Below are 57,671 nucleotides of genomic sequence, written 5' to 3' on the forward strand. Positions count from 1 at the left end.
TGTTACTGGACTGATGAAAGAAGTATTAGAAGGTCACTTGAGAGAACATTTAGGTGCCGATGATTTGACTCAAGAAGAAAGAGCAGAAGAAGTTGAGCAAGTTATTACTGTTCTAAAGAGTTATCTAAAATAAAAGGAGCGATGGCGAATTTCATTTTCTCTTCGAGACGGGTTATCAATAAAAAGTGTGGATGTTTACCTTTTATTCAACCTTATGCATTAATGTTAATGTGAAAAGTAGTGCTTAACGTTATTTAGCGTTCACCAAAAGATTCTGCCAATGTTTTACGCAAAGGTTTCAGTAAATAATTCAACACTGTACGGTCACTTGTTTTAATATCAATCTGAGCTGTCATACCCGGTAAAATATCTAAAACCTTACCCGAAGTCGTTGTCACAGGGTTTGTTTTTGTTGAAACGTGTACCCGATAATAAATCTCTTCACCTTGGCCTTTTTCTTCTTTTAAGGTGTCAGCACTAACATAAACGACCTCACCAATAACACCGCCATAAATAGTGTAATCGAACGGGTCAAAACGTATAGTGGCATTAAGTCCTTTACGCACTTGAGCAATATCTGCAGGACTAATTTTCGCTTCAAGAATTAACTCATCACCCACAGGAATTATTTGCATCAACTCTTCCCCTGCGCGCAAGACTCCGCCGATGGTCGTTACGCGCACATTTTTCACTATGCCTGGTAATAATGCCTTAAAAATACTATCTTCTAATTGTTGTTTACGTTGCGTTAAAACTTGTACATTTTGTGCAATTTCATCTTCAGCTTTTGCTAACTCTGCCCCTGCATCTTCAAGGTAAGTATTTTTTCTATTCAATAATTTGGCTTCACTGTCATTCAAGCTTCTAGCGGCTCTAATAACTTCGGTACGATTCACATCACCTGACGCTGATAATTTTTTAATCAATTCAGACTCTTCTCGCGCTAAATCCACCCCCTTTTTTAAAGCCTTTAACTCTTCAGCTAAGGTGGTACTTTTTTGCTCAAATAAAGCACGTTCAACCTTTATCTGCTCAGGAAAGCGCAGTAAATCATCAGCAAAAACTAACGTTTTATTGCCAAGAATTTCTGCACGCAATCGCGTTGCTTTTGCTCTTAATGCAGAAAGGCGAGCATCAACCTCTTTCACTGCAGCGCCAATACGCGTGGTATCTAATGTCGCAATTACCTGCCCTTTAGTAACACTATCCCCTTCTTTTACATATAAATTGGAAATCACTCCCCCATCAACTGATTGAATAATTTGCACACGGCTACTAGCAATCACTTCGCCTGTACCTCGTGCCACTTGGTCAAGTCGAAAGTTTGAAGCCCACAGCACAAAAACAACCAGCCCGATCAATATCCCCCATAACACTAATGAATAGTTACGCAGGTAATAACTCTCTAAACGCGCAGTTGACTCTTGATTATCGTCATCATTGGAAAAAAAACTATCAAATAACATGATTGTCACCTTGATTCACATTAGCCGCGACAAAACCTTTTGGTGTGCGTAATGTTGGAGTATCTCTGCTTGAGACAGTTGCTTTATTTTTCGTAACATTAGACATGATTTTGGACAGAACATCCTCAGGTTTCCCATCATTGATTATCTCACCGTGCTGCATCACAATAACGCGATTCGCCATCTTCGCCGCTAAAGCAGGGCGATGAGTTGAAATAATTAAAATATCATCGGTTTTAACATTGTCTAGCAATGCCTGTAATACTTTTTGTTCCGATTCGTTATCTAAAGTCGCTGTAGGCTCATCCAACAACCATATTTTAGGTTGTGCTAAAAAGGTTCTACCAAGACCAACCAGCTGACGTTGACCACCAGATAATCCTTCTCCACCTTCACTAATGGCTAATTCCATACCTAACGAATCATCCGCAGCAATTTTATCTATACCAAGTTGCTCAGATACCTGTAACAAGTGAGAGTCACTTACCGCGCCAGATAATGCTAAATTGCTACGTAAAGTTCCTTTAAATAAATGCACACTTTGGGGTAAGTAACTGACCTGATCAGCGACAATATTGGGCTCTATTTCCCATAAGTCAGCCTGACCCAATTTAATTCTGCCTTCCGCAGGTTTATATAAACCTGCTAACACTTTAAGTAAGGTCGATTTACCTGATCCTATCGCGCCGAGCAATACAACACGATCACCCGCAGTAAAGGTTAATTTATTAATATTTAATTGCCGTATAGGTGATTCAGGATAGGAAAACATTATCCCGTCTAAACTGATTTTTTTAGGTAACTCATCAGGTAATAATAAATTTTGATCTACGCGGCGCTCCGTGTTCAATAATAATACCTGATTCACCATTTCTAATGCTTGCGCAACATTTTGCCACTGCGAAAAATACTGCACACTTTGTGCAACAGGGGCAATAACACGGCCACCTAAAATACTACAAGCAATCAAGGCCCCCATGGTTAAATTACCTGCTTCAATTTGGCCAACACCAACAACAATAGCACTGATATAAGCAGCAGTAGATAAACTGCCTGTACTAACAGTGGCAAAATTACTGATCGCTTTTTGGCGTATATTATAGCTCGAAATAGTTTGCGTTATCTCTTGCCATTGTGCTGAAAAACGCCATGTTGCATTATTCGCCCGAATAGATTCAGCGCCTTTAATAGCATCAACTAATAACCCTTGACGTTCATTAGAGCGCATCATTTGCTGTTTAAGTAATCGGCGTAATCGTCTTTGTGTCATCCAGCCTAAAGTTAGTGCTATAGGTAATAACATCAGATAAACCCAGCCAATATGGCCGCCAATAAGTGCAATCATACCAATAAAAAATAAGGCGAAAGGTAGGTCTACTAAAGCAAAAACAACCCCTGAACTAAAGAATTGCCTGACCGAATCTAAACCACTCACTTGCGCGGCCAGTGTACCCAAACTACGAGGGCGCTCATCTAACTGCAAATGCATCACATGGTCAAATACTTGTTGTGATACCGCTTTATCTACCGCACAACTCACACTGTCTAAGGTACGTGCACGGATTGTTTTTAAAAACCAATCCAGTACAACGACAATAAACATCCCCATGACTAAGGTAGTTAAAGTGGCATACGCTAAAGTTGGAACCACTCGATCATAAACTTGCATTGCAAAAATAGCCGTTGATACCGCCAAAACATTAATAATAACCGTGGCAACGATAATATCGATTAACCAACGACGATTTTTAAACATTTTACTAAATACAAGTCTAGCGGCAATATTACCCTTTAATGAAAAAATGGAGCTTTGCTCACTTTTTTTTGCGACGCGCAGCCACAAGACAATGCCCGTTTCGAGTTGCTCGTGTGTGCAATGCTCGCTCTCACCTGCCTCATTCGTCACTAATAACTTATTCTCTTTTGCATGTTCAACCAATATCCAGCCCGAGTGCGTAAAAAGCATGGCCGGTAATCGACGTTGATCAAAACGCGTCCACCTGACTTGGGCTGCTTGTATGCCTTTTAATTTTAATGCATTGAAAACAAAGTACAGTCGTTTAATCACCGGCGCTTGTGGCAATTGCGTTTCAGCCTGCTGACAAGCGTTAACTAAAGCACCTGTTTGCACCGAAGTCTCTAACTTATCCAATAAATTTTTTAACACGTTAACAGGCAGCGCTTGTTGTAATAAAGCCTGCTCTAACGTTAATTCATCGACTACATCGGGTGCAGCAGTTTGTGGGGATGCGTTTTCTACAGTTTGCTGTTCTGCGATATGATTACTGTTCATAATGCTTTAATCCTGCGGGATCATCCAAGGTTCCCATTAAGGTCAATAACTGTAACGACAACTGTTGCCAATCACTTGCTATCTGTACGAGTTGTAAACGTAACTCTGTTAGCTCGCGTTGGTTATTAAGTACTTCTACCCATGATTTACGTCCTGAATTATATTGGCGTAAAAACGATGCCATCGTCGCTTCAACTTCATCTACTATATCTTTTTGTGAACGCATTAAGTCTCGCTGCACGCCCCTATTAATCATTAACACATTAACTTGGCGCCTAACATCATTCAAGGCAGATTTCACCTCTTCATCTGCGGCATTTAAACGCGCAGCAGCGGCGTTTACACGCCCTGCACTTACTAAGCCAAGTCCTTCCATATTACTTTCAAATACTAAGCCAGCCCGAGTTTGGTCGACATTTATATCGTTATCTAAAAAATCATACTCAACACGAAAAGAAATGGTCGGCAGTGATGCCACTTTTTCCTGTTTTAAATTTAAACGCACCACCTTAAGTTGCTCACGCTTATAGCGAATATTTGCATCATTTTTCATTACTAATTTATTAACCACCAAACGATCGGGCAAACCTAATAAACTATCATCAATAGCGCCTTCCGTTGAAACCCGTATTTGTGTTAATGCCTGTAACTCAGCTTGAGCCACTAATTCCTCACCCATAATACGTTGTAATCTTGAACGGGCTTGCAGTAAACGCGAGTAAGCTAAGCGGGTATCGGCATTAGAGGCTAACTGACCTTGTTGACGACGAGAAATGCGACCATGTAAGTTTTCATGTTCCTTAATATTCTGTTTTGCCACGGTAATACGTAGTTTAATCCCTTGTATTTTAGCGTAAATTTTTGCGGTATCGCTTATCAACTCACGCTGATTTTGTATTAAGCCCCATTGCTCAGCGGTATAATTGGCGGTCGCTTCATCAATCGCCGTATCTATTTTACCAAAGGCCCACAGTGGTTGATTTAAGCGTAGTGTTCCTTGGTCTGCATCATTATTTAAATTGTTAGCCTGTGCAGACAGCGTGGGGTAGCGTCTCGCTTTTGCACTGTCTATATCCGCCTCATACGAATTAAGAGCCGCTTGTTGGCCCTTTAATGCTGGGTTATGAATGATAACCGCTTGTAACGCGTTTAAAAAATCACGTGGTAAGGTTCGCTTTTTAAGTTGTGTAAAATCCCCCTGTTTAAATAGCGTAACTGATGACATAGTCGAAGTATTATCCTCTATATTAGGAGTATACTGGGCCTGAAACTCTGCTGCCTCTATTGCCATTGATACCAGTACGATTAACGACAACATGAGTAATGACAAGCTAGGCATAGATAAGGAATACCTGCGACTTAACCTGCCATTAGTTGTCCATACTTTTTGCATTTTTTTTTGCATTAAATATTAAGCCTCTGTTCGATTAATAAACACCTCAAGTCTGAATAGTAAGACGTAGTTGTGCTATTTTTTATTGAGAAACTGTCGTTTTCGTCGTAAAAGCATCACTGGTGAAATGTTCATCATAGGTAACGGCATTATTGGCATCACTGGCAGTCGTTCGTTGGTTACCTTTCTTAAACGCCGCTATTTTATTGGTTTCACCTTCTTGCTCGTATGCTTTCAATAAGTTTTGTCGCCATTCTTTTTGCCAAGGACAGCTAGCAACTGCTTTTTCAAAGTGCCTAATACCATCTTGAGCATGGTTTTTAGTCAAATAAACCAGCCCGATCATATAATGACACGCTGCATGACCAGGGTTATGATGTAGCATCTTTTTAAAGCACATTTCAGCATCATCAAGCTTACCCTCTTTGTATAGTGCGACACCGTCAGTTAAAAAACCGGGCTCAGGCAAGGTGAGCAAATCAGTTATAGGGTGTGATACTATTTTTGCATTAGTACCTTTGATTAATGGTGTTAACCGAGTTTGATAACGCAGCCACTTACCTTTTGATGTTTTATAAATAGGTTGTCGTACCTGCCAAACACTGGCTGTTTTCACTGTACGTACTAACTCATTAAATTTAAGTACTTTGGGTTGCCAGTTTACGCCAATATAACTCAACATTTTACGGGCGCAGCCTTCTATGTCGTCAACGACATCTTCATAATTAATTTCTAGAATTTCATCAGGAAAGGTTTGCTGCCAATGATGCATTAACAGATTATGATCGGCTAATTGTTCTCCAATATGCTCTAGATCATAGGCAAAGCCCATACCGCCATGCTTAGCTTGATAATCAGTAAAATAATTCGACATAGCTATGTCGCGTGGGTCGCGACGTACTGAAATGATTTTAGCGTTGGGAAATAAAAATTTAATTAAACCAATATTTTCAAAATTATGCGGCATTTTATCCACCACATATTTTGATTCTGGCTTAGTTTCAGCGGCGAGTTCTTGTAATTCTTTTAACATATTATTGGCAATACCTGCGATGGTATCGGCATTAAAATCGTCAATACAATCGGGGTATTGTCGACCAGAGCCAGTGTGGCGTTCCCAGCGATTTATCCCTTGTATAACTTGCGGAATAACACCTAACTCACCGGCACCAAAAATATCACTGTGCCCGGATAATATTTGTTCAACCAAAGTAGTACCCGAGCGCGGCATGCCTAACACATATACCGGTATTGTTGATTCAATACCGTAGTTAGGACGATGCTGATACAAGGTTTTGTTAAAACAAGCACGTAATCTTGCACAGTCTTCGCGGTGTTTTTGAGCATTGTATGATAAAAACTTTTTACTGGCGTTATTAGCCTGTTCAGCAAATCTAAAGGCTTTATTATAGTCCTTCTTTTTTTCCCACGCGGCTGCTAATTGGAACAAAATACCGGCGCGCAACGAGCCTTCCATGCTAGGTTTATTGGCCGCGATAGCCATTTTATCTAAGGCTTCTACATCATCAGGAAAACGCCGGACATTAATTAGTGCCGAACACCCTTTCAGTGGGTCAATATCTTTAATACGTTCAAACAAGGCTACTGCTTCATCAATATTCCCCTGCTGCATTTGTTGCTGACCTAATCCTTGCAGTGCCGGTAAAAAATGGCTGTGCTCAGCCAAAATATCACGATAGAGCTTCTCTGAAACTTCAAAATTTTGCTCTTGGCATTCCACTTCAGCTAAAGCATTGTTTGCCTGTGCTTGTTTCATTTTAATCAACACTAAGGATTGTTCATCTGTAATCTCTAGCGCTTCTGCCAAACTGACAGCCCGTACTGCCGCTTTGCGTGCCTTTTTATCAAAACGGTGCAAGCAGGCTGTTGATAACTGCACCCAAAGGTCACTATTTCCTTCATCCTTTTTTAACGCTTTTTGCAGTAAACTAATCGCCTGCATAAAGTGCCCTTGTACCTGCGCTAGTTCAGCAAGTGCCATGCATAGCTCTACGTTATTGTTATACTGCTTTAAGTATTCACGTAGAATATTCGTTGCTTGTTGATGAAAATTTTTTTCCGCTAACACTTGGCTATAGCTTCTAACGTATTGTACTAATACGGCTTCATCATAGTCACCCGCTTGTTGTCGCACACTTAACTGAGTAAGCCATTCTTCAGCAGGGCAAAATAAACCTTGTACTACCCATAGTTGTAATTGCGTAGTGTTCAGTTGAAACCAATATTGCTGGTAAAGCGGATCACCGACCTTATGATAATTAACTAACACTTCTGTTGCGCTATCGAGCTGTTTTTGTGCCTGGTTGAGCTCATTTTGTGCAATATATACGGCCACTAAATTGCGGTGTACGATGAAGCGCTCAGGAGTGATTATTAGTGATTTTTCAAAAAAGTGTTGTGCTTCAGCTAAGCGACCAGAAGCTAAATAACAGTATGCTAAGCGTGCCAGAGCTAATGCATGGTTACCTTGTTCCATCAAGATATCACTTAACATTTTAATGGCGTCATCTATACGCTGCATCACAATTAACACCACAGCCAAATCACAGCGGGCATCGACATCAAGCACGTCAAAATGTTTAAGCGATTGTTGGTATAAGGCTTGGGTATTTTCTTTTAATCCCATATGGGCGTTAGCTGTAGCTAACAAGGGCAATACTGCTGGGTTGCCGCTGTCATACCAAAGTGATTGCGCTAATTCGAGCAAACTAGGGTATTGTTGATTTTCGGCAAGTTGTCGCAACAGAATTAATTCGTTCATCACTACTTCTTCATATTGTTATTAGTTAATTTCTAAGTGAATCAAGGTTTATTCACTTTTATTTAAGCACTATCCCAATAAAACCTTAATAGGACGAATGTATAAAGGCTTTGATTAGCTAAGTTATCAAATGAATGAACAAAGGTTTTATGCCGCTGCCCAGAGCCTAAAACATGATATAACAAAAATATGTCAGCATTACGAACACACTAAACAACGCTGTTTATCAAGCCAACGAACAATGTCGTTGGCGACAAATTATGATCAGTGTTGGTAACAATGGTAACTGGCAACCTTTACCGATGAAGCGCTACGCGAGACCTTGGCTGGTCATTATGCCTACTGGCATGGTATTAGTGTATAACTCGCCGCCTGCCCCAGCGTCTAGCTGCATATTAGGTACTATTCCGGTCCAAATATCAAAAGTGTCGCTTCCTCCGTCTACATTACGAAACAACGTCCCCTCCTGATTAATAACCACGACTGTCGTTGGACCAGCAGCCAATAGGTTTAATGCACTATTCGTTTCGGATACGGAAGTCACCGAAACGTTACCCGCTCCACCTTTTAAATCCAAGCCATTCCCGGCGATTATCACTCGGTCATCGCTGCCCAAATTATCCGCCCCCGACCATAAACCCCATGTCCCATTTGCACTGTTTTCATTAGTGAGTAAAGTACTAACACTCGAATCGACCTTAATGTAGATCGTATAAGTTGTATTACTGTCGAATGTTCGGCTTGAATGGTCCGATGAAGTCCCTCCGACTAAATCAAACACCACGACAGTTTCATTGACCACCACTGCAGTATCTATAGCGAAGTTATCTGATGTAACGGGGTCTGTTGGCACATTTCCTGCTAAATCAGCTATCCCCGTATTGACTACGGTTATAGTATTGCTCGTATCTGTGATCCCATCTGTTGGTGTAAATGTACCGGTCCATGTCACGCCGCTATCACTTGTACTAATTGCCGACAGTGTGCCGTTTGCACTCGTTAAATCAATGTCGTCGTTAGTAAAATTGGTTACCGCCTCACTAAAAGTAATTGTTAAAGTCGCCGTTTCACTTTTAGCTAAGTCTGTATCACTTAATACAACACTGTTAATAATCGGTGCGACTTCATCCAGATCATTAATATCAAGCGTGACGACTTGTTCACTACTGTTATTGCCGGTATCGGTCGCCACCACGATAAAGCTGTAATCGGCTTTGGTTTCATCATCCGGATTGGCCGTTAAGGTCACTGCTCCTGTACTGCTGTTGATGGTAAATAATGCGGCATCATCACCGGTTTTCAAGCTGTACACCGTTGCGCCTATAGCAACATCACCGCTATCGGTTGACGTGACCGTGTACACCACTTGACCAGCACCACTGTTTTCATCAATAGCGGTTGCTGTCGCCGCCGAGGTGATCGTCGGCGCGATTTCATCAAGATCGATAATATCGAGCGCTATCGCTTTTTCACTGCCGTTACCGGCATCATCAGTAGCCACCACGGTAAAATTGTAATTCGCTTTGCTTTCATCATTCGGATTGGCGGTTAAGGTCACCGCTCCCGAAGTGCTGTTGATGGTAAATAAGGCTGCGTCGTCAACGGCTTTTAAGCTATAAAGCGTTGCGCCAGTGGCAATATCACCGCTATCGGTTGACGTGACCGTGTATACTACTTGGCCAGCACCACTGTTTTCATCAATAGCTGTCGCGCTTGAAGCTGAAGTGATCGTTGGTGCAACTTCATCAAGATCAGTAATATCGAGCGTGATCGCTTTTTCGCTGCTGTTACCGGCACCATCACTTGCCACTACGGTAAAGTTGTAATCGGCTTTGCCTTCATCATCCGGATCGGCCGTTAAGGTCACCGCCCCGGTACTGCTGTTGATGGTAAATAAGGCCGCATCATCTCCACTTTTTAAGCTGTAGGTCGTTGCGCCGGTAGCAATATCACCATTGTCAGTTGACATGACCGTGTAAACCACTTGCCCAGCACCACTATTTTCATCAATAGCTGCCGCTATCGCCGCCGAGGTTATCGTCGGCGCGACTTCATCAAGATCAATAATATCAAGCGTGATCGCTTTTTCGCTGCTGTTACCGGCACCATCACTCGCCACCACAGTAAAGTTGTAATCAGCTTTGCTTTCATCATCCGGATCGGCCGTTAAGGTCACCGCCCCGGTACTGCTATTGATGGTAAATAAGGCCACATCATCCCCACTTTTTAAGCTGTAGGTCGTTGCGCCGGTAGCAATATCACCATTGTCAGTTGACGTGACCGTGTACACCACTTGGCCGGCGCCACTGTTTTCATCAAGTGCGGTCGCGCTTGAAGCTGAAGTAATAATTGGTCCAACTTCATCAAGATCGGTAATATCTAGCGTGATCGCTTTTTCGCTGCTGTTACCGGCACCATCACTTGCCACCACAGTAAAGTTGTAATCTGCTTTGCTTTCATCATCCGGGTTGGCCGTTAAGGTCACCGCCCCCGTACTGCTGTTGATGGTAAATAAGGCCGCATCATCTCCGGCTTTTAAGCTGTAGGTCGTTGCGCCGGTAGCAATATCACCATTGTCAGTTGACGTGACCGTGTATACCACTTGGCCGGCGCCACTGTTTTCATCAAGGGCTATCGCGCTTGAAGCTGAAGTGATTGTTGGTGCAACATCATCAAGATCAATAATATCAAGCGTGATCGCTTGCTCAGTGCTGTTACCAGCACCATCACTCGCGACCACAGTAAAGTTGTAATCGGCTTTGCTTTCATCATCTGGATTGGCCGTTAAGGTCACCGCCCCGGTACTGCTATTGATGGTAAATAAGGCCGCATCATCACTGGCTTTTAAGCTGTAAGCCGTTGCACCCGTGGCAATATCACCGCTATCGGTTGACGTGACCGTGTATACCACTTGGCCGGCGCCACTGTTTTCATCAAGGGCGGTCGCGCTTGAAGCTGAAGTGATCGTTGGTGCAACTTCATCAAGATCAGTAATATCGAGCGTGATCACTTTTTCGCTGCTGTTACCGGCACCATCACTTGCCACTACGGTAAAGTTGTAATCGGCTTTGCTTTCATCATCCGGATTGGCCGTTAAGGTCACCGCCCCCGAACTGCTGTTAATGGTAAATAAAGCTGCATCATCACCGGCTTTTAAGCTGTAAACCGTTACGCCCGTGGCAATATCACCGCTATCAGTTGACGTGACCGTATATACCACTTGGCCAGCACCACTGTTTTCATCAAGGGCGGTTGCTGTTGTCGCCGAGGTGATTGTTGGCGCGACATCATCAAGATCAGTAATATCAAGTGTGATCGCTTGCTCAGTGCTATTACCAGCGGCATCGCTCGCCACCACGGTAAAGTTGTAATCGGCTTTGCTTTCATCATCCGGATTGGCCGTTAAGGTCACCGCCCCGGTGCTGCTGTTGATGGTAAATAAGGCCGCATCATCTCCCGCTTTTAAGCTGTAAGCCGTTGCACCGGTAGCAATATCTCCGTTATCGGTTGACGTGACCGTATACACCACTTGACTGGCACCACTGTTTTCATCAATAGCTGCCGCTATCGACGCCGAGGTGATCGTCGGCGCGACTTCATCAAGATCGGTAATATCGAGCGTGATCGCTTGCTCACGGCTGTTACCGGCGGTATCAGTCGCCACCACAGTAAAGTTGTAATCGGCTCTGATTTCATCATCCGGATTGGCTGTTAAGGTCACCGCCCCGGTACTGCTATTGATGGTAAATAAGGCCGCATCATCACTGGTTTTTAAGCTGTAAGCCGTTGCGCCCGTGGCAATATCACCGCTATCGGTTGAGGTGACAGTGTAGACCACTTGGCCAGCACCACTGTTTTCATCAAGGGCGGTCGCGCTTGAAGCTGAAGTGATCGTTGGTGCAACTTCATCAAGATCGGTAATATCGAGCGTGATCACTTGCTCGCTGCTGTTACCAGCGGTATCAGTCGCCACCACGGTAAAGCTGTAATCGGCTTTGGTTTCATCATCCGGATTGGCAGTTAACGTCACCGCCCCGGTACTGCTGTTGATAGTAAATAAGGCTGCATCATCTCCCGCCTTTAAGCTGTAAGCCGTTACACCCGTGGCAATATCACCGCTATCGGTTGACGTGACCGTATACACCACTTGACCCACGCCGCTATTTTCATCTATAGCGGTTGCTGTCACCGACGAGGTTATCGTCGGCGCGACATCATCAAGATCGGTAATATCGAGCGTGATCGCTTGTTCAGTGCTGTTACCAGCACTATCACTTGCCACTACGGTAAAGTTGTAATCGGCTTTGGTTTCATCATCCGGATTGGCTATTAACGTCACCTCCCCGGTACCACTATTGATGGTAAATAAGGCTGCATCATCACCGATTTTTAAGCTGTAAGCCGTTGCGCCCGTAGCAATATCACCGCTATCGGTTGACGTGACCGTGTAGACCACTTGTCCGGCGCCACTGTTTTCATCAAGGGCTGCCGCTATCGCCATCGAGGTAATCGTCGGCGCAACTTCATCAAGATCGGTAATATCGAGTGTGATCGCTTGCTCAGTGCTGTTACCAGCACTATCACTTGCCACTACGGTAAAGTTGTAATCAGCTTTGGTTTCATCATCCGGATCGGCAGATAAAGTCACCGCCCCGGTACTGCTGTTGATGGTAAATAAGGCTGCATCATCACCGGTTTTTAAGCTGTAATCCGTGCTGCCCGAAGAAACATCATCGCTATCAGTTGACGTGACAGTGTATACCACTTGACCGGCACCACTGTTTTCATCAAGGGCGGTCGCGCTTGAAGCTGAGGTGATTGTTGGCGCAACATCATCAAGATCGATAATATCAAGCGTGATCGCTTGTTCTCTGCTGTTACCAGCGGCATCGCTCGCCAGCACGGTAAAGTTGTAATCGGCTTTGGTTTCATCATCCGGATCGGCCGTTAACGTCACTGCCCCGGTACTGCTGTTGATGGTAAATAGGGCCGCATCATCACCGGCTTTTAAGCTGTAAGACGTTGCGCCCGTGGTAATATCACTGCTATCAGTTGACGTGACTGTGTACACCACTTGTCCGGAGCCACTGTTTTCATCGATTGTGCTAGCCGTGCTTGCTGACGTAATCGTCGGCGCGACTTCATCAAGATCGGTAATATCGAACGTGACTGCTTGCTCACTAATGTTACCTGCCGGATCGCTCGCCACTAAGGTAAAATTGTAATCGGCTTTGCTTTCATAATCAGGATTTGCCGTTAAGATCACCGTCCCCGTACTACTGTTGATAGCAAATAAAGATGCATCATCACCCGTTAAGCTAAACCTGGCATTCTCATCATTAGTGACTGCTTGATAAACAACCTGGTGAGTACCACTGTTTTCATCTAAATCAGACGCAAGAGAGCTAGAATCAAAAACTGCGCTAGTGGTATCTACATTAATAAAGGCTGCCGGACTTATAACTTGTTCACTTATATGAGAGGTAACTGCAATACGTCCCTCACCGGCAGCATTAATAACTGAGCCAGGGACTAAAATGGTTGCTACGCCATCTATCAGCTCAGCACCACTAATTTCAACAATATGAAATTGGTTACCCCATTGGATAACAACCGAATCACCAATGTTTACATTGTCTACCTGAACAGCGACACCTGCTTCACTTTCGACTTTATTAACACTGCCCCGCTCCGTATCAATGACAGGAGGTTTAATCAATGCGGCGGCTAAGTCAGCCTTTTCAGCATTCACACCTGCTTCAAATGCCTCCAACCCATCCTGCAGTAATTCAAATCCAGACTTTGTAAAGGCCAACTCACCATCAGCCTGCGTTTCTATCTCGATTCTTATTTTATTAATGGTCACATCAATACTCAGCATTGATGTTGAATCACTCCCACCCGAGCTTGCTAATGCATTCTCTGTTCCTGATAACAATGCCAAAATATTACCATATTGCTCGGCGGCATTAAGGCCATCTGAACTGTCATAATCGTCATCTAAAATAGTTGTTACTGGGGCTAATATGTCTTCAACATCAAATAACTTGGAAACCTCAGCGTTTACTGCAACATTTTCTGTTGTTACTTTATTGTCTTCACCAATACCTGCCTGACGCGAAGCAAGCTCAGTTAAAGGAGTAATGCTCATAGTGACATCACCAAAGCCATCAGTGTGTCCCATTGCACGCAGTGACGAATCGCCTAAACTAACAAGTTTCCCAGTAGTTTCATCTATATAATCACCTTCACTACCATTGCTATCGACAACCTTAGCTAATAGTGGTCCTTGATAACCATTATCAATGGTGAAAACAACCGGTCCATCACTAAAATCATGCTCTTTATTTGCCAGTTCATTACCATCTTTATCATACAATGTAATAGTCGCAATTGACTTAAAAGGACCAGCTACTGGATCCAAGGTCACCTGGTAGCTTGGATAATCTTCATCATCACTATCCAACGCTACGGAGCCAAGCACACTAGCACCAAATAAGGCAACACCCCATGTTAAAGGGGACAGTCCTAAAAAATCATTATCCTCTTGTGCTTTTCGAACAATAGGTTCATTGCCCTCAGCGATCACTGGTTTATCCGTACTGCTGATACTCATCCCTTCAGCGGGCGTAAAACTACCATCCGCTGAGAAAGTCGCATTCATCGATTCACTATAAAAACCTTCAACTTGAGCAACAATTACGCCTTCTACCTCTACGGTTAAATCATCATCTTTACGCTTTAACACTAACTCTTGAGGAGCTTGTTGAGTTCCTTCTTTAACTACCGTATAAATTGCACCATTTAATGCGGTCAAAATCTGTAATTCGACCAAAGTAAATGTTTGACGTTCGCCATTTGCTAATTCAACAAGTAAAGTTAACTTTATCATTATATGCCCTTTAAAGCGGCTCTATAGCGTTCAATGTTGTAGGATTGAAATATCTGAATTAATCCATTATTGAATACTATGCTCAACGCATCTGTTTTTATTGTTTTACTGACTCCACTTTCAAGAAATCTACGCCAACCAAAATAACTGCTCACACAATGAAAATCGATCAGCAGATGATGAATGATGTCATGTTTTTTTAATAAATTTTTACAGGCGTGTGCGCCATCTGTGCAGAGAATTAAATATGTATTTACAATCTGTTCGAGTTTTTCAATTAAAGCGTCATTATTGTGTTTACCAAGCAGATAGTTTGCCGTTTTATCGCTTCGTTCTTTAACAGTGCGTGACTTTTTTTTATCTTTATCAGAGTACTTTTCGTCTTGTTTACTTCGTTTTCTGGGTATATATTTGAAGATATTTTGAGCACCTCCAAATGAGATTGAAAAGAACATCTCATCCGCTTCTGTTTTGTCACTGCCCTCATTAGATCTTGCTTCCGTTTGCGCAGTAAAAAGCCAATGTTCCCATCGAAAAATTGCAGTGCTAACGCAATGTGGAAAGCAAATTACTTCACCTTTAATATTTTCAATCATTGATTCAGTTTGAGTACGATTTAATTTAGCTTTAACCGCATCAAGCAACTCACGTTTTTGTGTGTCGGTAAGATTGAAAAGTGAATGAATAATTTGTCTAAATTCGTGGTTGTTCATAAGAAACCATCTCGTCTATATCAACGACATGGTATTAGTTTAGTAGAGACCTACAATTAACGCTAATAGCGTTTTTAAAATTGAAATAGAGGCAGGAGATCATAACTCGAGGTTAAATAACTATAAAAACAACCTAGGGTTAAAGCCAGAATTGAAGTGAAAATAGTAGAAAGTACGAGCCCTATCAAGGATAAAATTAACGAATAAAATTAATTACCTAAGCGGCCTTCAATTCATAAAAAAACCATGTTCTATAAGTACAATTAACAGTTAGAGACGTCGGATTTTTATATGATTATAGTTTTACTAGTGTTGATGGAAAGGTAGATGGTTATTTAATGGCCTAAACAAAGCCTCAAGAGATGGCTCAATATTTTCTAATATGAATAGTATTTGTCAGTTTAATAAAATGAAAGAGATAGATGCTTTATCGTACAAGGGCATTGGCAGTGTTTCACTTAAAAAATTAACACTTCAAAAGTGTGGAAATTAATCAGAACATTGAAAATAAGTGTAAGATATTTTAAGAGACACGTGAGTAATTTTTTAGGTCAGGGATAAATAGCAAAAATAAATTCCTACTAAACTCACAGGCAAACCTTGATTTGATTTTCATTGATTAGATTAATGATTGTTTACTGTGGATGTGCCTAGGAAAATGGTGGGCCTTCGCAGACTTGAACTGCGGACCTGCCGATTATGAGTCGGATGCTCTAACCAACTGAGCTAAAGGCCCATTTTCACATGTTTGGCCTGATATATTCTAATGCGTTTGTTAGTACAATTAAATGAGTGAACTAACAAAGCGGGTGCAGTATAAGCATTTTTTATTTTATTGTCACCTAATGAACTTTAAATAATCGTGTTTTTTTACTGACCGCTCATTTCTTAAACAAACAGAGGTATCTTCGCACTAAAATCGGTAAGTTAACCCTACACTCACCTCAGTTTGAACCCAAATACTACTAGAGATGTATATAGCACAAGCTTCAACATCACAAAATATTGCGCTATCAGAATTAAAGAATGTTCCGTATACACGGCTATCTAGCCTCAGGCTAAATTTTTCACTTAATTCAATTTTACTCGCTAAACCAATATTCACTGAAAAGCGTGTTTCATTACTGAGCTGTTTATCATTAGGAGCAAGGTGAGTTAAACCTAGGCCGCCTGTTAGATAAAAAGGAATCGGTCCTTCAGAGATAGGTACATTGCCGCCTAGGTGAGCATAGGTGATACCAAGCCCCGTATTGCTTGCTGAAAAATCATTCGACTCAGAAAAGTTAGTATTGTAATGGCTTATTAAGAATTCACCTTGTCGTTTTCGATCAAAAGACCAAGCAGTTAATAAGCCGTAGCTAGTATCATCACTTAATTCTATTCTATTGTTAATATTATCTTGAGTAGTATCAAAATCACCACCGAAGCGATAGCCAATCAAAGGAGTAACTTCAAGTTCTAGTGCTTGTTTTGCCATAGAGGGCATAGATATGATGGTAAGAGCACAAAACAGGGCTAAAATAACTCGCATAAAGATTCCTTATCTTAGAAAGTAAAAAAGAGTAAGCTAGGTTACTAACTTACTCTTTTTTATGTCTATTTAAAATAGAATTTAAAGTACTATTTTAAATTTTAACTTTTATTCACCATCTAAGAAGCTTTTAAGCTGCTCTGAACGAGATGGATGACGTAATTTACGTAAAGCTTTCGCTTCAATTTGACGAATACGTTCACGAGTAACATCAAATTGCTTACCAACCTCTTCCAAAGTATGGTCAGTATTCATATCGATGCCAAAGCGCATTCTAAGTACTTTCGCTTCACGAGCAGTTAAACCAGCAAGTACTTCATGAGTTGCACCTTTAAGGTTTTCTGAAGTCGCTGAATCAACAGGAAGCTCACCACTACCATCTTCAATAAAGTCACCAAGATGTGAATCTTCATCATCACCGATTGGCGTTTCCATTGAAATTGGCTCTTTAGCTATTTTCAATACTTTACGAATTTTATCTTCAGGCATTACCATACGTTCAGCTAATTCTTCTGGCGTAGGTTCACGTCCCATTTCTTGTAACATTTGACGAGAAACACGGTTTAGCTTATTAATGGTTTCAATCATGTGCACAGGAATACGAATGGTACGCGCCTGATCAGCAATAGAACGAGTGATTGCTTGACGGATCCACCATGTTGCATAAGTTGAGAATTTGTAACCACGACGGTATTCAAATTTATCAACGGCCTTCATTAAGCCAATGTTACCTTCTTGGATTAAATCAAGGAACTGTAAGCCACGGTTGGTGTACTTCTTCGCAATTGAGATAACTAAACGTAAGTTTGCCTCAACCATTTCCTTCTTTGCACGACGTGCTTTCGCTTCACCAATAGACATACGACGGTTAATATCTTTAATGCCGTGAATATTTAGGTGGGTTTCTTCTTCAATTTGGTTAAGTTTGTAGATACAACGTTCAACATCATGCTCAATATCACCAAGCTTAGTTGAATACGGGTTACCTGCAGCTTTTTCTGCTTCAAACCATTCTTTTGAGGTTTCATTACCCGGGAATATTTTGATAAATGTAGTCTTAGGCATACCAGCACTAACACAGTGCTTCATGATCAAACGTTCTTGAACACGTAGTCTGTCCATCATGCCACGCATGTTTTTAACTAACTTATCAAATAATTTAGGAATTAAACGGAATTCTTTAAAAACTTCGGCAACCGCATCAATAGCTTCTTGAGCGTCTTTATGGCCGCGGCCTTTCTTCTTGACTACTTTGGTAGCATTCTCATGTGCTTCGCGTAGCAAAGTGAATTTTTCACGCGCTAGCTCTGGATCTGGTCCAGTATCTTCTTCTTCTTCATCTTCTTCTTCAGCGTCGCCTTCTTTCTTTTCGCTATCTTCATTGGCGAGATCTTCTTTCGATAATTCACTACCAACATGCGTCGCTGCAGCGGCAACATCGTCATCTTCAGCATCTGGGTCTAAAAAGCCGATTATAATATCAGTTAAGCGAACTTCTTCCGCTTCAAAGTTATCCCACATATCTAATAAATAGTTTATTGCTGGTGGGTATTCAGAAACACTACGCTGAACTTCTTTAATACCTTCTTCTATACGCTTAGCAATGACGATTTCGCCTTTACGCGTTAGAAGTTCAACAGTACCCATTTCACGCATATACATACGTACAGGATCTGTTGTGCGACCAATTTCACTTTCTACAGTCGCAAGTGCTTGTGCTGCTGCTTCGGCTGCATCTTCATCTGTATTTGCTTCAGCCATCATCAAGGTATCTTGATCCGGCGCATTTTCAAATACTTGAATACCCATATCGTTAATCATACTAACGATATCTTCAACTTGATCAGAGTCGATTATGTCTTGTGGAAGATGATCGTTAACCTGCGCAAACGTTAGATAACCTTGTTCTTTACCTTTGGTTATCAGGTCTTTAAGTCTAGATTGAGGGGCTGGTTCCATTGACGAGTGTCCACCTGTATATTATAAATATGGGATGTAAAATATGCGCTTAAAACATTAGTAAAAGCTAATAAATGACGCAATAAATGACGCAATAAAGCCGGAAATTATAGCGAATTTTTAAAGCAGTTACCAGCAAATATCCTGTCTTAATTGCTCGTTAGCATTTAACGCTAATATAATAACGCTAATCTCATTCATGCTTACTAAGTATAGCTAAAACTAACCGTTAAGCATTCAGTAATGCTTGTAACTCTTGCTTTTCTTCAGCTGTCATTTGTCCAGCGCGTGCCTTTTGTAATAATACTTCAGTACGTTGCTCAACAAAGTCATTCAGAAGCTTCTCAATATTATCAAGAAACACATCAGTTGCTGCATCAGCTTCCACATTGTGCTGCCAACACATCAACTTTGCTAATTGTGTGCCTTGCTCAGTTCCGCGAAAACTTTCAAGCAATTGTGGTGATTTAATATCAGGGTTTTGCTGACATATACCTAACACTTGCATTAACAGCGGTATTCCTGGCACAGTTAATGGTTGCAACACATTTATATCACCTAAGCTATTTGCTATATGGGGATGTTCTAACAATAAAGCAAGTGCTGATCTTACTGGGGTGACCTTTGTTCTGGTTTTAACTGCCGTTTTTACTGCCGTACTTTTTATACTCTTAGTAAACTTGGCTAGAAATTGCTCGCTACCAGTACCAAAATTGTTAGCTATTTCATTAAGCATTGCATCTTTTAAAATACTGTCAGGAAGCTTAGATAAATAAGGCTGAAATGACTCAACTAATGCAGCTCTTCCTTCTAGAGAGCTCATATCAACTTTCTGCATGAGTTGCTCAAAGAGGAATTTGGATAACGGCACGGCGTTATCAATAATAGTTTCAAAAGCCTGCTGGCCTTGAGTTCCAATCAAAGAGTCGGGGTCTTCACCATCAGGCAGAAATACAAATTTTAATGAAAAACCGTCACGAATAAGAGGTAAGGCATTTTCCATCGCTCGCCAGGCAGCGTCGCGACCCGCTCTATCACCATCATAACAACAGATAACATCAGGAACAGTGCGAAATAAGGTTTGTAATTGCTCAAAAGTCGTTGCGGTTCCCAGCGAAGCAACAGCATAATCGACACCATGTTGTGCTAACGCGACGACATCCATATAACCTTCAACAACAATCAAGCGCTTAAGTTGTTTATTGGCTTGTTTAGCCTCATGTAACCCGTAAAGTTCTTGGCCTTTATGATAAACACGTGTTTCTGGCGAGTTTAAGTACTTTGGTTTTTCATCGCCTAAAACACGCCCACCAAAGCCAATGACTCGACCACGTTTATCGCTGATGGGAAACATGATACGTCCACGAAAACGATCATAGGGACGTTTTTTATCGCCTGAAATGGCCATACCTAAGTCGATCAGTTGCTGATTGGCTTGACCATTACGTGAAAAACTATTCATCACGCCGTCCCAAGCGTCACTTATGTAGCCAATACCAAAGCGCTTAACAACCTCACCACTGAGCCCTCGAGCTTTTAAATAGTCGATAGCTCTTTCTTTGTCACTAGCCACTTTTAATTGCTGCTGAAAAAAACGACTAATTTGCGACATTAGCTCATAGTCATCTTGTTTTTGTTGGTAAACTTGCTGCTGTCGACGTTGCTCTTCTGGGCTAGCAGTATTTTCTTCTCGGACTACTTCCATTCCGCAATGAGAAGCAAGTTCTTCAACCGCATCAACAAAATCAAGACGATCAAATTCCATCAAAAAAGAAATAGCATTACCGTGTTCACCACAGCCAAAGCAGTGATAAAACTGTTTATCTTGACTCACGGTAAAGGAAGGTGATTTTTCGTTATGAAATGGGCAACAGGCCTGGTAGTTTTTACCCGCCTTTTTTAACGGTACTCGGCTATCAACTAGATCAACAATATCTGCTCTGTTGAGTAAGTCATCAATAAATTGTCGAGAAATGCGTCCAGCCATAATGTTTAAGCGTCACCGTTAAAGGAAATATCACATGCGTATTCTACACAATACGAATAAGAATGTAGTTCGATTTCTTAAGTTTCAGTTAAAGAAATCTTAAAAAAAAGTCATAAAAAAACCGTAATAGCTAAAGCCATTACGGTTTTGTTTAATGCACTAATATAGTATTAGCTATAAAGCCTTAACTATAAACCTTGAAGACCTGCTCTGACTTGACCACTTACTGCGCCCATGTCAGCTTTGCCTTGCATTAAAGGTTTTAACACTGCCATCACTTTGCCCATATCAGCCATAGAGGCTGCTCCAGATTCAATGATTGCCTTGCTTATTAATTCATTAATTTCTTCTGCACTAAACGGTTGCGGCATAAAAAAGTTCAAAGCAACAACTTCCGCTGCTTCTTTTTCAGCCAATTCATCACGACCACCCTCGGTAAACATCTTAATAGACTCTTTACGCTGTTTAACCATTTTGGTTAAAATCACAATGATGTTTTCATCAGTTGCTTCGGTTTTATGATCAATTTCTGCTTGCTTAATTGCAGAAATAGCCATGCGAATTACACCAAGACGTAATTTGTCTTTGGCTCGCATAGCAATCTTCATTTCATCTTTGAGTTGTATTAGAAGTGACATTTCTCTCTCCATAATAGGCAATCTCTTAGAATAGTTATACTAAGATAATTCTTAGTACATGCGAACGCGACGAGCGTTCTCACGAGAAACTTTTTTCGCAGCACGTTTAACAGCAGCGGCTTTCTTACGTTTACGTTCCCAAGTAGGCTTCTCATAAGATTCGCGACGGCGAACTTCTGAAAGGATTCCTGCTTTTTCACATGAACGTTTAAAACGACGTAATGCAACGTCAAATGGTTCGTTTTCTCTTACTTTAATTACTGGCATGTACTTTATTACCTTAGGGTAGCTATATAAATTGGTGACTGATTTCGACTGAACAATGCAAAAAATTGCAATGCTTGCCTCATCCACACCCACTCTATTAAAAATTGGTGCCGTATTCTACTGCTAAGCCACCGCTAATGTAAAGGTTAATTTAAGGGTTATTGTTTGAATACGCTGGTGTCTGTCTTATAAACACAGTAAAATCGCTCATCCAATAGTTACGGGGATTTTGCCAAGTAATTATTGGCTACTATTCCTATTTTTTTAGCCTCCTTTTGAGCTTTTTTTTGAGATTACATATTTATGCGTATTTTGGGTATTGAAACTTCTTGTGATGAAACAGGTATCGCCATTTATGATGACGGTTTAGGTGATAGTCCAGAAGGTATACTCGCCCATCGTTTGTATAGTCAAATAGCCGTTCATGCTGATTACGGTGGCGTAGTACCAGAACTCGCATCAAGAGACCATGTACGTAAGACTATTCCTCTGATTAAGGAAGTATTGGCAGATGCCAACCTTACCCCCAAAGATCTAGACGGTGTTGCGTACACTGCTGGTCCTGGTTTAGTTGGCGCACTCTTGGTTGGTTGTTCCATTGGTCGAAGTTTGGCTTATGGTTGGGAGCTACCCGCAGTTCCTGTACATCATATGGAAGGTCATCTATTAGCGCCTATGCTTGAAGATGATGTACCTGAGTTTCCTTTTGTCGCTTTATTAGTTTCTGGCGGACATACCATGCTGGTACGTGTCGATGCTATTGGTGAATACAAACTACTTGGTGAATCAGTTGATGATGCTGCCGGTGAAGCGTTTGATAAAACAGCTAAATTGCTAGGTTTAGACTACCCTGGTGGACCGGCTTTATCTAAGATGGCTGAAAGCGGTGAAGCAGGACGCTTTAAATTACCCCGCCCTATGACTGATAGACCTGGTTTAGATTTTAGCTTTAGTGGTTTAAAAACAGCGGCAGGAACCTTAGTTCGCAAAGAATGTTTGAATTTGTCAGATAGCGATCTTAAGCAAACCCATGCTGATATTGCCAATGCGTTTCAACAAGCAGTGGTAGACACCTTAGCGATAAAATGTAAACGCGCCTTGCAACAAGAAAAATTAAGCAGATTAGTAATTGCTGGTGGTGTAAGCGCCAATACAGCTTTACGAGAGCAACTGGCGATAACCACAAAGAAACTTGGTGGCAGTGTATTTTATCCACGTCCTGAGTTTTGCACTGATAACGGCGCTATGATTGCTTATGCTGGTTTACAGCGTTTAAAAGCAGGAACAGATGCCGACTTAACTTTTAAAGCTAACCCTCGATGGGCGCTCGATTCGCTACCTCCAGTAAAATAGCCAACAAGTAAAAAGCAGCTAGTGCTGCCCTGAATTTTTCACTACTGATATTCAGGGCGCTATGATTGCTTATGCTGGATGATTACGTAAATTTATAACGTTTAAAAGCAGTAACCAAGCCGACTTAACCTTTTAAGCTAATCCACGATGGGCTTTAAATTCCTTACCTCCAGTTAATTAACAACTGAACATAAAACACGAATCACCTGTACACTATATGTGTTATAGGTGATTACTAAGTTTTATTAGAGGTTTTATTAAATTTTATGAGTGATTTTACTTTCTGTCCCTTTAAGTAAACGCTTAATGTTATCTCGGTGGCGAAAGAGTATCAGAGCGCTAAGCATCAAAGTTGGGTAAACATATAGCGGTTTTAAGAAATAGACATAAAGTGGTGCTATAGAGACAGTGACAATGGCTGCTAGACTAGAATATTTAGTAAGCTTCACCACTAATACCCACGTAAGAATTAACAATCCCCCCAACGTAAAACCAATGGGTAATAAAGTCCCCAGCGCAGTAGCTACTGCTTTTCCGCCTTTAAAATTGAAAAATATTGGATACATGTGCCCTAAGCAAGCGGAAACACCAATAAAACCTAAATAGAGAGAATCTATTTTTAAAAAGTAAGCTCCCCAAACAGGAATAGTCCCTTTAAGAATATCAAGAAATAATACCGTTGCAGCAGTGAACTTATTACTTATACGTAACACATTAGTTGCACCAGGGTTTTTCGATCCTGTTGTTCTAGGATCTGGAAGACCTGAAAATCGGCATACTAAAATAGCACTCGAAATAGAGCCTATTAGGTAAGCCGCAATGATCATAGTGAGCGTAAGTAGCAACATCTAAATGACGAAATCCATTGTTAAGTACTATAAGGTTAATATTCTATCTTCATCTCTGCTAGTTTTTCTACCACTTCGCAGGTAAAATCCTTTCTTATTTTGTAACAATTGCTTAAGTACTGCAATAGTTCTTCTAACAACATAACAGGTAAATCATGGATAAGGTGTTCATTAAGGGTTTAAGTATCCAAACCACCATTGGTTTTTTTCAGTGGGAAAAAGAAATAAAACAAACCTTGGTTATTGATCTGGCCATGGGCTGGAACACGGCCAATGCAGCACTCAATGACGAACTAGCCAAAACATTGGATTATGCCGATATCTCAGTCGCTATAGAGCGCTTTGCCAACGACAATCCCGTTGACTTAATTGAGACGCTTGCTGAGCGCTTAGCCAGTTATTTAATGACACAATACCAAATCCCTTGGTTAAAGCTATTCATTGGCAAACCTGGCGCAGTTCATAATGCCCAAACTGTTGGTGTTGAAATTGAACGTGGCACGCAAGCTGTTGAGATATCCTCTTAATGGCTCAAATCTATATTTCATTAGGCAGCAACATTAACCGTGAGCATTACGTTAAGCAAGGTCTACTCTCATTAGCTAAAGTATTTGAGCTGCCTTTTGAACAGTTAACATTATCTTCCTTATTTGAAAGCAAGGCCGTTGGTTTTGATGGTGCTGCTTTTTATAATATGGTGATAGGCATCAAATGCACACAAAATGTCGAAGAAGTGGCGAGTATGTTACGCGCCATAGAATTTTCTCACGGCCGTGACCATAACGCGAAGAAGTTTAGCCCGCGTAGCTTAGATCTTGATTTGTTATTGTTTGATGATTTAATTATTAACGAACCTGCGCAACTGCCTCGAGATGAAATAATTAAAAACGCCTTTGTTTTATGGCCATTGAGTCAAGTTGCACCTGAGCTTACCCACCCGATTGTAAAACAAACTTATCGAGATTTATGGCAAGGTTATAATAAAACCAGTCAGCAACTTAGCATAGTAGCTAACTGCTGGTAGTGACGATTCTGATTGAATTTCTTTCCCCCCATCCAAAATAGTAAAGGACAACTAACACCCCATGAGCACTTTAGAAATAATTATCCTAGCCTTACTACAAGGCTTAACCGAATTCTTACCTATTTCAAGTTCAGCGCATTTGATATTACCCTCGCAAGTTTTAGGATGGCAAGATCAAGGACTAGCCTTTGATGTTGCCGTTCATGTTGGCACTTTATTAGCCGTTATGATGTATTTTCGTAAAGAACTTGGCGTTATGGCAGTTGCTTGGTTAGGTACTGTTGGAGTCGGTCCAGAGAAAGGTCGTGGGGGTTTTGATGCCAAATTATCATGGTGGATTCTACTCGCTACAATTCCCGCCGGTTTATTTGGTTTATTGGGTAAAGACTTTATCGAAGAACACTTACGTTCTGCGTTAGTGATTGCCATGACTACCCTGTTATTTGGTTTCCTTTTAGGTTTTGCCGATATCAAGGCCGGTAAACGCACTGAACATAAGCCAATGGAGAAACTGGGGCTTAAGGGGGCAATGTTAATTGGTTTAGCACAAGCTGTTGCTTTAATTCCTGGAACCTCACGTTCAGGCATCACCATGACTATCGGTTTAATGTTAGGTTTAAGCCGTGATAATGCCGCTCGTTTTTCATTTTTACTGTCTATTCCTGCGATTGCTATGGCCGGCAGTTATCTAACATTAAAACTCATTTTATCAACTGAGAGTGTCGATTGGTTTGCCATGGGATTAGGTAGTTTGTTAGCATTTGTTAGCGCCTATGCTTGTATTCATTATTTTCTCATTTTATTAGAGAAACTAGGGATGATGCCGTTTGTTATCTATCGATTAATTCTAGGTGTTGGCTTACTTTGGTTTATCTTGTGATAGGCTTTCTTATACATAGGCTCAGTAGAAACAGCGCCCATTACATATTAAAAATATAATTTTCAAGATATTACTAACACATTCGAGAATAAAATATGATTGCCATTACTCTAGATAATTTTCAACAAGTCGTTGTTGAAGAATCAAAAAACAAATTAGTACTCGTTAGCTTTTGGGCTGAACAAGTACCTGAGAGTGTTGAACTAAGAAATAAACTAGCGGCTAAGCTATCAAACCTAAGCGAACATATCACTTTAGCGACTGTTGATTGTCAAAGCCAAGGGCAAATCGCTGAGCAATTTGGTATTAAAGGCTTACCTACGGCTATTTTATTAAAAGATGCCCAGCCTCTAGATGGAATTTCTGGACCACAAGATGATGCAAGCATTGCTACGTTTTTAGATAGTCACTTACCAAAACCTGAAGATATACTGCTTGCACAAGCAAAAGCTGCACTTGGGGATAATCTATTAGTTGAAGCTGAAAATATCATCATGCAGGCCTATCAAATTGATAATAATCGCGCTGATATTAAGGTAATATTAATTGATCTTTACTTACAAACGGGAAAGACCAGTGAAGCAAAGGCATTATTAGACACCATAATGATGGTTGACCAAGATAGTCAATATCACGCTTTAGTAGCCAAGCTAGAATTAGCTGAGCAGGCGGAAAACTCTCCAGAAATAAAAGCATTAGAAGCACAATTAGAAGCAACGCCTGATGATATCAATGTCAGTCAACAACTTGCAGCTCAATACAGCCAAGTTAATCGTCAAGAAGATGCACTCACCATATTATTTCGTTTAGTACAAGCGGGTGATGAAAGTACAAAAGAGAGAAGCAAAGAGCTATTTCTTGATGTATTAAAAGCCTTACCTGATGGCGATCCGCTGGCAGCAAAGTTTCGTAGAAAGCTATACACCTTAATGTATTAATAGCTATCACTAAACGCTTCAAAATTAGCGTTATAACTAATAAAAAGCCCAATTCATTAATGAATCGGGCTTTTTTATTTTGGTCGAGACACTTTCCAGTTAAAAGTAACCGCCTATGGAAGGTGTTCACTGGCAAGGTAGTCATGAGATTGCATCTCTTGTAAACGACTTAGGCAACGCTTAAATTCAAAGGCTAAACGACCACCGCTATACAAATCATCTAAAGGCAGCTCTGCCGACATAATCAACTTCACATTACGTTCATAGAATTCATCAACTAACGCAATAAAGCGGCGAGTTGTGTCATCGCTATCAGGGCCCATTTCTTTAACATTAGCCATTAATACCGTGTGATAAAGTTGACTAATTTCCATATAATCACCTTGGCTACGTGCACTTTCACACAGTACTGAGAAGTCAAAGTACACCACGCCATCACTCACTAAAATAGTTTTTAATGGACGGTTATGAATCTCAATCGATTGTCCTGATTTACCTTCATCTGTAGAGAGTTGCTTAAAGTAGTGCTTTAAGTTTTCATCTGCTTGGGCATCAAGCGGATAATGAAATATTTCCGCTTGCTCCAAGGTTCTTAGACGATAATCAACACCACTATCTACATTAACAATGAGAGTATGCTTATTGATCAGTTTTATAGCCGGTAAAAAGCGCTCACGTTGCAAACCATTACGATACAACTCATCAGGGATAATATTAGATGTCGCTACTAACGTGACATTATGCGCAAATAACTCTTCAAATAATGTGCCTAAAATCATGGCATCGGTAATATCAGAAACAAAGAACTCATCAAAGCAGATAATTTGTGTTTCATCTGCAAATTTCTTAGCAATAATTTTTAGCGGATCGGATTGTCCAGACAGACTTTTGAGTTCTTGATGCACTCTGTGCATAAAACGATGAAAGTGCACACGCATTTTATTATTGAAAGGTAGGCTCTCAAAAAAGGTATCAACTAAATATGTTTTCCCCCGACCTACACCTCCCCAAAAATATAATCCTTTGATAGGCTCCTGCTCTTGTTTTTTATAAACTTTTTTCCAACGGTTAAGTACTTTTTTAAAACCAGAAACAGCTAATGGCTTGCTTTGTAAGTCGTCATATAAACGTTGTAAGTGAATAACCGCATTTTCTTGTGCTGCATCAAAGAGAAAATCATCTCTGGTTAAATCTTGTTTATACTTATCTATAGGAGAGAGCTTTATCATTGAGAGCCTATGTTATTTTGAATCAATTATTAATATGTCGATACCAGTTACCATTCAAAATGCAGAATTTCAGTAGAGATTAAAATCACTTTAAGCAAGAAAAATAATTTAAACATAGTTATTACTATGATTTAATTATTTAGCTCGGTATAAAGTTATTTAAAATCCATCGAAGAAGCACTTGAGCAACATCATTTAATTGTTGCTGTGACTTATAATGGAATAACCATTATTTCATTACAGCGTCTTAAAATGAAATTGTTCAGCACTCTGAAACATGCATCTTGATTGATAACCGGAATATACACTTGAAAAATAAATTTTTACCTAGATATTTTTACTAAGTAAATTGTTTAGATGATAGTATAATCTATCTTGGCACCATATTTAATTTCTATTTACAATGTAAGGTACACCCTATGAATGTAGTAATAGCTCTAGTCATTTTTATCATCGGCGGCATCGGTGGTTTTTTCGCAAATCGTCTTCTTTCTAGTACAAGCCAAGAGCAACGTAAATTAGCGGACCAAGTCAATAAAAGTGAAGCAGCTTTAGATCAATACAAGTTAGATGTTGCCGAGCATTTAGACAGCTCAGCCAAATTACTTGACCAAATGAATAACACTTGTCAAACAGCCATGAAGCAAATGAAAGAAAGTACTCAGTTATTGCAAAAAGCAACTACCGTAGAAGCTGAAGGTATGCCATTTTTCTCTGCTGAAACTCAGCAACAACTAGCACAAACGGCGACTTTACGTCACCAAAAGCGCGCTAGTGAAGCAGTTGAAGCCATGACTGAAGCACCGCTTGATTATTCAGGAAACCCAAGTGGTTTATTTGCCGACCAGAAACAAAAAGTTACAACTACAGTGTAATTTGATACATGATTAACTGAACTAAAGCTTTTTAGTTCAGTCTATTTAGGAGTATTTATTAAAGTTAACTGAACTATAGTTAGCTTTTTTTATTGGGTTAACAATAAACCTCGGAGAACGCTTAAATATGAAAAAATCATTTACATCATCTAAATTATCAATTGTCATCAGTGCCGCATTATTATCATCGACCTTAGCACTTACTAGCGCTCCTGCATTAGCAAACTTACCTGCCCAAGTAGATGGCCATGTAATGCCCAGCTTAGCTCCAATGCTTGAACATGCGACTCCAGCTGTTGTTAGTATCTCTGTAATAGGCACCCATAATGTGCCACAACAAAATGTACCTGACGCATTCAAATTTTTCTTTGGTAATAAAGAAAAAAATCAAGGACAACCTCAACAAAGACCATTTCGCGGCTTAGGCTCAGGTGTAATTATTGATAGTGATGAAGGTTATGTTGTTACCAATAACCATGTCATAGAAAATGCTGACAAAATTATGATCACCTTAAAAGACGGTCGTCAGTTAGAAGCGAAGAAAATCGGTAGCGATGCAAAAAGTGACATTGCTTTATTACAGATTGATTCTGAAAACTTAAGTGAAATCAAATTAGCCGATTCCGATAATTTGCGTGTTGGAGATTTCACTGTCGCGATTGGTAGTCCATTTGGTCTAGGACAAACCGTTACTTCTGGCATTGTTAGTGCGCTAGGACGTAGTAATCTAAATATCGAACATTATGAAGACTTTATTCAAACCGATGCTGCCATAAATAGTGGTAACTCCGGTGGCGCTTTAGTTAACTTGCGCGGTGAGTTGATTGGTATCAACACAGCGATATTAGGGCCTAGTGGTGGTAATGTCGGTATTGGCTTTGCTATCCCGAGTAATATGATGCATAACCTAATTACGCAGATAATTGAATTTGGTGAAGTACACCGCGGTATTCTGGGTGTATCTGGACGAAGTGTTAACAGCGAAATTGCCAAAGCAATGGAGCTAGAAACAAGTCAAGGTGGCTTTATTGAGCAAGTGATGCCTGACTCTGCTGCAGACGAAGCGGGTATTAAGGCAGGTGACGTGATCATTGCCGTCAATGGTAAAGCCATTAAAAGCTTCTTTGAACTACGCGCTAAAATTGGTTCAATTGGTGCGAATAAAAAAGTTAAGTTAACGGTGATAAGAGATGGAGACAACAAAATATTTACCGTTAAGTTAAAGCAAGATCAAAGTGCAGATATTACTGCCGCCAGTATTCACACTATGTTAGATGGTACTAAATTAGAAAATGACACCAAGAAACAGGCGATTATCATAGAACAAGTTGCCGAAGGCTCTCCGGCACAAAGGGCAGGATTTCAAGCAGGAGATATTATCACGGGCGTTAACCGTAGTCGTATCAAAGATATTGCTCAATTACGTGATTACCTTAAAGATAAAAGTGGTGTACTAGCGCTAAATATTGTTCGGGATAATCATTCCCAGTACATAATGATCCGTTAATAATATAAGGTTATTGAGTAAATAATACCTAAAGCTGATTAGATTGACGAGACCGACTTGCATCGGTCGAACTCAATGTAATCAGCTTTTTTTATGTTACACTGAAAACATTGGTACAACATAAAATAAGATAACCTTTGAAACTCTTCTCTTCAATCAAATATACAATTACAGCAATAAGTTACGGTGTCCTGATCGCTGTAGTGTTATTACTCCTAATACCTGGATTAGTTCCTGGCTTAAACGATACCAGTTTAGCAACAAGCCTTTTTAAAGGTAGTCAAGCGCAACAAGCACCACTTTCATTTGCCAAAGCAGTTAGCATCGCTAGCCCTGCTGTTGTTAATATTTATTCTCAACAAATTGAAGTGAATCCACAATACGGTCGAAAAGCGCGTAAAAGTACTCGCTTAGGCTCAGGCGTGATTATGGACACCCATGGTTATATATTGACTAACTTACACGTAATTCGCCAAGCAGACCTTATTCAGGTACTACTGCAAGATGGCCAGATATATCCAGCCGAATTGATAGGTTTTGACCATTATACTGACTTAGCGGTTCTCAAAGTCAATGTTAACAACTTACCTGTAATCCCACAAAAGGAGCAGCAAACATCGCTAGTTGGTGATATTGTTCTTGCGATTGGTAACCCACTAAATTTAGGTCAAACAGTGACTCAAGGCATTATTAGTGCAACAGGCCGTAATGGTTTGAGTAACACTAGCTATTTAGAGTTTTTACAAATGGATGCTGCCATCAATGAAGGAAATTCCGGTGGAGCACTTATCAACAGTAATGGTATTTTAGTCGGCATTAATTCAAGAAAATTCACCCAGTCAAATCCACAATTATCAATCCAAGGCATTTTCTTTGCTGTACCTTATCAATTGGCTTACAAGGTAATGCGACAAATCATTGAAAATGGCAAAGTGGTACGCGGTTGGTTAGGTATTTCCACTAACCATTACCATAAAGAACTAAAAGGCTTTGTTATTGAAGAAGTCATGGATAATAGCCCTGCAAAAGCAGCGGGAATACAAGTTGGCGATGTAGTTTATCAGATCGATAATGAGTCGATTAATAGCGTAACTGGTGCCTTAGATATTATTGCTGAAACCCAGCCAAATACAGAGCTAACCTTCAAGATTTACCGACAAGGTAATACCATAGAAGCTAAGGTAAAAATCATTGAATTAAGAAACTAATTTAAGCCACAACAAATCAATTTAGATACTCATAAAACAAAAAAGGCAGACGGTATTTATACCATCTGCCTTTTTTGTTAACTACCTTTATTAACTTTTTATATTAACTGATAGTAATACCAACTAAACGCTATTGGTTATAGCGCTTATGAGTCTAATTCAAGTAAGTATTTTACTAAATTTTGGTAGTCTTGCTCAAAATTGTTACGATCTAATTTAGCCGGATCAATTTTATATTTACCATTAACAATAATCGTTGGTACGCCGGTTAATACACGTTTAGCCGTCATATTTTCTTGATACTTTTTCATTGTTTTCGCTTGTGAATTAACACTAAAGCTTTTCATCAATTTATCAAACTTGTCGCCGTCAGCACCATTTAATACAAAGATATTACGCAAATCTTTTTCTGTCGTAATCACAGCACGTTGTACATGGATATAGTTAAATACTGCACCAATTAATTTATCTGAATCACCTAATTGTTCTGCTACCACGGTAGCCTTAGTGATCATTTGTTGAATTTTAGGGCTAGCTGCTCGAAGAAAATCAACATGATTACGTTCAAATGAGGCATCTTCAGGTAAGCTCTTTTTAAGACTATGCATGATAGGCTCAAATTTAAAGCAGTGACCACAATATACTGAGAAGTATTCTCTCACTTCTTTTTTCTTAGTTACCGTTTCATTCACTTTAGTATATTGCTCACCCTCAGTGTATTGTGCAGCTGCGGCGTTTACCGATAAAGCCAACAACGGCATTAACAAAAGAGATTTTAGTAATTTATTCATTATTATTTCCTAAAGTAAAATTGCCCTATTACAGTAACTAACCTAAGTAATTTACATTACTTATTCATTATCCGTAATTAAAGCTAAAAATTATTCAAACTTAACGGCGGTTGTTGCAGTGCTGACATTTGCTCTTTAAGCATTAGTATCTGCTGCTCCCAGTACTTCTCAGTATTAAACCATGGAAAGTTTTGTGGGAAAGCTGGATCATGCCAACGTTTACATAACCACGCCATGTAATTAACAACGCGCATAGTTCTTAGTGATTCTATCAAAAGAAGCTGGTCATTTTCAAACGTAAAGAACTCCTCATACCCCATTAATAGTGTATCAAGTTGTAACAGCTGCTGTTGTCTATCACCTGATAGCATCATCCAAAGGTCTTGAATAGCAGGTCCTGTTCGACAATCATCTAAGTCAACAAAGTGAGGTCCTTCATCACGCCATAAAATATTACCTGCGTGACAATCACCGTGTAAGCGAATTTGTTGCATGCCTTGTGCAGGTAAATACTGCTCCGCTGCTACCGCAATGACTTGGTCCAAAATAGTAAAAAAGGCTGTCGTTAAACTCTTGGGTACATAATTTGAAGCTTTGATAGTTTCACGCGCTTGAAAAAGCAATTCATCACTGTTGAAATCTGGTCGTTGTATGAAATCATTTTGCGACGAGACAGCATGGATACGCGCAATGAAGCGCCCCATCCATTCTAACTGGTTAAGATTATCAACCTCAAAAATACGTCCACCTCGACAAGGAAATACCGCAAAATGATAACCTTGATGCTCAAATAAACTTTGTCCATTTATTTTAAGTGGTGCAACAATCGGTAACTCTTGTTCCTCCAACTCAAAAGAAAAGTCATGCTCTTCATTTATTTGCGCAAGCTGCCAACGCTGCGGCCGATAGAATTTAGTTACATATTTAACTAAATTATCATCATGAAATTGATAAACACGGTTCTCATAGCTATTAAGCGCTAATAAACCACTATCAACACTAAAACCAGCACTCTCTAAGCCATCAATAATTAAATCTGGTGACAAGGCACTGAAATCAAATGATGCCATTAGCGTTTATTAAAAAATCGGCTTTCTTGCTCGATTTTTGCGTCACTTTCTGGTGAAACTTGTTCTACAACAAAGGTAATATTACTCATGTACTTTTCCAATTCATAAGGATCAACCGAAATACTGATAGGTAGTGTGTAGACTGTCGCAGCCTCAACCACCACTTCTTGTTTACCATGCCACTGGGTATTTTCAATACCTTTTACAGAAAGTTTATAAGTATTATCTGTTTGTGACATATTAAGAATTTTTAAGGTATAAACATTCTCAATGTCACCATTAAAGTTTTCTCTTGCTAACTCAGTGCGATCGCGAATGATATCTAACGATAAAGGTACACGATTAACAATTTCGAGTATTAACATGGTACTCATGATAACAAGCAAGACCGCATAACCAATAAGCTTAGAGCGAACTAAGTGAACTTTCTTGCCTTGCAATTCATGCTCTGTAGTATAACGAATGAGACCTTGAGGATAATTCATCTTATCCATAACGCCCGAACAAGCATCAACACAAGAACCGCAGTTAATACATTCATATTGCAAGCCGTTACGAATATCGATACCGGTAGGGCAAACCTCAACACATAAATTACAATCTATACAGTCGCCAAGTCCCATCGCCTTATGATCTTGTTTTCGACCACGAGCACCTCGTCCCTCACCACGTTCAACATCATACGCAACCGTTAAAGTATCTTTATCAAACATAGCTGACTGAAAGCGCGCATAAGGGCACATGTGCAAACAGACAGTCTCTCGCATCCAACCCGCATTGCCATAGGTGGCAAAGGTGAAGAAAGCTAAAATTCCCGCCATCATCACACTGGTATCGAAAGTAAAGACATCAACGAATAGCTCTTGCATCGGTGAAAAATAACCAGCAAATGTCATCGCGGTAAACAAGGAAAATAATAACCAAGCACTATGTTTTAAGGTTTTTCGAATAACCTTATTACCCGTCACTTTTTGTACATCTAGCTTCCTGCGCTGGTTAGCCGTACCTTCAATCTTTTCTTCAAACCATATGAAAATGAAAGTCCAAACGGTTTGTGGGCACATATAGCCACACCACACACGACCTAAAAAAGTGGTAACAAAAAAGAGGAGAAATGCACCTAAGATAAAAAACCATGCCAATAAGGTTAAATCTTGTGGCCAGAGTGTTAAGTTAAAGATGGTAAAGCGTTGTTCACTGATGTCGAACAATATGGCTTGATGACCATTGAACTGAAGCCAAGGAAGAATTAAAAAGAAAGCAAAATAAACCAAGTTCATACGCTGCCTTAGCTTTTGGAAAAAACCAGATACTTTACGAACATATATTTGGTCACCTGGTTTATAACGTTCTTTACCAGTATTTTTACTGCCGTGAATTTTGACATTTTTGATTGGGATATGCTGCTCTACCACAGGCTTATTTGTCTTAGGCGTAGAGGATGATTGGTCGTTTGCTCTCACGATAAATCCTTGTTAAGCGAAAAATAACTACTAAAAAAAATGACTAACTGGCTACAAGCTAGTATCAAAAAGATAAATGATTTTATTAACAAAAGCCGACAATAGCTAATAATTTATACCTTAAAACAACTAATTAATATAAAATCGACTCTTCTCATTTATTATATGGCATCTTATGAAGCATTTATTGATCTTAATCGTGGCCGCATCACTCTATTTACATTTCTATCCAAACGAGAAAGTAACTGAGTTTTATAACGAGCAGAAGCAAGCTCTGCTTGATGGTTTCGGTGAATTCAGTGATACTAAAGTCCGTTTGAAAGCCGATAAGATTTATCTAGATTTAGAAAGTGAGCTAGAGAATTTTTCAGAGAAAGAAGTTGAGCGATTAAAAGAAATCACCTCGTCAAGGGATAATGTAAAGGCATTTTACTTAAGCATTTGTAAAACCGATACCAGAGACATTGATTTTCATATTACCAATGAAAAGAAAGTTTGTTCAACTATAGATCGTTATACAAGCATGCTTTAAATCTTAGATTTAAAGCACATTCCCCAGATCTATAGATATAAACAATACTAGCTAGCAGATAACCTAACGAGTAAGTTAGCAAAGTTATCGCTCGCTTGCTCTTGTTCAACATGCTGTTGCGCTTTTATTTGCCACACACCATTAACCATCACATCTGACACTGGATTTTGCTGACTCGCAAAAATCATACTATCAAGTAACTGTTGGCTAGCACTGGCAAATAACTTGGTTTTATCCTTGTCCAGTACTAATAAGTCAGCCTGCTTGCCAATGGCTAAACTTCCGGTATTGCTATTGGTACTTTGCGCTCCACCTATTGCCGCTTGCTGCCATAAGTTTTGCCCAACGGAAGCCTGTTCATCTGTAGCTAAAATAGCACGTTGTTGTTTAATTAGGCGCTGTGCATATTCAAGCCAACGTAATTCCTCAATCGGGTTTACTGAAATGTGGCTATCAGAGCCAATGGCTATAGTGCCTTTTTCTGCTAGAAACTCTGTCGTTGGGAAAATTCCATCACCTAAATTAGCTTCAGTTGTCGGACAAATTCCTGCAATAGCCTCTTTAGCGATAATGCCTTTTCTTTCTGCTTCGTCAATATGCGTTGCATGAATTAAACACCAATGCTTATCAAGTTCGACATTATCAAGCAGCCACTGCACTGGTCTTTGGCCAAAATGGGCCAAACAATCATCAACTTCTTTTTGTTGCTCACTAATATGAATATGAATTGGGGCTTGATTGTCTAAGCTACGCACATGTTTCACCGCACTAAGTAATGATGTTTTATCAACGGCACGTAGAGAGTGAGGCGCAATACCCACATTAGTATTCGAATATTGTTCACTTAAGGTGAAACAATCACTGACTAATTGATTAAATTGCTCAGTAGAATTGATAAATCGCTTTTGTCCATCACTCGGCGTTTGTTCACCAAAGCCACTGTGTTGATAAAGTACAGGTAACAAGGTCAAACCTATACCAGACTCTTTTGCGGCATCAAAAATAGCTTGTGCCATCGTTGCTAAGCTAGCTGACTTGTCTCTAGTAACACTAGAATTATAAGTACTACCATCTATATCATGATGTAAATAATGAAATTCGGCGACACGGGTATAACCCATTTTTAGCATTTCAATATACAGCTGCTTCGCAATATTTTTAGCATCAAGCTCGGTTAGCTGTGCCAAAAATTGATACATGATTTTTCGCCACGTCCAAAAACTGTCTTGTCCTTCACTGCCTTGCTCACTAAAACCTGCAAAAGCGCGCTGAAAAGCGTGTGAATGACAATTAACCATGCCAGGAATCACAGCACCTTTAGCTATTTCCGCGCCTTCAATCTTGCCTGCATCTACGGCAGTGATTATGCCCTTCTCTATCGTGATAGTTTGTTTACTTGCCCAACCATCGTTTAATAAAATATTCTCTGCGTATAGTTTCATATTGCTCTACTAATTTACTCTACTGAATTTGTTATTTGGAATTACCTGAGTAATTTGCCATAAAGATGAAATCAATCTCGCTATATCACTTATTTCTCTCGAGTGAAATCAACTAAACACTGTACAAATATCTGTAATTTATCTTTTATTTTTTCTGCTTTATCTTCATTGTAATGATCACTTGGTTCATCCATATAAGTTCGTTGTGATAACTCTAACTGAAGCGCATGTATATTCTCTGCTGGATTACCATAACCACGCGTAATGTATCCGCCCTTAAAGCGGCCATTTATCACCGTAGAATAAGGCGATAAATCAAGGTTTTCGATTTTATTAATCAGTTCAGTACTACAACTTACACCATTAGCACTACCAAAATTAAAGTCAGGCAATTGACCCTCAAAGAAACGAGGTACATGTGACAATATTGAGTGAGCATCAAGTAAGACAACTCTGCCATATTGTGCTTTCATATCGGCTAACGTATTTTTTAAGGCTTGGTGATAAGGTTGCCAGTAGCCGTCAATTCTTCGCTTAATTTCCGCTTCATCAGGTTCTTTACCCGTTATATACAATGGAGATAAATCAAATGAGGTCGTTGGGCAAAGCTCTGTGCTGTTTGCTCCTGGGTATAAATTTATACCATCAATATTTCGATTTAAATCGATAACATAGCGACTGTATTTAGGTTTAATAATATAAATACCAAGATCTTGAGCAAAATCATAGAGCTTATCCATATACCAATCGGTATCAGGGACCTGATGACCAGTCTTTGTCATGTTACAGGCAATACTCTCGGGAACTAATTGCCCGTTATGCGGCATGCTGATTAGCATAGCAATATTACCCGTGACCAAGTCATAACTTGTATTCATACTATCCCCTAAAATTGACTACCAATCAAATTGTATATACAACTTGGTGGCAGCTAATTTATCACGCGTTAGTGACTCTGAGCAAGGACAGATGGAATTCTTTTCTTTTGCTCGTTTTAATCTGAGAATTTTGATATGTTGTTAATTCACCTTTGTAATAGGTGTTACCTATTACATTGATAGGTTTAATAGATTTTACTTAAAATAGTTGAGCTATCATAATAGCTGCATCTTAACGAATTGAGTCAAGTAATTACTTGGCAAAGAATGACAACTAACCCTAAAGGATTTCATTATGTTTACTGATATTACCGGCCAAAAAGTCCCTTCAGTTACCTTTCCAATTATAGCTGATGACACATGGAGTACTCGCAATTCTGAGGAAATTTTTGCCAACAAAACCGTAGTAGTTTTTTCATTACCTGGTGCATTTACACCAACGTGTTCATCATCTCACCTGCCACGATATAACGAATTAGCGACTAAATTCTCAGCCAACGGCGTTGATGAAATTATTTGTATTTCTGTAAATGATACCTTTGTAATGAATGCTTGGGCAAAAGATCAAGACGCCGATAACATTAGTTTCATTCCTGATGGTAATGGTGAATTTACCCAAGGCATGGGTTTATTAGTTGATAAAGCGGCAATAGGATTCGGCAAACGCAGCTGGCGCTATGCTATGTTAGTTAAAAATGGTGTTATTGAAAAAATGTTTATTGAACCTGATTTACCAGGTGACCCATTTGAAGTATCTGATGCTGATACCATGCTTAACTTCATCAACCCTGAAGCAGTTCAAAGCACTGAAGTGGCGATTTTCACCAAACATGGTTGTTCTCACTGCACTAAAGCTAAAGCATTATTAGCTGAGCAAGGTTTACAGTATGAAGAATTAGTATTAGGTGAAGACACAACAATCACGGCAATGCGTGCTATTTCAAATGCTGATACTACACCACAGATATTTATCGATGGTAAGCACATTGGCGGTAATGATGAATTAGTAAAGCACTTTAGCTAGTACGTATTTAGACTATTAAAGCACTAAAAAACTAAGCTATACCCCAATAAAAACACAATAATGATATACTCTCGTTATTGTGTTTTTTGTTTACATGCTACTACTAGTTCTCAAAACTAGTACTGATGTTAGCTTTTGGAATTAATAATGGATAACCAGCCTTACAACCCTCTTCATGGTCTAACGCTTAAGACTATAGTCACGGAACTAGAAGCCCACTTTGGTTTTGAAACGTTAGGAAAAAATATTAAAATTAAATGTTTTACTGACGATCCAAGTATTCAATCAAGCTTGAAGTTTTTACGTAAAACCCCTTGGGCTAGAGAAAAAGTAGAGCAACTTTACATTAAAAATAAAAATAAGATCCATAGCTAATTTGTTCTAAGAATTGTTGACCAAATAAATACTATTACCATTGTTTTTTTCATCGTTAGGAAATGAGAAAATGAAGTGGTTTCGCAACTTAAATGCTTAAAGAATCGGGCTTATATTAAAATTTTTATTTAACTGACTATTTGTTCTATGAGATACGACCAGACATGCGATTAAAGCACTAGCAATGTATAGAAAAATATCTAATGATGTCAGTAATACCCATTAAAAATAAGTGACTTATGCCTTCAGCCACGCATTATATATTAACTTGGCAATGCCCTGACAATAGTGGCGTACTAGCCAAAGTATCGCAAAGCCTCTATTCTCACGGCGCTTTTATTACCGAAACGTCTCAATATAGTGACCCTTATAGTGAAACCTTTTTTTCACGTATTGCCTTTGATGACCGTAATTTAACGGTATCCAGTAGTGAATTTGTCCAAGCATTAGATGAATTAGCCAAACCACTCGCCATGCAATATCAATTACGTAAACGTGCTGATGTACCCAATGTCCTGATTGCGGTGTCAAAAGACGACCATTGTTTAGTTTCATTGTTGACTAAGTGGCGTTCTGGCGCTTTACCGATCAACATTGTTGGCATTATCTCTAATCATCAAGATTGTCAGGCGTTAAGTGAATGGCATAATGTTCCCTTTTACCATTTACCCGTCAATGCAGAGACCAAACTCGAACAAGAAGCTCAAATTACCGGCTTAATGGAAGAGCTTAAGATTGACTTGTTAGTATTAGCTCGTTACATGCAAATACTTTCTGATGGTTTATGTCAACAACTGCAAGGTAAGGCCATTAATATCCATCACTCCTTCTTACCTAGCTTTAAAGGTGCTCGCCCTTATCACCAAGCTCATGCGCGTGGTGTTAAAGTCATTGGGGCAACCGCCCACTATGTAACAGCGAACCTTGATGAAGGCCCCATTATTGCTCAGGAAGTAAAGCCAATTAACCACGCTTTTACCATAGAGCAAATGGTACATATGGGCCATGATTTAGAAGCGACAGCATTAAGCCATGCCGTAAGGATACATGCTGAACAACGCGTTTGTATCAATGGCGATAAAACAGTTATTCTGGCTTAGCTTTGTTTTAATTTTAGTTTGATTTTAGTCTAACGATACATTTCATGGTCGGCTGTAATTAATTTTGTACAGCCGTCAACTCCCCCTGACGTAAAGTGTTTTACTAAATAAGGGTAAAATTAGCCTAAGTGTCCACTTTGTGATTAAAATTACCTCATAACCTATTTTAATAAAAAGTCCTGATCATGATTAATATAGAAAAAATTCATCACGTTGCTTATCGCTGCAAAGACGCCAAAGAAACAACCGCTTGGTACAAAGACAAGCTAAACATGGATTTAGTGCTCGCTATTGCTGAAAATGAAGTACCTTCAACCAAAGCGCCAGATCCTTATATGCATATCTTCCTCGATGCGGGAAATGAAAATGTTTTAGCCTTTTTTGAATTACCTAATTCTCCAGCCATGGACAGAGATCAGAATACTCCGGCTTGGGTGCAGCACATTGCTTTGAGAGTAGCGAGTTATGATGTATTAGTCTCTGCTAAAGAAGAGCTTGAAAGTAAAGGCGTTGAAATTTTAGGTCCCGTTAACCACGGTGTTTTTAAGTCTATTTATTTCTTTGATCCTAACGGCCACCGTTTAGAACTTGCTGCCGACACAGGTACAGAAGAGCAATATAAAGAACTTAACAGAGTTGCTCACGATATGATTGAAGAATGGTCAGTGACTAAACGTGCACCGCGACATGCTGCTTGGTTACACGAGCAAGATTAATTTACTATCGCTCACGTTTCACTCACTTTACAGACAAAAAGATAAAAAGCACCTAAGTTATCACTGAGGTGCTTTTTTTTTGCAGTTTGTCTCGTCAACTCAAATTAATAGCAGCTAAAACTCACTAAGATAAATCAGATAAATCAGATAAATTACGCTTCATACTCTTTACATAATTGCTTAACGACAATAAGCATTTCTACATTGATGTACCTTGTGCTTACTCAACTGAGTAACTCTGAAATACATATTCTCAAGGAGCTTGGGTATAACTCTGTTAACGGGCTAGTTGTCATTCCTTATAAAAAAACAAGTGGACGTCTAGACGTTTAAATGGATATACTCTAGGAAAAGAACGTTCGAGACAAGCTCAATAAATTCATCAAGGAGTTGAAATAAATTAATTATGTTCGAGATAAAACATTTAAAAACGCTTACAACCCTTGCCAATACAGGGAATATTCGCAAAGCAGCTGAAGTGTTATTTAGTAGTCAGTCTGCTTTGTCGCATCAAATAAAGGATCTTGAGCAACGCTTAAATGCGCCTTTGTTTATTCGTAATACTTCACCGGTTGAGTTTACTGAAGCAGGAAAAGTATTACTTAGTCTTGGCGAAGAGTTATTGCCAAAAATTAAAGAAGCAAATATCACCTTAAAATCACCATCTTTAGCCCTAAGCTCTTTAAAAATAGCCATAGCATGTCATGCCTGCTTTCAGTGGTTATTGCCGGTAACAAGCCATTTTTCACAGCAAAAAAATAACGTTGAACTCGAGTTTATTGATGAGTCGTTTGAAATTAATAAACATAAAAATCAAAGTGAAGACAAAGCTGATATTCTGTTTACTGACGAGAAATTAGCAGAAGAAAATGTCATTTACCAAGAAATTGGTCAGTTTGAGGTGATGGCTGTTCTTTCTAATCAACAAGCTAGCAATCTGAAATTATCAGAACGGGTCGGATCTTTTTCTCAAGGTGGTGTGACAACAACGCCCTATTTACTGCCCGAGAATTTTAGCCAGTTGACTTTACTAACCTATCCTTTGCCACCCGAGCAGTTAGATATATTTAAATTATTTCTAACGCCAGCCAAATGCAAACCGAGTAAGATAAAACAGGTGACTAATAGCCATGTTATGTTGCAAATGGTATCAGCTAATATGGGCGTGGCTACATTACCTGATTGGTTAGTATCAAGCGTAACCAAACAGTCACTATTTCGTTGTATGCGCTTAGGTGAAACAGGCATTCATAAAAAGCTCTATGCCCGTTATGATAAAAATAGTAAACAAATTGATATGATAGAAAAACTATTACCTGAAGCTATCAGAGAGTTTACAAATTTGTATATAAATGATTAATACGGTTGGTATAACTAACAATTGAGGTAAACCATGTGGTATCAAACTGAAATAACGTTGAAAGCAAGAAAACGTGGTTTTCATTTAATCACTGATGAAGTCCTAAAACAACTGCACGAGCTGAACAAGGTTAACTGTGGCATTCTTCATCTTTTTATAAAACACAGCTCTGCTTCCATTACCCTTAATGAAAATGCCGACCCAACGGTACGCTCAGATATGGAAGCGCATTTTAATCACTTTGTCCCTGAAAGAGCGCCTTATTATCAGCATACTTACGAAGGTGATGATGATATGCCTGCCCATATAAAAGCCAGTCTACTGGGTAATAGCCTTAGTTTACCTATTAGTCATGGGCAATTAAATATTGGGATTTGGCAGGGAATATATTTAGGTGAGCATAGAGACCATGCCAGTAACCGAACGATTGTGGCTACCATCAATGGAGAGTAAATAGCTAAGAGATAACAAGCTAGATCCTCGACTCAAACACCACGAGGATGACGACTTAGAGGTTACTATTTAATAACCTAACTTCAACGACGTCATTGCCGAATTGACTTACGATAATGGCATTCAGCTTTAAGTTGTATGGTTCAAGTTAAAGAAAAAAGCACGGAATTGATGACTATCAATGAGTACTTTTGACGCCTAAATTGGACCATACAACGACAAGATGAATGTTATTTAGCTATTAGTTTAGTCTTCTTCTAATACATGTGGTCCGGCATAATTATCAAAGCGAGAATACTTACCTTGGAAGGTTAATGGCACACGGCCAATCGGTCCGTTACGTTGCTTACCAATAATAATCTCTGCCATGCCTTTAAATTCACTGTCATCGTGATAAACCTCATCACGATAAATAAACATGATTAAATCTGCATCCTGCTCTATTGAACCTGACTCACGTAAATCTGAGTTAATTGGTCGTTTATCCGAACGTTGCTCCAAACCACGGTTTAACTGAGATAATGCCACAACAGGCACTTTTAATTCTTTAGCTAAGGCTTTGAGTGAACGCGAAATTTCAGCAACTTCTAAGGTACGGTTATCAGAGAATTGTGGTGCTCGCATTAATTGTAAGTAATCAATCATGATCATACTAATACCGCCATGATCGCGATGTATTCTTCGCGCTCTTGAACGCACTTCTGTCGGCGTTAGCCCTGCCGCATCATCAATAAACATTTTGCCTTTTTCCATGAGCAAGCCCATGGTTGAAGACAGACGAGCCCAATCTTCATCTTCTAACTGACCAGTACGGATTTTAGTTTGATCAATACGGCCTAAAGACGCCAGCATACGCATCATGATTTGATCTGCAGGCATTTCTAAACTGAAGATAAGTGCAGGATGTTCTTGTGTCATCGCAGCATGTTCGGCCAAGTTCATCGCAAAGGTTGTTTTACCCATCGATGGACGCGCTGCAACAATGATCAAATCAGACTTTTGTAAACCTGCTGTCATTTTATCTAAGTCAGCGTAACCACTCGGCACACCGGTAACACCACCTGATGGCGTTGAACAGAGTTTTTCAATTCTATCAACAGTTTTTTCTAACACTGAATTAAGACTTTCAGGGCCTTCATTCTTGTTGGCTCGTTTTTCAGCAATTGCAAAAACTTTGGTTTCAGCAAAATCGAGTAAATCGGCGCTGCTTCGTCCTTGCGTATCATAACCTGCTTCAGCGATTTCATTCGCCACGCTGATCATTTCACGGGTTACTGCACGTTCACGTACAATGTCAGCATAAGCAGTGATATTTGCCGCACTTGGCGTGTTTTTCATCATCTCTGCGAGATAAACAAAACCGCCAGCATCGTCAAGTTTTTGGTCGTTTTCTAGGGCTTCAGACAGGGTGATTAAATCAACAGGTTCGCCTAATTCGATCAACCCACCAATGGTTTCAAAAATAAGGCGATGTGAGCGACTATAAAAATCAGCGGCAACGGCTTTTTCAGCAACTCGATCCCACGTTTCATTATCAAGTAGCAGTCCGCCAAGAACCGATTGTTCAGCTTCTAGCGAATGCGGAGGTACTTTTAATTCATCGATTTGTTTGTCTTTAATGAATTGTCTTTCTTTTGAAAATTTACCTGGCTTTTTGTCGGCCATTACCTAACCCTACTCTACTACATCACCATACTCGCGCTTGCTTTAACTCTTACTTTAACTAAGACAAAACAACGTAAACGAGTATCTAAAAAAGGAGTGCTAATGTAGCAGAATTTAGCTTATCAGAATATAAAAGTTTCACCTAAAAGAGCCGTGAAGTTAAAAAGATTACTTGCTGCTAACCTCAATATTACCGCTAACCGTTGACACTCTTACTAAAGCACTGCCATTGGCCGTTTGAAAATTTAACTCAGCACCTGGACCATATTCATCATGCTCAGTTTTAACCTCAGTGATATTGTTATCTATGTCGCCGCCAACACTTGATTTAAGGTTAAAACCAGCATCGACACCTTTTTGAAAAGTAAATGCTAAGTCACCACTTACTGTCGACGCTTTAAGCAAGGCTTTTGCATTTAAGATGAGCTTTGCTTCTAAATCACCACTAACCGTTCTAATACGTAGCTCTATCACTTCAGCTAAATTAAGCTGACTTTGACCTGAAACATTATTGAAAAAAACTTCCTTCGCTTGGCTGTCAATAATCACCTCACCACTGACCGATCTAATTTCTAACCGACCAGTGGAGTCGGTATCATTTATGTCGCCACTAACGGCTGATAATGAGATCTTCCCAGACAATTTATCACTATTTATATTGCCACTAATACTACTTAGTTCAACATTTTGCGTTACGTTTTTTGCCAAGACATCACCGCTAACCGATATAACTTCAACACCGCCATGTAAGTTAGATAAATGAATATCACTTGAAACACTTGAAGATTTCATGCGGATATTTTTTGGCATAAAAACAGTGATTTTTGAACCATCAGCACTCCAATTATCCATTCTAGAGTATTCAACATTAATAAGAACTTGTGCACCTTTTTGTTCAAAAATGAGTTTTTCTGCGTCATCATCTAGTGTGCCGGTAACGGATATTTTATCTTTATTCCATCCAACAACATTAATAAGACCACTGTGATTATTAATCGATACATTAGTGACATTATCGCTTGATAAACTCTCCGCAATTTCAGTATCTGCAAATGATTGTCCACTTAGTAGTAAGCAAGTTGTCATTGTGAGCACAGTTGCGCATTGCTGTGTTTTTCTTGTTAATTTGTTCATTGTAACCTCTTATCTTTGCTATTTATTACGGTGTTTAGCGAACTATGTCTTTAGTTAACTCTGCTGGGCGTTAACATTGTAAATAGCTAAATCACTTGATATTGGCGATATAATTGCTGTAGCAGCTTTAATTCTTGTTGCTGAGTAAAGTCTAATAAATTTAATAAGTCGGTATTATTTTCATCTGTTAGCAGTGCTTTTCTTATTGATGCTCTTGCATCAGATAATTGGATTAACTCTTGTTGCATTGCTGCAGGTAATTTATCAACAGTAGGCTGGCCATAACTTGCTAATAACGTTTGTTTTTGTTTTTTAAAGTTTTGTTGCATAAAATTAACCAACTGCCCTTGAGTAACGCCATTTTTTTCTTGAGTTTTTACCAATACGGGTTCACTTTCTTCATTAATCGACGGTGAAAAAGTAAACCAAGACACCAACATTACCAGTGCAATAGAAGCTGCCCAGGCACTTGGCATAAAAAGATTACCTTGATTTTCTGCTGCAACTTCTTGCCTCTTATGATTGATGGCTCGCTCGATACCTGACCATAAGTCTCGTTCGGGTGTCATTTCAACGGGTAACGTTGCCACTTGCTCTGCGAGTGTTTTATCTGAAATTTTATTGTTTAGATGCATGTGGTCTTGAGGGTTATATTTACTCATGATTTATTTCCTCCTCAATCGATACAAAACCATTAGCTATTAATGATTCTTTTAATAAGCTTCTCGCTCTGTGGTATTGCGACTTACTCGAGCCTACTGCCATTTTTAACATTGTGGAAATTTCCTCATGGCGATAGCCCTCAACAGCAAACAAAACAAAAACTAAGCGTGCTCGTTCTGGTAAACGGGCAATGTGCTGGTCTAATAGCGTGAGCGTTGAATCATCGGTTAAACTAACACTAGGTTCTTGAACGCCAACCCCTTGCTCTTCAATACTAAAAACACGCTGCAACCAATTTTTATGTTTACGTAGGTGTCCCAGCACTACATTTGTTGCGACACTGTGTAGCCAAGTACTAAATTTACTTTCACCACGAAAATTATTAATTTTTTGCCACAAGACGACAAAAACTTCCTGGCAGACATCTTCAGCACTGTCTTTATCTGCCAACATGCGCCAACACAAGGCATAAATTCGCCGATGATATTTTTCATAAAGCTGATAAAAAGCGGTTTGAGACCCTTGCTTAGCTTCTGTTATCCATAACTGTTCATCATCACTATCACCGGAGTGATGATCTTTATTGGCACTAAAGCGCGCCTTTAGGTCAATGACTTTTTTATCTTGTCTTATTTGGCTATCCAAAAGCTAAAGTCTCTATTTGGTTCAAAATAATTATCCAATATAGTTATCTAAAATAGTTATCTACAATAATGTTCTAAAATGATATGCAATATTAACTAAGATACCTTACCCAGCAAAAAGGTTTAAAGAGTATTTTATTAAATGATAAAAAAGTTAGTAAACGCGCCTTTTTAATCTCTACCCTAGAGTTGTCGATAGTCTAGAGGATATACTAGCTACCAATCAAGATACATGTTTCAGAGTGCACTTTAATTGGTGACGGGTATATAAGTGATTACAGTGGGGATATCGAGGTGAAAAATCGCATCAATTCACAGGCACAAAAAAAGCGCCAATAGGCGCTTTTTTTACGTTTATTACAACAGGGGAAGTATTTACTTCTTACCGATTGCAGCAAAACGTTTGTTGAATTTATCAACACGACCACCGGTCTCAGCAGCTTTTTGCTTACCAGTGTAGAATGGGTGACAAGCAGAACATACGTCAAGGTGAATGTCTTTACCTATAGTAGAACGAGTTGTTACAACATTACCACAAGAACAAGTTGCATTGAATTCAGCATAATTAGGATGAATATCTTTTTTCATAGGAACCTCTATCTCTTTAAAGAGAAATTGGGCGCATCGCCACTTAGCCATTTACTTACTGTTTACCCTTTGAGAATTTATTCTTTCAGGACAACCGAAATGCCAAGCACCATACGTAGTTAAAAATTAATGGGGGCGAATAATAAAGGATAGCCTGAATAACTGCAACATAAATAAGCCAAAATTGACTAAAAAAAGGCTTGTTAAGGTTATTTAGAAAATAAGCGATATTGTTACTTGGCAGTCTTCATAACACGGGGCAAAATAGCCCTAACCTTTGCCAACCAAAAGCAGCTGATAAAAGTGCCTGAACAATACATTCAAGTTGCGATTCCTGTTCCTATGCGACAGTTATTTACTTACCGAGTGCCCGAGGCGCTATGCTCTCCTGCAATTAAAGTCGGTGAACGCGTTGCGGTATCGTTTGGTCCGCGAAAAGTGATTGGTATCGTTATTGATGCACAAGCACAATGTGACTTTGATATAAGTAAAGTTAAAGACATTACTGCCCGCCTTAATGATAATTTCAATTTAAGTCAGTCACTGGTTAGCTTTTTACAATTATGCGCTCATTATTACCACCACCCAGTTGGCGATGTTTTCCAGCAAGCCTTGCCTATTTTGCTGCGAAAAATAGAAAATATTACCTTAAGCCCTCCGATGGTGTGGCAAGCACAATGCACAAATAAAGATAACAGTGACCTATTAGCCAAATTAAAGAAAAAAGCTACTAAGCAATATGCGCTCTATCAAATAATTAACAGCCACCATGGCATCAGTTGGGTAGAACTGCGTACATTAGGGTATAGCAAAGCACAGTTAAACGCTTTACAGAGCAAAGCATTAATCATTGAAAAAGAACAGGTAGCTAGCCAATATACTTGGCAAGAAGATACCCTCAATCAAGCTGATAGATTAGTACTTTCAAGTGAGCAAGCAATTATTGTTAGTGCTATAAACCATTCTTTAGCACAGTTTTCGTGTCATCTAATTGATGGGGTTACGGGGAGTGGTAAAACAGAAGTCTACTTGCAAGCAATGGAAGAAGTGCTTGCTAATAATCAACAAGTATTAGTGATAGTGCCAGAAATTGGCTTAACACCCCAAACATTAAACCGCTTTGAACAACGCTTTAATGTGCCTATTGCGTTGCACCATTCTGGGCTGAATGATAAAGAACGTTTAGCCACCTGGTTAAGTGCTCAACAAGGAAGTGCCGCTATTGTTATTGGTACTCGTTCAGCAGTTTTTACGCCCTTACATCGCCTTGGATTGATCATTATCGATGAAGAGCATGATTCTTCATTAAAACAACAAGATAGTTTTCGCTACCATTGCCGAGACATGGCTATTTTACGCGCAAGGCAATTAAATATTCCAATCGTTTTAGGCACCGCGACTCCTAGTTTTGAATCTTTACAAAATGCGTTATCTGGAAAATATAGTTACCACCAACTTCTTAACCGAGCAGGTAAAAGTAATAAAGCTAAAATAGCCCTTATTGATATGAACCAGCAGCAAGTCGAGTTTGGTTTATCTGGCACACTTAAACATGAAATGAAGCAAACCTTAGCCCGTGGTGAACAAGTATTATTGTTTTTAAACCGTCGAGGTTATGCGCCAGCCATAAACTGCCAAGAGTGCCACTGGCTTGCAGAATGTCAACGTTGTGATAAACCTTATACTTTGCACCAGAAGCAACAACTGCTGATTTGTCATCATTGTGGCAGTCAAAAGCGTATACCTCCGCAGTGTCCTAGTTGCGGCAGTGTTCGTATAGCGCCACTAGGCCAAGGTACAGAGCAATTAGAGTCTCGTTTAGAAGAGCTATTTCCTGATAGTTCGATTGTGCGTATCGATCGAGATAGCACTCGTAAAAAAGGTGAATTAGCAAAATTATTACAAGAGGTCACTGATAAAAAGCATCAATTACTGGTTGGTACACAAATGTTAGCCAAAGGACATCATTTTCCTGATGTCACGTTAGTGGCTGTGCTCGATGTTGATGGTGCTTTATTTAGTTTTGACTTTCGCGCAAGTGAGCAAATGGCTCAATTGCTAATTCAAGTAGCAGGACGCGCTGGACGTGCGAGTAAACCTGGAAAAGTATTAGTGCAAAGTAACTTTGTTGATCACCCTTTATTGCAAGACTTGGTACACAATGGTTATCACCATTTTGCCCACCAAGCACTCACTGAGCGAAAACAAGCACTATTGCCACCTTTTACTTTTCAAGCGTTGTTACGAGCTGATGCGAATTATCCATCTTACCCAGAAAAATTTTTACGCGCCTTAACACAACAACGACTAGATGGCTGTGAGTTTGCCGGCCCAGTTCCAGCGGCAATGGAAAAAAAAGCAGGTAAATTTAGATATCACTTGATCATTCAAGCGAAATCACGAAAAGATTTACATCGCGCAATTTTGCAGTTACTTATTCAAATACCTAACAATGAATGGCAGGGTAAGGTTCGTTGGAGTTTAGATATTGATCCTATCGATCTTAATTGGTAACAAAAAAGCCTAAGGTAACCGTGTTTTTTTAAGTCAGCTCGGTTACACTAGCTAAAATTTTCCTCTTAGCGACTCTCCGCATTTCATGGCTAATCAAGATTACGTTTCCCGCGCCCCCGCAAAAAAGAAAAAAAATAACCGTAATGGTAAAAAGGCATCTAAAAACTCCAGCGCAGTACCACTTAAAGCAAAATTAATTAGCCTGTTACTGATAGTACTCATTGGTGTATTTTCTTATGGCTTATGGTCATTAAAAACGGACCCCAGCACTAAGACACCATTAATTGAACCCGTAAAAATTACAAAAGAAAAAAAATCATTAAACAAAACAGATGAATTACCTAAGCCTCCGAAAGAAAAATGGACTTATGTGAAAGATTTAGAAACCAAAGAAATTGAAGTTGGCGAATATAAGGTCGAAGAAAAAGGTCCTTATAAAATGCAATGTGGTTCATTCAAAACACAGAAGCAAGCTGAAACATTAAAAGCACGCATAGCTTTTTCTGGACTCGAAGCGCAAGTACAAAGTGTCTCAGGTAAAAACGGCACTTGGCATAAAGTTTTCTTAGGCCCCTACCCCCGTAAACGTCTCGCTGAAAAAGATAAACATAAGCTCAAACGTAATAATATTAATTACTGTCAAATTTGGTTATGGCGATAATAATACCCGTTACCAATCAATATGCAGGTTTCAGAGCACTTGAGCAATTTCAATTCAAGGCGCTGTGATCAAGTAGTGTTACCCAAGCGCTTCTTCGATGGCTTTAAAATCACTTTATACTGCGTTAAATAATCAATGTATAGAATGACTATGCTTCGATTATTTATCATGCCTAAAGTCATTTTAACTCCCTCTGAAACTCTGCACTTTGAATAGTAATGGCTATAATATTCATCACACTCCTTGAAAAGCCAGTAAAGATCCCAATTACATTAACATCAAAGAATTGAGTTAAAATGAGGTTAATGTGACTACTATCGTTTCAGTTAGACGTAATGGCAAAGTGGCAATTGGTGGTGATGGTCAAGTATCACTTGGCAATACGGTAATGAAGGGAAATGCTCGTAAAGTACGTCGTTTATATAATGGCAAAGTACTCGCTGGTTTTGCCGGTGGTACAGCCGATGCTTTTACATTATTTGAGCGTTTTGAAAGTAAGCTTGAACAACATCAAGGTCATTTAACCAAAGCCGCTGTCGAGCTTGCTAAAGATTGGCGAAGCGACCGAGCGTTAAGAAAACTTGAAGCCTTACTTGCTGTCGCTGATGAAACAGCATCATTGATCATTACCGGTAACGGCGATGTAATTCAGCCTGAGCATGATCTTATCGCTATAGGTAGTGGCGGTAATTTTGCGCAATCAGCCGCAACAGCTCTCTTAGAAAATACCGACTTAAGTGCCAAAGAAATAGTAGAAAAATCACTTACTATTGCTGGTAATATCTGTGTATTTACCAACCAAGAACAAACTATAGACGAACTATAGCCCTTAGCAGAAACTGATTAACATGCTGCCTGAGTATGAGTAAAACACTCCTTAGGCAACAACGAGGAAAAAATTATGTCAAATATGACCCCACGTGAAATTGTTCATGAATTAGATAGCCACATTGTTGGTCAAAGTGATGCCAAACGCGCTGTTGCCATCGCGCTAAGAAACCGATGGCGTAGAATGCAGCTTGATAAAGATCTGCGTAACGAAGTTACTCCTAAAAATATCTTAATGATTGGGCCTACGGGTGTTGGTAAAACTGAAATAGCTCGCCGCTTGGCAAAACTTGCCCACGCACCATTTATTAAAGTGGAAGCGACTAAGTTCACTGAAGTGGGCTATGTTGGTAAAGAAGTAGAAACTATTATTCGTGACCTTGCTGATATGGCAATAAAAATGGTTAAAGAAAGTGAGATGGATCGTGTTAAACATCTTGCTGAAGAAGCGGCTGAAGAGCGTATTTTAGATGTTCTGCTTCCTCCTGCTCGTGACGGCTTTGGTAACGATGAAAAAAGTGATGACAGTAATACTCGTCAAATTTTTCGTAAGAAATTACGCGAAGGAAAATTAGATGATAAAGAAATTGAGCTTGACTTAGCAGCACCACAAGTTGGTGTTGAGATCATGGCACCTCCAGGTATGGAGGATATGACTTCACAATTACAAAACATGTTCCAAAACATGTCTAGTGAGAAAACTAACAAGCGCAAACTTAAGATTAAAGATGCTCTAAAAGCGTTGCAAGAAGAAGAAGCGGCTAAAATAGTTAATCAGGATGACATTAAGCAAAAAGCTATTGATGCAGTAGAGCAAAATGGTATTGTCTTTATCGATGAAATTGACAAAATTTGTAAACGTGCTGATAACTCTGGCGGTGGGGATGTTTCTCGTGAAGGTGTACAGCGCGATTTACTGCCGTTAGTCGAAGGTTCAACCGTAAGTACTAAACATGGCATGATCAAGACAGATCACATCTTATTTATTGCCTCCGGCGCCTTTCAAATGACTAAGCCATCTGACTTAATCCCGGAATTACAAGGTCGTTTACCTATACGAGTAGAATTACAAGCATTAACTGCCGATGATTTTGTTCGTATATTAACAGAACCTTTTGCCTCACTTACTGAGCAATATATCGCATTACTTGCTACTGAAGGTGTGTCAGTAACTTTTACCGATGATGGTATTAAAGCAATTGCTGATTCAGCTTGGCAAGTGAATGAGACAACTGAAAACATTGGTGCTCGTCGCTTACATACTATGATGGAACGTTTGGTTGAAGATTTATCATTTAATGCTGACCAACGCAGTGGTGAGACCATCAGCATAGATCAAGCTTATGTTACTAAGATATTAAGTGAAGTAGTTAAAGACGAAGATTTAAGTCGCTTTATTCTTTAATAACAATACCCGCTCCATTTGAAGATGCTCGTTTCAGGAAGGCTGAATCATGCATCTTCAAGTGGAACGGGTATAGATACTTATTACGTGTTACTCAACGGACTTATTTACGGTCCATCGAATATCTGGTAGATAAATAAAGGTTAGATGGTTTACTACAATGAAAATTACTCGTTTTATTATAGATAGTGCCCTACACAATCTAACGGTTGAGTTCTCTGCAAATGAGAATATCACTAGTACTCAACTAAGCTTTGAATATTTGCGTATTAGCTCTGATGCAAACTCAGCTAAAAAAAACAAAGCAGGTCAAATTCAAGTAACTAGCCATAAAAAGAATGTACTTTTAATAAGTATCGAGAGCGTCGCTAAGCACGGTTATCGCTTGATATTTGATGATGAGCATAGTGCAATATTTAGTGAAGAGTATCTGCAAACATTAGCACTTGAATATGAAACTAGGTGGCAAACTTATTTAAGTGCTCTTAAAGATAGCGGTCACTCCCGCGAAGCTATGATTGACTTTAAACAGTTATAAACCTCTCAGCTTCACCGACTAGATATCAGTTTTACGTTTACGTTTCATACCTAATAAAAAATGATAATGCTATCCCATTATCTTATACAGTAAAGCGACTAACCTCTGTAGTTAGCACTTGGGCCTGTTGAGACAACTCTTCACTCATTTGCTCATTTTGTTTCGCAGAATCACCCGATTGCTCTGTCACATCTCTGATCATCACTACATGTTGGTTAACTTCCGATGCAACAGTACTTTGCTCTTGAATCGCCGTAGCAATGGCACTATTCATATCCATAATCAAAGCAACATCTTGTGTTATCTCATCAAGCATTGCTCCGGCAGAACTTGCTTGCTCAGCACTCTCTTCCCCCTGATTACGACATTCCGCCATTAGAGTGACTATCTCTTGAGTACGTTTTTGCAATAAACCAATAATGGTTTCTATCTCTTGCGTTGAGTCTTGAGTTCTACTGGCAAGTGTTCTCACTTCATCAGCAACTACAGCAAAACCGCGACCTTGCTCTCCAGCTCTTGCTGCTTCAATTGCTGCATTTAACGCCAATAAATTTGTTTGTTCGGCAATGCCACGAATAACACCTAATACTGAAGCAATAGTGACACTTTCTTTTTCCAATTCTTTAACGACGTTTTCTGAATCCAATAGCTTTTCTGATAATTGGCCTATTTGGTTGATGGTCTGTTCCACCCCTGCTTTACCTTTACCTGCATTACTATTCGTTACTTCAGCTTTATGGGCTGCTTCTCGCGTATTAGTCGCAATTTCATCTACTGTTGCCACCATTTCTGTTACTGCAGTTGCTACAAGATCCGTTTGCTGCATCTGAGTTTCTACACCCTCATTAGCATTGTAAATATTTTCAGCCAAGCTGCCTGTAGCGGTATTGAGAGTATTAACTGAATGATTTACTTCTACAATAAGTGATCTAAAGTTAGTTAACATATGGTTAAACACTGTCGCCATATCCGATAGTTCATCTCCACCACTAACATCGACTGCAATAGTTAAATCATTACTCTGAGCGATACTATTCATACTACTTTGTAGATTGCTAATTCGATTCAAAATACTTTTTCCGATTAACCAAGCACTTACTAAAGCAACTACGAGCACAACCGAAAAAAGGCTATAGGCCAATGTATTAATAAAATTCACATCTTCTTTCACCGCAGATTCACTATGAGACAGTAGCTTTTTCAATTCATTATCAACTTGATTAACTACATGACGCATTTTATTTCTGCTGCCCATCTTCTCATTATAACCGAGCTCTTTTTGGGATATGACTAGATTTGAGAAAGAATTTTGATAGGCTTTGATTAGCTTATTCACTTCCTGCTTTTTAACGAAGGTGAAGTTACTTGCTTGGACTGAGGTCAGTAACTTGTTAACATTTTTATTAAGTTTATCAACATATTTTTCATCAAGACGTAACATAAAATCTTTTTCGTTTCGTCTAAGCTGCAACATTTCACTACGTAGACGATAATTGTCTTTGCCAATAAGCGTCTCAACGCTATGAACCGCACCCCGAAGTTCTCCATATAAACCTGATTTAGCATCTAGGCCAATTTTCTTTTGTAACCCGACAAGATGAGTAAATTGATCTTGATATTGAACAAGAATATTCCCCATACTTGTCAATTCCGGCATAGAAAGACCAACCTCTGCAAAGTCATCTGACAACGCATTAATTTGATGCTGAACGTTTTTCATTTGTTTATTAAATTGGTCTGAATTTGTTAACTTTTTATGAGCAGAGAAGTCTTTTTCTTCGTGTCTTAATTCAAGTACTGACGCTTTAATATTACCTATACTTTTTGCAATATTTATATCATGTTGTAATGCCGAACTTTCATAGTTCAGCAACATTAACATTAGGATCATAGCCAGTACTAAAATTGCAGTATTAGCGATTAATTTGTTCTTAATAAGCATAGGGTCTAACCTTAAAAATTTAACATATATTGTATAAAGCGTGAATTAGCGGAAATTCGATTGGTATTACTAGCCAATTTATTTTTGTCTTTTCAATGTAATTTAGTTCGATGGTGGCAACCTAGTACAGAGTTAAATAAGCCTAAGATGTACTATTGTTGCCTTTTCTGCGTGTATTATAGAACTGTATCGGTAAGTATCGGTTTTTTTTTAGTTTTAAATTATAAACTACAGGCAGTTATCCATTCATCGTCAATCATAACAAAAGACAATGAACTACATTTATTATGAATAAGAGTGGCTTACGTGTATTCCCCCTCAAAATGGTTAAACTTAAATTATTTTTTCTTAAGGTATCGTACTAACTTACTCTCAGGTAGTGGTTTGCTAATAAAATAACCTTGCACTGCATCACAACCTAAATGACGAAGCAGATTGAGTTGTTCGATAGTTTCAACACCTTCAGCTAAAACCCTTTTACCCAAGCCATGTGAAAGGTCAACCATAGACTTAACAATAGTGAGGTCAGAATCATTGATAGCAACTTCATTAATAAAACTACGGTCGATCTTTATTTTATCTATTGGCAGGTCTCGCAAATACGCTAAAGATGAATAACCTGTACCAAAATCATCAATGGAGACTTTAATCCCCATGCTTTGTAGTTTCACTATGCTATCCATTGCTCTGGTAATATCAGTCATCACTACATTTTCAGTAATCTCTAATTCAATATATTTAGAGGGTATACCGTATTTATGCAATAACATTTGAATATTAGTAACCAGTTGTTCATTCTGAAATTCGACTGCAGTTATATTCACAGCAATAGCGACACGTCGTTGATATAACTTGAACCAACGCTCACTTGCTTGACAAGCTTTGACTAAAATATAATTATCAAACTCATTATGCATGCCTAACGTTTCGAGTTCTGTTAAAAAGTCACCAGGGGAGAGTAAGCCCTTTTCAGGATGCTGCCAACGTACTAAGGCTTCTACCCCTTCGAGTTTATTGGTAAATAAGTTTAATTGTGGCTGGTAATATAAAACAAACTCATCATTAGCTATGGCAGATCTTAGCTGTTTCTCCATCAAGACTAAATGCCGGCCCTGTGCCTGCATCCCCTCTTCAAAAGCAACAGAAGGAATATTATTGGTTTCGGCGTGATGTAGGGCAAGGTTGGATTTTTGTAGTAAATCTTCAGACTTATCCGCATCATCGGGATAGAAACAATAACCTACGCTACCTTGAATTGTTATTTCTTGTTGCTCATAGCGAAAACAACGCTCAATGAGTTCATGAATATGATTTACCGCTCGATCAACATGTGATATTTGTTCAAATTCAATGACAAACATAAAAGAGTCACCACTTAAGCGACCAACAGCTTGTGGTATAAATACACTATGATTCAGACGGCTGGCAATTTCTCCCAGTATAAAATCCCCAACTTTTAAACCATAAGTATCATTTATAAATTTAAACTGTTTTATATCAATTAAAAAAACTGCCAACTTCATCTGATTCTTGTTTATTTTATTGGCGAGTGTCAGCTCTTGCATTTTATCTGACAATTTAGCCATCACTTGTTCACGGTTCAGTGCCCCGGTCAAAGAGTCATGTTTACCTAAGTACTGCGCTCTACTTATCGCACTCAACGTGGCAAACCTTTCAGCTCCTTGCATCCAAATAAGCAAGGTAAAGCCAAGAATACTATGTGCAGCAACATCGAAATATAATAGGAATAGTTCTAATTGACGGAACCAAGGCTCCGTTAAAGCAACAATGGAAATAAAAGAATGCATTAAGTACCGCAAGCCAAAAATGGCAGAGAAATACATTAAAACTTGACTTGAAAAGTAGCTTTTTTTGTCAAATAAAAGATAACAGGCTAATGAAAGAAAAGTGCAGCCAAAAATAAAGCTAGGAAGGCTTATGGTTAAATAAAAATGGTTAAATGCTTGGCTTGGGTCAAAGGCAAAAAACATTGTCGAGATGACACTGAGAATTATAATTGCACCAATGCCACCGCTTAATATTTCTTTAGACAATTCCTTGTTGTTTTTTGCAATGTAAACGCCAAAAATCAGGAAAATCAA

Annotated in this window: 46 protein-coding genes and 1 tRNA gene (2 of these 47 cut by a window edge); 21 read left to right on the forward strand and 26 right to left on the reverse strand. The window is 39.3% G+C overall.

All coding sequences use genetic code 11. The features are described 5' to 3' along the window. Window positions 1-133: the 3' portion of a metal/formaldehyde-sensitive transcriptional repressor gene (locus tag CXF79_RS19740; RefSeq protein WP_101157390.1), read on the forward strand. The gene continues 143 nt to the left of window position 1, outside the view; 133 of the gene's 276 nt are visible here — the last part of the coding sequence; the start codon falls outside the window, past its left edge; its stop codon occupies window positions 131-133. 121 nt (window positions 134-254) lie between these two features. Here the strand turns inward: CXF79_RS19740 and CXF79_RS19745 are convergent, their stop codons facing one another. The 12 genes from CXF79_RS19745 to rpsU form a co-directional block, all read right to left on the reverse strand. Next, window positions 255-1,466, reverse strand: a complete 1,212-nt coding sequence (locus CXF79_RS19745; protein ID WP_011045055.1) for an HlyD family efflux transporter periplasmic adaptor subunit — start codon at window positions 1,464-1,466, stop codon at window positions 255-257. Then, window positions 1,456-3,759 carry a peptidase domain-containing ABC transporter gene (locus CXF79_RS19750; RefSeq protein ID WP_101157392.1) on the reverse strand — a complete coding sequence of 768 codons (2,304 nt, stop codon included), beginning with the start codon at window positions 3,757-3,759 and terminating at the stop codon, window positions 1,456-1,458. The genes CXF79_RS19745 and CXF79_RS19750 overlap by 11 nt, the downstream gene beginning before the upstream one ends. Beyond that, complete coding sequence (locus CXF79_RS19755; RefSeq protein ID WP_101157394.1) at window positions 3,749-5,164, reverse strand: TolC family protein; 1,416 nt, start codon at window positions 5,162-5,164, stop codon at window positions 3,749-3,751. Before CXF79_RS19755 ends, CXF79_RS19750 begins: the two co-directional genes overlap by 11 nt. Before the next feature lie 70 nt (window positions 5,165-5,234). Next, the gene (locus CXF79_RS19760) at window positions 5,235-7,934 is read right to left on the reverse strand and encodes a tetratricopeptide repeat-containing sulfotransferase family protein (protein WP_101157396.1); all 2,700 of its coding nucleotides are present in this window, start codon (window positions 7,932-7,934) and stop codon (window positions 5,235-5,237) included. A gap of 310 nt (window positions 7,935-8,244) precedes the next feature. Next, the gene (locus tag CXF79_RS19765; RefSeq protein WP_101157398.1) at window positions 8,245-14,826 is read right to left on the reverse strand and encodes a cadherin domain-containing protein; all 6,582 of its coding nucleotides are present in this window, start codon (window positions 14,824-14,826) and stop codon (window positions 8,245-8,247) included. Further along, on the reverse strand, window positions 14,826-15,539 hold the full coding sequence (locus CXF79_RS19770; protein ID WP_101157401.1) for a hypothetical protein: 714 nt from the start codon (window positions 15,537-15,539) through the stop codon (window positions 14,826-14,828). Before CXF79_RS19770 ends, CXF79_RS19765 begins: the two co-directional genes overlap by 1 nt. 659 nt (window positions 15,540-16,198) lie before the next feature. Then, window positions 16,199-16,275: transfer RNA gene (locus tag CXF79_RS19775), tRNA-Ile, on the reverse strand. 177 nt (window positions 16,276-16,452) lie between these two features. After that, window positions 16,453-17,070 carry an outer membrane beta-barrel protein gene (locus tag CXF79_RS19780; protein ID WP_011045063.1) on the reverse strand — a complete coding sequence of 206 codons (618 nt, stop codon included), beginning with the start codon at window positions 17,068-17,070 and terminating at the stop codon, window positions 16,453-16,455. Window positions 17,071-17,178: 108 nt separating this feature from the next. Beyond that, complete coding sequence (gene rpoD, locus CXF79_RS19785) at window positions 17,179-19,029, reverse strand: RNA polymerase sigma factor RpoD (protein WP_011045064.1); 1,851 nt, start codon at window positions 19,027-19,029, stop codon at window positions 17,179-17,181. A gap of 229 nt (window positions 19,030-19,258) precedes the next feature. Then, window positions 19,259-21,016 (reverse strand): DNA primase, encoded by a 1,758-nt coding sequence (dnaG, locus tag CXF79_RS19790; protein ID WP_011045065.1) that lies wholly within the window; start codon window positions 21,014-21,016, stop codon window positions 19,259-19,261. Window positions 21,017-21,204: 188 nt separating this feature from the next. Beyond that, window positions 21,205-21,654: a GatB/YqeY domain-containing protein gene (locus CXF79_RS19795; RefSeq protein ID WP_101157403.1), complete on the reverse strand. Its 450-nt coding sequence runs from the start codon at window positions 21,652-21,654 to the stop codon at window positions 21,205-21,207. Window positions 21,655-21,705: 51 nt separating this feature from the next. Then, window positions 21,706-21,921 (reverse strand): 30S ribosomal protein S21, encoded by a 216-nt coding sequence (gene rpsU / locus CXF79_RS19800; protein ID WP_011045067.1) that lies wholly within the window; start codon window positions 21,919-21,921, stop codon window positions 21,706-21,708. Between the two features lie 303 nt (window positions 21,922-22,224). Between rpsU and tsaD the strand changes: the two genes are divergently transcribed. Continuing rightward, window positions 22,225-23,274: a tRNA (adenosine(37)-N6)-threonylcarbamoyltransferase complex transferase subunit TsaD gene (gene tsaD / locus CXF79_RS19805; protein WP_011045068.1), complete on the forward strand. Its 1,050-nt coding sequence runs from the start codon at window positions 22,225-22,227 to the stop codon at window positions 23,272-23,274. Between the two features lie 257 nt (window positions 23,275-23,531). On the opposite strand, the gene plsY is transcribed toward tsaD, so the two are convergent. After that, window positions 23,532-24,122, reverse strand: a complete 591-nt coding sequence (gene plsY, locus CXF79_RS19810; protein ID WP_011045069.1) for a glycerol-3-phosphate 1-O-acyltransferase PlsY — start codon at window positions 24,120-24,122, stop codon at window positions 23,532-23,534. 155 nt (window positions 24,123-24,277) lie between these two features. Here plsY and folB point away from each other — a divergent pair, with 155 nt between their 5' ends. The 4 genes from folB (at window position 24,278) to CXF79_RS19830 (ending at window position 26,964) form a co-directional block, all read left to right on the forward strand. Continuing rightward, window positions 24,278-24,649 carry a dihydroneopterin aldolase gene (gene folB, locus CXF79_RS19815; RefSeq protein ID WP_011045070.1) on the forward strand — a complete coding sequence of 124 codons (372 nt, stop codon included), beginning with the start codon at window positions 24,278-24,280 and terminating at the stop codon, window positions 24,647-24,649. Continuing rightward, window positions 24,649-25,146, forward strand: a complete 498-nt coding sequence (gene folK / locus CXF79_RS19820) for a 2-amino-4-hydroxy-6-hydroxymethyldihydropteridine diphosphokinase (protein ID WP_011045071.1) — start codon at window positions 24,649-24,651, stop codon at window positions 25,144-25,146. The genes folB and folK overlap by 1 nt, the downstream gene beginning before the upstream one ends. Window positions 25,147-25,207: 61 nt before the next feature. Then, complete coding sequence (locus CXF79_RS19825; RefSeq protein ID WP_011045072.1) at window positions 25,208-26,026, forward strand: undecaprenyl-diphosphate phosphatase; 819 nt, start codon at window positions 25,208-25,210, stop codon at window positions 26,024-26,026. 95 nt (window positions 26,027-26,121) lie between these two features. After that, window positions 26,122-26,964, forward strand: a complete 843-nt coding sequence (locus CXF79_RS19830) for a tetratricopeptide repeat protein (RefSeq protein ID WP_101157405.1) — start codon at window positions 26,122-26,124, stop codon at window positions 26,962-26,964. Window positions 26,965-27,077: 113 nt separating this feature from the next. On the opposite strand, the gene zapE is transcribed toward CXF79_RS19830, so the two are convergent. Then, on the reverse strand, window positions 27,078-28,193 hold the full coding sequence (zapE, locus tag CXF79_RS19835; protein WP_101157407.1) for a cell division protein ZapE: 1,116 nt from the start codon (window positions 28,191-28,193) through the stop codon (window positions 27,078-27,080). A gap of 419 nt (window positions 28,194-28,612) precedes the next feature. Here zapE and CXF79_RS19840 point away from each other — a divergent pair, with 419 nt between their 5' ends. From CXF79_RS19840 to CXF79_RS19850, 3 genes are all read left to right on the forward strand, one after another. Beyond that, a complete protein-coding gene (locus tag CXF79_RS19840; protein WP_011045075.1) occupies window positions 28,613-29,068 on the forward strand; it encodes a YhcB family protein in 456 nt (151 codons plus the stop codon). Window positions 29,069-29,195: 127 nt separating this feature from the next. After that, window positions 29,196-30,575: a Do family serine endopeptidase gene (locus CXF79_RS19845; RefSeq protein WP_101157409.1), complete on the forward strand. Its 1,380-nt coding sequence runs from the start codon at window positions 29,196-29,198 to the stop codon at window positions 30,573-30,575. Window positions 30,576-30,712: 137 nt separating this feature from the next. Next, window positions 30,713-31,783, forward strand: coding sequence for a trypsin-like peptidase domain-containing protein (locus CXF79_RS19850; RefSeq protein WP_101157411.1), 1,071 nt, complete (start codon window positions 30,713-30,715; stop codon window positions 31,781-31,783). Window positions 31,784-31,929: 146 nt separating this feature from the next. On the opposite strand, the gene CXF79_RS19855 is transcribed toward CXF79_RS19850, so the two are convergent. The 3 genes from CXF79_RS19855 to ccoG all read right to left on the reverse strand — a co-directional run bounded on the left by CXF79_RS19855 (window position 31,930) and on the right by ccoG (window position 35,107). Further along, a complete protein-coding gene (locus tag CXF79_RS19855) occupies window positions 31,930-32,574 on the reverse strand; it encodes a thiol:disulfide interchange protein DsbA/DsbL (RefSeq protein WP_011045078.1) in 645 nt (214 codons plus the stop codon). Between the two features lie 83 nt (window positions 32,575-32,657). Continuing rightward, window positions 32,658-33,644, reverse strand: a complete 987-nt coding sequence (locus CXF79_RS19860) for a serine/threonine protein kinase (RefSeq protein ID WP_011045079.1) — start codon at window positions 33,642-33,644, stop codon at window positions 32,658-32,660. Next, window positions 33,644-35,107 (reverse strand): cytochrome c oxidase accessory protein CcoG, encoded by a 1,464-nt coding sequence (gene ccoG / locus CXF79_RS19865; protein ID WP_101157413.1) that lies wholly within the window; start codon window positions 35,105-35,107, stop codon window positions 33,644-33,646. The genes CXF79_RS19860 and ccoG overlap by 1 nt, the downstream gene beginning before the upstream one ends. A gap of 175 nt (window positions 35,108-35,282) precedes the next feature. Between ccoG and CXF79_RS19870 the strand changes: the two genes are divergently transcribed. Beyond that, entirely contained in the window at window positions 35,283-35,639 is a 357-nt protein-coding gene (locus CXF79_RS19870) for a hypothetical protein (RefSeq protein ID WP_041737144.1), read from the forward strand. A gap of 47 nt (window positions 35,640-35,686) precedes the next feature. Here CXF79_RS19870 and CXF79_RS19875 read toward each other — a convergent pair whose 3' ends face one another. Together CXF79_RS19875 and hutG are read right to left on the reverse strand one after the other, a co-directional pair. Beyond that, window positions 35,687-37,081 carry a formimidoylglutamate deiminase gene (locus CXF79_RS19875; RefSeq protein ID WP_101157415.1) on the reverse strand — a complete coding sequence of 465 codons (1,395 nt, stop codon included), beginning with the start codon at window positions 37,079-37,081 and terminating at the stop codon, window positions 35,687-35,689. An 89-nt stretch (window positions 37,082-37,170) separates the two neighbouring features. Then, window positions 37,171-37,959, reverse strand: a complete 789-nt coding sequence (hutG, locus tag CXF79_RS19880; protein WP_011045083.1) for an N-formylglutamate deformylase — start codon at window positions 37,957-37,959, stop codon at window positions 37,171-37,173. Window positions 37,960-38,254: 295 nt separating this feature from the next. On the opposite strand from hutG, the gene CXF79_RS19885 reads away from it, so the two are divergent. From CXF79_RS19885 to CXF79_RS19910, 6 genes are all read left to right on the forward strand, one after another. Beyond that, window positions 38,255-38,983 carry a glutathione peroxidase gene (locus tag CXF79_RS19885; protein ID WP_011045085.1) on the forward strand — a complete coding sequence of 243 codons (729 nt, stop codon included), beginning with the start codon at window positions 38,255-38,257 and terminating at the stop codon, window positions 38,981-38,983. Between the two features lie 147 nt (window positions 38,984-39,130). After that, window positions 39,131-39,358 carry a VF530 family DNA-binding protein gene (locus CXF79_RS19890; protein ID WP_101157417.1) on the forward strand — a complete coding sequence of 76 codons (228 nt, stop codon included), beginning with the start codon at window positions 39,131-39,133 and terminating at the stop codon, window positions 39,356-39,358. 239 nt (window positions 39,359-39,597) lie between these two features. Then, on the forward strand, window positions 39,598-40,458 hold the full coding sequence (gene purU, locus CXF79_RS19895; protein ID WP_101157419.1) for a formyltetrahydrofolate deformylase: 861 nt from the start codon (window positions 39,598-39,600) through the stop codon (window positions 40,456-40,458). Window positions 40,459-40,643: 185 nt separating this feature from the next. Then, window positions 40,644-41,174 (forward strand): VOC family protein, encoded by a 531-nt coding sequence (locus CXF79_RS19900; protein ID WP_011045088.1) that lies wholly within the window; start codon window positions 40,644-40,646, stop codon window positions 41,172-41,174. A 406-nt stretch (window positions 41,175-41,580) separates the two neighbouring features. Continuing rightward, window positions 41,581-42,534, forward strand: coding sequence for a LysR family transcriptional regulator (locus CXF79_RS19905; RefSeq protein ID WP_101157421.1), 954 nt, complete (start codon window positions 41,581-41,583; stop codon window positions 42,532-42,534). A gap of 33 nt (window positions 42,535-42,567) precedes the next feature. Beyond that, entirely contained in the window at window positions 42,568-42,987 is a 420-nt protein-coding gene (locus CXF79_RS19910; RefSeq protein WP_011045090.1) for a secondary thiamine-phosphate synthase enzyme YjbQ, read from the forward strand. A gap of 246 nt (window positions 42,988-43,233) precedes the next feature. Here the strand turns inward: CXF79_RS19910 and dnaB are convergent, their stop codons facing one another. The 5 genes from dnaB to rpmE form a co-directional block, all read right to left on the reverse strand. Next, complete coding sequence (dnaB, locus tag CXF79_RS19915; RefSeq protein ID WP_011045091.1) at window positions 43,234-44,652, reverse strand: replicative DNA helicase; 1,419 nt, start codon at window positions 44,650-44,652, stop codon at window positions 43,234-43,236. Window positions 44,653-44,820: 168 nt separating this feature from the next. Beyond that, window positions 44,821-45,786, reverse strand: coding sequence for a DUF4097 family beta strand repeat-containing protein (locus CXF79_RS19920; protein WP_101157423.1), 966 nt, complete (start codon window positions 45,784-45,786; stop codon window positions 44,821-44,823). 86 nt (window positions 45,787-45,872) lie between these two features. Continuing rightward, window positions 45,873-46,448: a hypothetical protein gene (locus CXF79_RS19925; RefSeq protein WP_232769258.1), complete on the reverse strand. Its 576-nt coding sequence runs from the start codon at window positions 46,446-46,448 to the stop codon at window positions 45,873-45,875. Then, on the reverse strand, window positions 46,441-47,061 hold the full coding sequence (locus tag CXF79_RS19930) for an RNA polymerase sigma factor (protein ID WP_420794798.1): 621 nt from the start codon (window positions 47,059-47,061) through the stop codon (window positions 46,441-46,443). Before CXF79_RS19930 ends, CXF79_RS19925 begins: the two co-directional genes overlap by 8 nt. A gap of 407 nt (window positions 47,062-47,468) precedes the next feature. Next, window positions 47,469-47,681 carry a 50S ribosomal protein L31 gene (rpmE, locus tag CXF79_RS19935; protein ID WP_101157425.1) on the reverse strand — a complete coding sequence of 71 codons (213 nt, stop codon included), beginning with the start codon at window positions 47,679-47,681 and terminating at the stop codon, window positions 47,469-47,471. A 237-nt stretch (window positions 47,682-47,918) separates the two neighbouring features. Here rpmE and priA point away from each other — a divergent pair, with 237 nt between their 5' ends. The 5 genes from priA to CXF79_RS19960 all read left to right on the forward strand — a co-directional run bounded on the left by priA (window position 47,919) and on the right by CXF79_RS19960 (window position 53,627). Further along, a complete protein-coding gene (priA, locus tag CXF79_RS19940) occupies window positions 47,919-50,195 on the forward strand; it encodes a primosomal protein N' (RefSeq protein ID WP_232769259.1) in 2,277 nt (758 codons plus the stop codon). A gap of 85 nt (window positions 50,196-50,280) precedes the next feature. Continuing rightward, window positions 50,281-50,856: an SPOR domain-containing protein gene (locus CXF79_RS19945; protein ID WP_011045097.1), complete on the forward strand. Its 576-nt coding sequence runs from the start codon at window positions 50,281-50,283 to the stop codon at window positions 50,854-50,856. A gap of 307 nt (window positions 50,857-51,163) precedes the next feature. Then, window positions 51,164-51,682, forward strand: coding sequence for an ATP-dependent protease subunit HslV (hslV, locus tag CXF79_RS19950; protein ID WP_011045099.1), 519 nt, complete (start codon window positions 51,164-51,166; stop codon window positions 51,680-51,682). 75 nt (window positions 51,683-51,757) lie between these two features. Then, window positions 51,758-53,089 (forward strand): HslU--HslV peptidase ATPase subunit, encoded by a 1,332-nt coding sequence (gene hslU, locus CXF79_RS19955; protein WP_101157428.1) that lies wholly within the window; start codon window positions 51,758-51,760, stop codon window positions 53,087-53,089. A gap of 160 nt (window positions 53,090-53,249) precedes the next feature. Beyond that, a complete protein-coding gene (locus tag CXF79_RS19960) occupies window positions 53,250-53,627 on the forward strand; it encodes a gamma-butyrobetaine hydroxylase-like domain-containing protein (RefSeq protein WP_101157430.1) in 378 nt (125 codons plus the stop codon). Between the two features lie 82 nt (window positions 53,628-53,709). Here the strand turns inward: CXF79_RS19960 and CXF79_RS19965 are convergent, their stop codons facing one another. Next, entirely contained in the window at window positions 53,710-55,569 is a 1,860-nt protein-coding gene (locus CXF79_RS19965; RefSeq protein WP_101157432.1) for a methyl-accepting chemotaxis protein, read from the reverse strand. Between the two features lie 338 nt (window positions 55,570-55,907). Next, window positions 55,908-57,671: the 3' portion of a putative bifunctional diguanylate cyclase/phosphodiesterase gene (locus CXF79_RS19970; protein ID WP_198560106.1), read on the reverse strand. It continues 129 nt past the right edge of the window; the window shows 1,764 of its 1,893 coding nt (coding positions 130-1,893); its start codon lies beyond the right edge, outside the window — the gene reads right to left on this strand; the stop codon is at window positions 55,908-55,910.

The organism is Colwellia sp. Bg11-28, from assembly GCF_002836245.1.
Lineage (GTDB): Bacteria > Pseudomonadota > Gammaproteobacteria > Enterobacterales > Alteromonadaceae > Colwellia > Colwellia psychrerythraea_A.

Bases quoted from the DNA above. Each gene is read 5' to 3' on its own strand.
- CXF79_RS19745 (WP_011045055.1), bottom strand. From the start codon at position 1,466: ATGTTATTTGATAGTTTTTTTTCCAATGATGACGATAATCAAGAGTCA.
- CXF79_RS19750 (WP_101157392.1), bottom strand. From the start codon at position 3,759: ATGAACAGTAATCATATCGCAGAACAGCAAACTGTAGAAAACGCATCC.
- CXF79_RS19755 (WP_101157394.1), bottom strand. From the start codon at position 5,164: ATGCAAAAAAAAATGCAAAAAGTATGGACAACTAATGGCAGGTTAAGT.
- CXF79_RS19760 (WP_101157396.1), bottom strand. From the start codon at position 7,934: ATGAACGAATTAATTCTGTTGCGACAACTTGCCGAAAATCAACAATAC.
- CXF79_RS19765 (WP_101157398.1), bottom strand. From the start codon at position 14,826: ATGATAAAGTTAACTTTACTTGTTGAATTAGCAAATGGCGAACGTCAA.
- CXF79_RS19770 (WP_101157401.1), bottom strand. From the start codon at position 15,539: ATGAACAACCACGAATTTAGACAAATTATTCATTCACTTTTCAATCTT.
- CXF79_RS19780 (WP_011045063.1), bottom strand. From the start codon at position 17,070: ATGCGAGTTATTTTAGCCCTGTTTTGTGCTCTTACCATCATATCTATG.
- rpoD (WP_011045064.1), bottom strand. From the start codon at position 19,029: ATGGAACCAGCCCCTCAATCTAGACTTAAAGACCTGATAACCAAAGGT.
- dnaG (WP_011045065.1), bottom strand. From the start codon at position 21,016: ATGGCTGGACGCATTTCTCGACAATTTATTGATGACTTACTCAACAGA.
- CXF79_RS19795 (WP_101157403.1), bottom strand. From the start codon at position 21,654: ATGTCACTTCTAATACAACTCAAAGATGAAATGAAGATTGCTATGCGA.
- rpsU (WP_011045067.1), bottom strand. From the start codon at position 21,921: ATGCCAGTAATTAAAGTAAGAGAAAACGAACCATTTGACGTTGCATTA.
- tsaD (WP_011045068.1), top strand. From the start codon at position 22,225: ATGCGTATTTTGGGTATTGAAACTTCTTGTGATGAAACAGGTATCGCC.
- plsY (WP_011045069.1), bottom strand. From the start codon at position 24,122: ATGTTGCTACTTACGCTCACTATGATCATTGCGGCTTACCTAATAGGC.
- folB (WP_011045070.1), top strand. From the start codon at position 24,278: ATGGATAAGGTGTTCATTAAGGGTTTAAGTATCCAAACCACCATTGGT.
- folK (WP_011045071.1), top strand. From the start codon at position 24,649: ATGGCTCAAATCTATATTTCATTAGGCAGCAACATTAACCGTGAGCAT.
- CXF79_RS19825 (WP_011045072.1), top strand. From the start codon at position 25,208: ATGAGCACTTTAGAAATAATTATCCTAGCCTTACTACAAGGCTTAACC.
- CXF79_RS19830 (WP_101157405.1), top strand. From the start codon at position 26,122: ATGATTGCCATTACTCTAGATAATTTTCAACAAGTCGTTGTTGAAGAA.
- zapE (WP_101157407.1), bottom strand. From the start codon at position 28,193: ATGATAAAGCTCTCTCCTATAGATAAGTATAAACAAGATTTAACCAGA.
- CXF79_RS19840 (WP_011045075.1), top strand. From the start codon at position 28,613: ATGAATGTAGTAATAGCTCTAGTCATTTTTATCATCGGCGGCATCGGT.
- CXF79_RS19845 (WP_101157409.1), top strand. From the start codon at position 29,196: ATGAAAAAATCATTTACATCATCTAAATTATCAATTGTCATCAGTGCC.
- CXF79_RS19855 (WP_011045078.1), bottom strand. From the start codon at position 32,574: ATGAATAAATTACTAAAATCTCTTTTGTTAATGCCGTTGTTGGCTTTA.
- CXF79_RS19860 (WP_011045079.1), bottom strand. From the start codon at position 33,644: ATGGCATCATTTGATTTCAGTGCCTTGTCACCAGATTTAATTATTGAT.
- CXF79_RS19870 (WP_041737144.1), top strand. From the start codon at position 35,283: ATGAAGCATTTATTGATCTTAATCGTGGCCGCATCACTCTATTTACAT.
- CXF79_RS19875 (WP_101157415.1), bottom strand. From the start codon at position 37,081: ATGAAACTATACGCAGAGAATATTTTATTAAACGATGGTTGGGCAAGT.
- hutG (WP_011045083.1), bottom strand. From the start codon at position 37,959: ATGAATACAAGTTATGACTTGGTCACGGGTAATATTGCTATGCTAATC.
- CXF79_RS19885 (WP_011045085.1), top strand. From the start codon at position 38,255: ATGTTTACTGATATTACCGGCCAAAAAGTCCCTTCAGTTACCTTTCCA.
- CXF79_RS19890 (WP_101157417.1), top strand. From the start codon at position 39,131: ATGGATAACCAGCCTTACAACCCTCTTCATGGTCTAACGCTTAAGACT.
- purU (WP_101157419.1), top strand. From the start codon at position 39,598: ATGCCTTCAGCCACGCATTATATATTAACTTGGCAATGCCCTGACAAT.
- CXF79_RS19900 (WP_011045088.1), top strand. From the start codon at position 40,644: ATGATTAATATAGAAAAAATTCATCACGTTGCTTATCGCTGCAAAGAC.
- CXF79_RS19905 (WP_101157421.1), top strand. From the start codon at position 41,581: ATGTTCGAGATAAAACATTTAAAAACGCTTACAACCCTTGCCAATACA.
- CXF79_RS19910 (WP_011045090.1), top strand. From the start codon at position 42,568: ATGTGGTATCAAACTGAAATAACGTTGAAAGCAAGAAAACGTGGTTTT.
- dnaB (WP_011045091.1), bottom strand. From the start codon at position 44,652: ATGGCCGACAAAAAGCCAGGTAAATTTTCAAAAGAAAGACAATTCATT.
- CXF79_RS19920 (WP_101157423.1), bottom strand. From the start codon at position 45,786: ATGAACAAATTAACAAGAAAAACACAGCAATGCGCAACTGTGCTCACA.
- CXF79_RS19925 (WP_232769258.1), bottom strand. From the start codon at position 46,448: ATGAGTAAATATAACCCTCAAGACCACATGCATCTAAACAATAAAATT.
- rpmE (WP_101157425.1), bottom strand. From the start codon at position 47,681: ATGAAAAAAGATATTCATCCTAATTATGCTGAATTCAATGCAACTTGT.
- CXF79_RS19945 (WP_011045097.1), top strand. From the start codon at position 50,281: ATGGCTAATCAAGATTACGTTTCCCGCGCCCCCGCAAAAAAGAAAAAA.
- hslU (WP_101157428.1), top strand. From the start codon at position 51,758: ATGTCAAATATGACCCCACGTGAAATTGTTCATGAATTAGATAGCCAC.
- CXF79_RS19960 (WP_101157430.1), top strand. From the start codon at position 53,250: ATGAAAATTACTCGTTTTATTATAGATAGTGCCCTACACAATCTAACG.
- CXF79_RS19965 (WP_101157432.1), bottom strand. From the start codon at position 55,569: ATGCTTATTAAGAACAAATTAATCGCTAATACTGCAATTTTAGTACTG.